Here is a 56,479-nt window from a genome sequence, read left to right on the forward strand (position 1 = left end):
TGTAATCCTGCAGACGGTCGCGCTCGGCCTGCTGCTTGACGCGGGCCGAGGCGATCTGGGCCTGCCGCTCGGCGCGCTGGCGCTCGAAGGCGTCATAGCCGCCCGGGTACAGCGTCAGCTTGCCGCCCGTGAGATGCAGGATGTGATCGACCACATTGTTGAGGAAATCACGCTCATGGCTGACCAGCACGATGGTGGCGGGATAGGATTTGAGGAAATCCTCCAGCCACAGCACGGCTTCCAGATCGAGGTGGTTCGAGGGTTCGTCAAGCAGCAGCAGATCGGGCTGCGAGAAGAGCAGCGCGGCCAGCGCCACGCGCATGCGCCAGCCACCGGAAAAGCTTTCCAGCGGGCGGTTCTGCGCCTCTTCATCGAAACCCAGACCCGCCAGAATGCGCGCGGCGCGCGAGGGGGCGGTGTGGGCATCGATGGCGATCAGCCGCTCATGGATCTCGCCAAGGCGGTGAAGGTCTTCCTCATTGGCGTTTTCGGCCAGTTCCATCAGCTCGGCGCGCTCCGTGTCGGCGGCCAGCACGGTCTCGAAAGGCGTGGCGTCTCCGCCCGGCGCTTCCTGAGCGATATAGCCCAGACGGGCGCCGCGCGGCATGCTGACCGAGCCCGAGTCAGGCTCCAGCATGCCGGCGATCACACGCACCAGCGTCGATTTCCCCGCGCCATTGCGGCCGATCAGGCCAATGCGCCCGCGCGGCGGCAGCTTGGCGCCCGCGTCGTCGATGATGGTGCGTCCGCCCAGGCGGACCGTGATTCCCGTCAGATTAAGCATGGGCCGCGCCTAGCAGCAGAGCAGCGGAACCGAAAGCCCCCGCTTTAAAGCGGATCACCCACGCCATGGGCATGTTCGGAAACCTTGTCGCCCATCAGCACGCTGCCCACCGAGGCGGCCACCACCAGCGCGATAGCCAGCAATTGCAGCGGGGTCAGCGTCTCGCCAAGGATCAGGGCGCCGGCCAGCGCGCCTGCAGCGGGCTCGACGCTGAGCAGAATGCCGAAACGGTTTTCGGGGATGGTCTTGAGCGCGATCATCTCCAGGGAATAGGGCAGGGCGCTCGACAGCACGGCCACCACCACGCCGCTCAGCATCAGCGAGGGCGAGAGCAGGGTGAGGCCCACATCATGCACGCCGATGGGCACCACCACCAGCGCCGCCGTCGCCATGCCCAGCGCCACGGTCTGGCCGCCGGGCAGATGGCTCGTTTTCTTGCCGAAGACGATGTAGAGCCCCCAGAACACGCCTGCGCACAGGGCAAAGCCCACGCCCGTCCAGTCCAGCGCATGGTTCATCTGGCGCAGGGGCAGCAGCAGCGCCAGACCCGCCGCCGCCAGCGCCACCATGGCGATATGCGCCAGACGCCGCGCATGCAGCAGCGACACCGTGAGCGGGCCCAGAAATTCGATGGCGATGGCCAGACCCAGCGGAATGCTGCGCAGCGCCATGTAAAAGCAGAAGTTCATCAGCCCCAGCACCGCGCCATAGCGCATGGTGGCCAGCAGATCGGCGCGGCTGATGGTCTGGCGCCAGGGCCGCCAGATCGCCAGCAGGATCAGCGCGGCAAAGCCTACGCGATAGCTGACCGTGCCCTGCGCGCCAACCAATGGAAACAGGCTTTTACCAAAGGATGTTCCCACACAGAATGAGGCGATCGATCCCAGCAGCGCCAGATAGGGCAAGGCGCGGGACAGCGAGGTGGACGGTGCGGGCGAGGCGGAAACCGAGGTCATGCCGGAACCATAGCAATGCTGCGCTGGCGAAGGGCGGCGAAATCATGCATCAAGTGACGGATTTCATCATTGTGGGAGGATTTGTGACGGAACCCGTCGATCTCGATCACTTCGACAGGCGAATCATCGCCATCGTGCGTCGCAACAATCTGGAGCCGGCGCGGACGATCGCGGCGCAGGTCGGCCTCTCGGAAAGCGCCGTGTTGCGGCGTTTGCGGCGCTTGCGGGCGACGGGCGTCATCATGGCCGATGTGTCGGTGATCGATCCGGCGCGGCTGGCGCCATCCATCACCATCCATGTGCTGGTGGAACTGAACCAGAGCGGCTTGCGCATGGAGCAGGACTTCGCCGCCCGTCTGGCGGGCCGCGAAGAGGTGATCGGCGCCTGGAATGTCACGGGTCGCACCGATTTCCTGCTGACCGTCACCGTGCCCTCGATCGAGGCCTATCAGCGCTTTTCCGATGAAGTGTTGGCCGCGGACGAGAATGTGCGCGATTTCGAGACGCTGGTCACCCTGCGCGAGATCGTGCGGCCTGACCATCTGCGCGGTGGCTATCCGCTGTGAGGGCAGGGCGCTGTGAGGGCAGGGCGCCATCACAGGCACCCTGCATGGTCGATCATGCCGCCAGCAGCGCCTGCTCGATATCGGGCACGGGCATGGAGGTGAGATCCTTGTTCAACTCGCCGGCCAGACGCGCCTTGACCTCGCCATGGTAATGTTTGCGCAGCGTGCCCAGCACCTGCGGCGGGGCGACCACCACCAGCGTCTCGAAGGCGGATTCCAGCGCCATGCGGTTCACCAGATCAGCGGTCTGGATCGCGAAGCGGTCTTCTTCCTGCTGATGGAAGTCGGTCTCGCCCATCGTCCCGCGTGAAGGAGCAAACGCACCGCCGCCCTGCGTGGAGGATGCGGTGCCTGCGGCATCGCTCTTCTGGTCGCGGTCGGCGGGGTTGTCTTGCGTTTGATGCTCCTCGACGCGGAGGGCAATCTCCTCGGCGCTGCCGCCATTGCGCAGCAGCAGCCGCTTGCGGCCATCGGCGACCAGCACCAGGGCATCGTGGGAAATAATCATGCGCGGCTCCTTTGCGTTTTCGTACCGGATGAAAACGGTACGTTTCGGGAGCGGCGCCGGGTCCATGGCAGCCTTTCCGCCCGGCGCGGATCGGCCACACGTCCACGCAGGACTTCAGGGTTTTACGGCGAGCGCCGACCATGGGATGATGGCCCATTCAGGATTGTCGCAAGAGCGCATCACGCGCGGGAAGCTGGCACCGACCCACAGGCCCTTGGGGCCCAGCGACCATGAGGGGAAGTTCCAGACATCGCTCTGGGTGTAATCGCAGCCGTCCTCGTCGCCCTTGGCGGGGGCTGTCATGGCTTGCGGATGATAGCGCCGGAGCAGGGCGACCAGACGCGGCGCGAAGACCTTGCTGCGATAGGTGTACCAGCCGTCACTGTCCTGCGGCGGGATCGCGCTCTTGCCGAAGGGCAGCACCGCATCCAGCGTCAGTTCGCGCCCGGCGACGGCGTCGAAGCTGTGCCCCTCGGTGCCGAAATCGGGGTGAGCGGCGCGGGCGCAGCTCCAGCTCGAACTCCATGTGTAGCTGACGATATGAGCGCCCAGCCATGGCGTATCGGCTTTCGACGTATCGAGGCCGGGCCGGCCATCCGATCCGGTGCAACCCAGAAAGGCCGACACGTTGGCCCAGTGCTGCCGGGCCAGCGCATGGTTGATCGCGGCCATGGCCGGGGCGGGATAGCCGGATTCCAGCCGGAACAGCCGCAGGCCGGTCACCCCCTCGCGATACCAGCGGATGGTCTTGCCGCCCGGCACTGCCGGCTGCTGAGGCGTTAGCGACAGGCCCGCAAGCTGAAGCTTTTCATAAGGTTCCAGCCTTGGCGGCAGATCAGCGGGCAGATCGCGCGGCGTGGCGGCGGGATGCAGGCTGACGGACAGGCTCTGGCCCTTGGCGGTGGTCAGCGTGCCGGTAAGGGCGGGGCCGGACTGCGTCAGCGCCAGACGGTCCCTGGTGATCTCTGATGTCAGCGTGATCGCTTGGCCGTGGCGTTCTCCGGCAAGATCGATGTCCAGCCGTGTGGCGCGGTAGAAATAGTGGCCGCTGACCTCGCTTTTGTCAGCGTCCAGCGCCAGCACGATGCGGGCGCTGCCTGCCGTGCCTTCATAGATCTGCTCGGCCAGCGCCGGGCTGGCCACCAGCAAGGAGGCCGAAAGCGCAAGCAGTCGCGTGAGCATCAGGCAGTTTCTCGAAAAGCAGGCAGGCGGCCAGAAGATAGCGCGGGGCTGCCGATCTGGCCACCTTCTGCTTTCCGGCGAAGGACTTACCGGTTGACGGTGGCGCTCACCCGCTTGAGGAAAGCGTGATGCGGGATGGCGGCGCGGGTGATATGGTCGAAGATGCCGCCACCCAGACCGGGCAGGGCGGTTTCGACCATATGGACCTCCTCGAGCGTGCGCACATCGATGGCGATCCGCAATTCATGGGTGAAGGTGAAGCTGACCTGCATCGGGCAGGGGCAGGCATCTTCCACCATATGGATCAGGGCTTGCAGTTCATCACTCACCGGGGTGCTTTTGGGGCCTCGGACAATCGGCGATACATTGGCTAGGTTGGCCATGGTTCAACTCCTCCCGTCTCTCATGTGAAACGCTTTGGCGCAGGATTTGATCCAGGGGCCGGGAGGCATTTCGTCGCATTTCACGAAAAAGGGCGCCCCTTGCGGAGCGCCCCCTTCTTTCAGATGCTTGGCCTTGCTGCGGCGGAAGCCTCAGTAGGCGAAGGTCAGGCTGCCGACGATGGCGCGCGGCGGGCTGATCTGGGCATTGGTGTAAGTGCCCGTATAGCTCATCTGGTTGTTGTAGGTGCCGCCGAAGCCGCCAACATAGAACTTGTTGAACAGGTTCGTCACGTTGAGCTGGAAGAACGAGCGGTCGTTCAGGCCGATGGCCGTCAGCGCCACGCGGGCATCCAGATCGACAACGGTGTAGGACGGGGTCTGGGCGCCATAGACCACGGTGCCGTTGGCGATGCCGGTGTTGTTGTAGGAGAAATAAGGCGTGTTCTGGTCGTTCACATAGCGCGGGCCGGTACGCTTGACCTGAAGGCCCAGCGTGAAAGGCCCTTCGGTGCCCTGCAGGCGGCCACCCACGGTGTAGACCGGCACGGCGGATTCGAACTTGCCGGCGGTCTGCAGGACGCCTTCCTGCCCATTGGCCAGCACGCCGGTCACATTGTTCTGGATCTTCGAGTGCAGCCACGAACCGAAGACATAGGCGTTCAGGTGCTGCGGCACGATCTCATAGGCCACGTTGCCGTCAAAGCCGTAACGGTTCACGCTGCCCAGATTGGTGTAGACCGAGGTGTTGTCGTTCGAGTTGTAGGCGCTGCCCAGACGGTTGGTGAAATGGGTGTACCACAGATCCAGCTGCGCGGAGATGCGGTGCTGGTTGTAGCGATAGCCCAGATCGAAATTATCCGTCTTCTCAGGCTTCACGATCGAGGCCGAGCTGATCGCGGGCCAGAAGGTCTGGTACAGCGAGGTGGTGGCCGGCGCCGACATGCCCTTGGAATAGTTGGCGAAGATCTCGCCCATGCCGTCCAGCTTGTAGGTCAGGCCCGCATTGGGCAGCACCGCGCTGTAGTTGAAGGTCTTGGTCTGCGGGATGCCGAAGGTGGGGTTGGCGGCGGCATAGGCCGTGCCCGAGGCCCCGAAGGCGCAGCTCACCGAAGCGCCGGCATTGCGGGTGAAGCAGAAGTTGGTCAGCTCGCGATGCAGGAAGGGCGCGCGCACGCCGGCATTGATCATCAGGCGATCGCCCAGGAACTTGCCGCGATATTCACCCGACACCTGGTTGAGCATGGCGATGCTCTCGGTATCGCGCTTCTGCACGACATTGCCCGAGGAATCGGTGATGCCATCGTTGAACACCGAAACAGCCGAGCCATTGGTGTTGAGATAGCCCAGCTCGCCGGTCTGGGTGATGTCCGAGCGCGAGAAGGCATAGGCCAGACGGATCGTCTGGGCCGTGCTGATGTCATAGCGCAGCGAGGAGGTGACGGCCACGCGGTGCGTCTTGGTCTCGCTGGGGGCGGTCAGGCGCACGGTGTCGAGCGTGTCGCCGTCGCCATTCAGATCCTTGCCCAGATAGTAGGAGCCGTTGATGTAGCCGGTCTGGCCGTTCAGCGTGCCCTCGCTGGCGGTGACGGTGCCGCCGCCATTGGCCTTGGTGAACTGATAGCTGGGGTCAACGTTCAGCACCAGCTTGTCGGTCAGCGTCACGCGGGCCGAGCCGCGGATGTTGGCCATGTTGGTGGGGTTGTTGCGATAGTCGAAAGCCGAACCGCAGCTGTTGGCCTTGTCGGGATTGCCCGCGACGGCCGCCGTGGTGGTGCAGGGCGCATAGCGGTAATAGCCCGCCTTGTAGCTGCCGGGGAAATAGGTCAGCCCCGCGCCGCTGTCGGCGGCCAGCGCCACGTTGGAGAGCGGCACCGAGCCGGAGAAGTTGTTGCGGATCTTCACATAGAAACCGGCCAGCGACAGGAAATCGCCATTGCTGCCCAGCGGCTGGTAGATCTTGCCGTTGTACTCGTCCTTACGGATCTTCGAGTAGTTGTTGTAGGGCGAGTTGTTGCTGGTGGTGCTGGCCGAGAGCCAGGCCTTGGTGCCCCAGGGGCCGAACTTGCCGGTCTCGATCATGCCGAACATACGCATATAGGCGTCGGTGCCGCCAGCGCCCGAGGCGCGGACATGAAAGTCGTCGCTGGGCATGTGCGAGATGAAGTTGATCGTCGAGCCCGAGGCCGAGGAGGTGGGGCTGTCGACGTCGGTGGTGCCCAGGTTCACGGTGACCTTGTCGATCACTTCGCTGTCGAGCAGCTCGCCCGAATAGAGCGCATAGCCGCCGTCATCGTTCAGCGTCACGCCGTCGAAGGTTTCGGAAATGCGCGTGCTGTCGAAGCCGCGGATCGAGAGCGTGCCGGTGGTCGAACCATAGGGGTCCGCGTTCTGGAAGCTGACGCCCGGCAGGTAGTTGATCATTTCATTGACCGACTGGCCCGGCATCTGGTGCTTGATCCATTCCTGGTTCAGCTCGGCCTTGGCCTTGGACGTGTCAGGCACGGCGACGCCGCCGATGGCCTTGTCGCCGGCCTTGCCGGTGACGACGATGTCCTTGTCGAAATCGAGCGTGCCGCTCGACTGGGCGAACGCGGGGGTGGCGATGGCCGAAACGGCCACGGCGATGGTGCTGGCCGCGACGGCCATCCGGAAACTATGACGCATGCTTGTTTGCCCTTGCATGACGGGAATGGGTGCCGGTGAGGCACGATGAAATGGCCAAATGCGGATCGGGCGAATCTGCCCCCGCCCCTGCCGGAGACGCGCCTTACCGCTGGCTGCCCGGCTTCTAAACGGCCTTATGTGACAGATATTTGACAGTGCTGGGCTGTGACTTTGTATCAGTTTATATATAAATTATATAAACATGTGCGCCCGGGAAATTTTGCGCTGCAACAACATGCGTGGCATGTATGAAAGTTATAAAATCCCATCCTGAACAACGGATTGCTGGCCGCGCTCAGGGCCGCTTTTATGCAACGAATTGCGCTGCATTGCGGCATTTGTGCCACAGAAAACGGGTGTGAAACCGGCGTTTACGTGTTTAGCCCTCGATCATGGCGCGCACGCGTGAGCCCAGCGCTTCCACCGTGAACGGCTTGGTCAGCACTTGCATGCCCGGCTCCAGCCGATCATCGCCGATCACCGCGCTTTCGGCATAGCCGGTGATGAACAGCACCTTGAGCCCGGGACGTGCCAGACGCCCCGCCTCAGCCATCTGCCGCCCGTTCATGCCGCCCGGCAGGCCGACATCGCTGATCAGCAGATCGATCCGCTCGCCCGATTGCAGGATGGCCAGGCCTTTCGCGCCATCCTCGGCATCGATCACGCGATAGCCCAGTTCCTCCAGCATATCGGTGACCAGCAGGCGCACGTTGATTTCATCATCGACCACCAGCACCGTTTCGCCATGCTGCGATGCAGGCAGCGCGGCCTGATCGCCATGCCGCGCATCGCCTTGCGCATCACCGACATAGCGCGGCAGATGGAGCGTGACGCTGGTGCCCTGATCGACCTGTGAGCTGATCCGCACCTGCCCACCCGATTGCGTGGCAAAGCCATAGATCATCGACAGGCCCAGACCCGTGCCCTGACCCAGCGGCTTGGTGGTGAAAAAGGGATCGAAGGCCTTGGCCACGGTGTCCGCCGTCATCCCGCTACCATTGTCGGTGACGCGCAGGGCGACATAGGGCCCGGGCGGCAGCCCAAGCGCGCGGGCGGCGGCATCGTCCAGCAGCTCATTGGCGGTCTCGATGGTGATGCGCCCGCCGTGAGGCAGGGCATCGCGCGCATTGAGGCAAAGGTTGAGCAGGGCGTTCTCAAGCTGGCTCTGGTCGGCCAGCACAGTCCACAGGCCCGGTTCGTTCAGCGTCTCCAGCGTGATCGCCGGGCCGACGGTGCGCTGGATCAGCTCGGCCATGCCCAGCACCAGGCTGTGGGCATCGGTGGGCTTGGGGTCGAGCGTCTGGCGGCGCGAGAAAGCCAGCAGGCGATGCGTGAGCGCCGCCGCGCGCCGCACCGCGTCTTGCGCGATCTCGGCATATTTGCCCATATCGTTGGGGCGGCCCTGACTGAGGCGCCGGTTCATCATCTCCAGCGCGCCCGAGACGCCCGCCAGAAGATTGTTGAAATCATGCGCCAATCCGCCGGTCAGTTGGCCGACAGCCTCCATCTTCTGCGACTGGCGCAGCCGCTCTTCGGCGCGCATCAGTTCGGCGGTGCGGTCGGCGACGCGTTGCTCCAGCGTTTCGTTCAGCTTGCGCAGGGCGTCCGAGGCGCGATCCCGCTCCTGTTCGACCGTGCGACGTTGCTCGATATCCAGCAGCACACCGGGGAAGCTGAACGGCGTGCCATCGGGCGCCAGATCGACGCGGCCATTGGCTTCGATCCAGTAATAATGGCCATCGGCCCGGCGAACGCGATATTGATGGGCATAGGCGCCGCCGCGCCTCAGGCCTTCGTCCATGGCGTGGCGCAGCCCTGCCTTGTCGTCGGGATGGACGGTGGCGATCACCTGCTCCAGACTGAGCCCGTCGCGCCCCAGCGCCGGGTCCAGCCCGAAGGCGCGGGCGAAGGCCTCGTCCACGGTGAAGCGGTCGCCGGGAATGTCCCAGAACCATGTGCCGATGATCGCCCCGGCGGAGAGCGCCAGTTGCACCCGCTCGATGTTCGCGCGGGCGATGGCCTCGCTGGCGCGCAGGGCGTTTTCGGCCTGTTTGCGGGCCTCGATGTCGCGGAACAGCACCGAGACCTGGCGGCGTTCCGCCGGTTCCACCCGCGCGGCGGAGACCTCGATATGCCGACCTGCCTCGATAAAACGGCGCTCGAAGCGGATGCCTTTGCCGGTGCGCAGCACGCTGCCGTAGAGCTCCAGCCAGCCATCGGCATCGTCGGGCGCCACATCGCGCAGCGTCTTGCCCACGATGCCCGCGATGCCGGTGTGGCGCTCGTAACCGGCATTGGCGACGATATGCATATAGTCGCTGAGCGGACCATGCGGGCCGTCAAAGAATTCGATGATGCAGAAACCGTCGTCGATGGCGTCGAACAGGGCGCGATAGCGTTCTTCGCTGAGCGTCAGGGCATCGCGGGCCTCGCGTTCGGCGGTGATGTCGCGGGCGATGCCGATGAAGCGCAGAGGCGTGCCGTCGGGGCCGAACTCGGTCTCGCCCTTGCGCGCGATCCAGCGCAGGGCCCCGGTATCGGCGCGGATGACGCGATATTCGGTCTCGCCCTTGATGGCGCCGCTGCGGCGCGACTGGGTGCTGGAGATCCTGTCGCGATCTTCCTCCAGCACGCGTTCCTCGATCAGCGCGGCGGGGCATTGCGGCACCACCGGCAGGCCATAGAGGCGGCAGAATTCGGGGGTGGGGATCAGCAGATCCTCGCGCAGATCGATGGTGAACAGGCCGATGCCGCCCGCCTCCTGCGCCTGACGCAGGCGGATCACTTCGGCTTCGAGACTGGCGCGGGAGAGGGATGTTACGTCAGGTCCGGTCATGCTGCCTCATCATCCCTGCGCTCTTTGCGTTCTTCCTGAACCATCCTGCCGCGCCTGTCCACCGGAGCAGCGCTGGAACGGGCTGGCGGGCAGGGGCGTGCCTCTATAAGCTTCGAAATGCGTTTCCGTTGCACTCTCTTGAAAGAAACCCATGAGTGACCAGCATTTTTACGAGCCCCGCCTTGGCCATGGGCTGGCGCATGATCCGCTCAACGCCATTGTCGCGCCGCGACCCATCGGCTGGATCAGCACGCTGAGCGCCGATGGCGTGCCGAATCTGGCGCCCTACAGCTTTTTCAACGTGTTGAATTACACGCCGCCGCTGATCGGCTTTTCCTCGATGGGCTGGAAGGACAGCGTGGCCAATGCCGAGGCGACGGGCGAATTTGTGTGGAATCTGACCACCCGCCCTCAGGCTGAAGAGATGAACGCCTCCTGCGCCGCGGTTGGCGCGGAGGTGGATGAATTCGCGCTGGCCGGGTTGGAGAAGCTGCCTTCGCGCCTGGTGAAGCCCTCGCGCGTGGCGGGCAGCCCGGTGCATTTCGAATGCAAGGTGACGCAGATCATCCGTCTCACCACCAAGGAGGGCAAGGAACTGGACCAATGGCTGGTGATCGGCGAGGCGGTCGGCATCCATATCGACCATGCCCTGATCGAGGATGGCGTCTACCAGACCGCCAGATCGCGCACGATCCTGCGCGGCGGCGGCCCGGCGGATTATTTCGAGATCGGGCCTGAGCAACTCTTCAAAATGTATCGCCCCGCAGGCGTCTAGACGTGGACGGGCAGGGCAACCTGCCCCTCCTGCCCAAAGACGCGCAGATAGCGCTCGATCTCGCGCGGGTCGCCGGTGGCTTTTTCCGGATTGTCGGACAGCTTGACGGCGGGGCGGCCACTGGCGCCGGTCACATTGGCGTGCGTCACCTTGCAGACCAGCGAGATCGGCTCCAGGCCTTCCGCGCCATCGGGATCGCAGCCCCGGAAATCATTGGTGAGATTGGTGCCCCAGCCAAAGCTGAGCCGCACCCGCCCGTGGAAGTGCCGATAGGCTTCCTCGATGCTGTCGATGTCCATCCCGTCCGAGAGGATCAGCAGCTTCTGGCGCGGATCGACGCCATGCTCCCGCCACCAGCGGATGATCTGTTCGCCCGCCTCGATGGGGGGCAGACTGTCGGGGCGGAAACCGGTCCAGCTGGCCAGCCAGTCCGGAGCGTTGTGCAGGAAAGCTGCGCTGCCAAAAGCATCCGGCAGAGCGATCAGCAGATTGCCGTTGTAATGGGCGCGCCACTCCTCCAGCACCTGATAGGGCGCATGCGCCAGTTCGGCATCGTCCCGGGCCAGAGCCCCCGCCACCATCGGCAGTTCATGGGCATTGGTGCCGATGGCCTCCAGATCGGCATCCATCGCCAGCAGCACGTTGGAAGTGCCGATAAAGCGTTCGCCAAGGCCTTCCTTCAGCGCCTCCACGCACCAGCGCTGCCACAGGAAGCCATGGCGGCGGCGTGTGCCGAAATCGGAAATGCGCAGATCGGGCAGACCGCGCAGGCGCTCCACCTTGTCCCACAGCTTGGCCTTGGCGCGGGCATAGACCACATCGAGCGCAAACCGCCCCCGATCCCGCATCGCCGCACGGGACCGCAGCTCGTTCACGATGGCCAGCGCCGGGATTTCCCACATGGTGGTATGGGTCCACGGGCCTTCGAAATGGAGTTCATACTGGCCATCGGCCTTGCGCAGCTCATAGTCGGGCAGGCGGAAATCCGCGAGCCACGCAATGAAATCGGGCGCGAACATCTGCTGCTTGCCGTAAAAGGCATTGCCTGCCAGCCAGATCAGCTCTTTCTTGGAAAAGCGCAGGGTCCGCGCGTGATCGAGTTGCGCGCGCAGTTCCCCTTCGTCGATGATCTCGCCAAGGCGCACGCTTTTGGTGCGGTTGATCAGCGAGAAGGTCGCCCGCACATCGCCGTGAATATGCCGGATCATCTGCAGCATCAGCAGCTTGTAGAAATCCGTGTCCAGCAGGCTGCGCACAATCGGATCGAGCCGGAAATTGTGATCGTAGGTGCGCTTGGCAATATCGGTAACGGTCATGCGGTGATCTTGCGCGATGGCAAGGGGGAAAGTCCAGTGGAAGAAAGAGTGAAAAGCGAGGGTGTTACGCCCTCGCGCTCCCATAACGTCTCCCGGCGAGGCAGCAGTGGCGCGCCATCGGTGTGCCTAACCTCTCCTTCGTGCAATAAACGTATGGAACGTAACGCAAAGCTCTGTTGATCGATGCTCTGTCCCGGGTGGTCGCAAGGCCTTTTGGCCTCACGCCGATCCGTGGTTCAATGGCGATGTGCCGAGCTATGACAGAGTCTCAATCGTGATGGCTCAGCGACCATCTATGCTGCCCGGGCCCTGTTGCCCCCGGGGAAAAGGAGCCCTCCCATGACTGCCCCGTCAGACCTGCGCCGCATCGGCCGATCCGAACTTGTCACCCCCCCGCTGATCCTTGGCGGCAATGTCTTCGGCTGGACCGCCGACCGCAACGCCAGCTTCGCCGTCCTCGACGCCTTCGTGGCGGGTGGCGGCAAGGTGATCGACACAGCCGATGTCTATTCCGCCTGGGTCGATGGCCATAAGGGCGGCGAATCCGAAACCGTCATTGGTGAATGGTTGCGCCAGCGCGGCAAGCGCGATGATGTGATCATCACCACCAAGGTCGGCATGCTGCCCATCGATGGCGTGCAGGGGCTCGACCCCGCCCATATCGCCAGGGCGGTGGAAGGGTCGCTCAAACGGCTCGGCACCGATTATATCGACCTCTATCTTGCCCATCGTGACGATGCCGACACCGATCAGAACGACGTGGCCGAAGCCTTCGACCGGCTGGTGAAGGATGGCAAGGTCCGCACCATCGGCGCTTCCAACTTCGATGCCGGCCGGCTGGCCTCCGCGGTCGAGGGGCAGGAAGGCGAGGGACAGGCCCGCTATCAGGCCCTGCAGAACCAGTACAATCTGCTGGAGCGCCATGAGTATGAAGGCGCGGTGCAGGATTATTGCGTCGCCCATGATATCGGCATGACGCCCTATTACGGCCTCGCCAGCGGCTATCTCACCGGCAAGTATCGCAAGCCGGAGGATGCCAAAGGCGCCCGCGCCGGGGCCGTCGGCAAATATCTGGACGGCGATGGCCCGCGCGTGCTTGCGGCGCTCGATGCCGTGGCGGCGGCGCATCAGGCCAGTCTGGCGCAGGTGGCGCTGGCATGGATCGCGGCTCAGCCCGGGATCGCCGCGCCCATCGCCAGCGCGACCAGCGTGAAGCAGGTCGAGGATCTGCTGGGCGCGATCCATCTGCAACTCACTTCCGAAGACCTTTCGCGCCTGGACAAGGCCAGCAAGGCGGGCGTTACGGCTTGAACAAAAGCGTGGGCGCATTCTTGCAAAGGGGATGCGCTCGCCTTCTGCCTTGCCTATAGGCGGCGTGATCAGCGCAGGCGAAAAGGACAAGGATCATGGCGTTCACGGCGAAAATCTTGCTGCTCGGTTCGGGCGAGCTGGGGCGTGAATTCGTGATCGCCGCCAAGCGGCTGGGCGCGCAGGTCATCGCCTGCGACGCCTATGAAGGCGCTCCGGCGATGCAGCTTGCCGATGGTTTCGAGGTTTTCTCGATGCTCGATGGCGAGAAGCTGCGCGTCGCCATCGAAAAGCATCAGCCCGATTTCGTCGTCCCCGAGATCGAAGCCATCCGCACCGAGGTGCTGGCCGAGGTGGAGGCGCAGGGCGTTCATGTCGTGCCCTCGGCCCGCGCCACGATCCTCACCATGAACCGCGACCGCATCCGCGATGTGGCGGCGCAGGATCTCGCCTTGCGCACCTCGCGCTATCGCTATGCCGAGAGCCTTGAGGAGGTGCTGGAGGGCGCTGCCTTCACAGGCCTGCCTTGCGTGATCAAGCCGGTGATGTCCTCCTCGGGCAAGGGGCAGAGCACCGTGCGCGAGGCCGAAAGCCTTGAGGCCGCCTGGACCTATGCCGTGGCCAATATGCGCGGCGACCGCCAGCGGGTGATCGTGGAGGAATTCGTCGCCTTCGATTACGAGATCACGCTGCTGACCATCCGCGCGAAAGACGGCGTGCATTTCTGCCCGCCCATCGGCCACCGGCAGGAGCGCGGCGATTATCAGGAAAGCTGGCAGCCCGCCGCCATGAGCGCGCAGGCCATTGCCGATGCTCAGGCCATGGCGCGCAAGGTGGTGGACGATCTGTGCGGCTATGGCCTGTTCGGCGTGGAGTTCTTCGTGAAGGGTGAGGAGGTGATCTTCTCCGAGCTGTCGCCGCGCCCGCATGATACGGGGATGGTGACGCTGATCTCGCAGGACCTGACCGAATTCGACCTGCATGCCCGCGCCATTCTGGGCCTGCCGATCCCCGAGATTGCGCTGCGCGGGGCTTCGGCCTCGGCGGTGCTGCTGGCCGACCGCGATTCCACCAATTTCCATTTTGAGGGGCAGGCCGAGGCGCTGACCACCGGCGAAAGCGATGTGGCGCTCGATCTGCGCATCTTCGCCAAGCCCAGCGCGCGGCCCTATCGCCGCATGGGTGTCACGCTGGCCCGCGCGAAGGACACCGATACTGCCCGCCGCATCGCTGCGGAGGCTGCCGGGAAACTGAAGATCGTCTACGCGGACTGAGCGGCTGGGAAGGCGCCGGGCTCCCCGGCGTCTTTGGCCAGATCGTAGCGGATGCGGTTGCCCTCGATCTGCTCGGTATGCGCGCGCGCCCAGCCGCCCAGATGGCGCAGCGGCACCGACAGCGACTGGCCCAATTCGGTCAGCGCATATTCCACCTGTGGCGGCACGGTGGGATAGACCGTGCGGCTGACCATGCCGTCGCGCTCCAGCGCTTTCAACGTGCGCGTCAGCATCTGCTGCGAGATGCCGCCGATGGTGCGCTTCATCTCGTTGAAGCGGCGCGGGCGTTCCACCAGCACCATCACGATCATCACCGTCCATTTGTCGCCCACGATGGTGAGGATGCTGCTCATCTTGCGGCATTCGGCGCTGACGCCCGGGTGATCGGGCATCGTCGTGGGGAGTGGGGGAGAAGATTGGGGGGTAGGCATATCCATATGACCTGGTCCTAAAAATATGCGTTCTTGGCAGGGCGCTTCCAGTCACATAGCTGGTCCTGGTCACAAATCCAGACCGGAGACCCCCCATGAAGCTTCTGCATCTCGATTCCAGCATCACCGGCGACAATTCGGCCAGCCGCGCCATCACCGCCGCCATCGTCGAGCGCCTGAGCGATACGCACCAGGGCCTTGAGATCACCCATCGCGATCTGGCCGCCGAGCCGCTGCCCCACCTCACCATGGAGACCTGTCTCGCGCTGGAGAATGGCGAGGATGTTCAGCAATTCCTCGATGCCGATATCGTGGTGATCGGCGCGGGCTTCTACAATTTCACCATTCCCAGCCAGCTCAAGGCCTGGATCGACCGCATCGCGGTGCGTGGCAAGACCTTCTCCTATGGCGAGAACGGCCCCAAGGGGCTGGCCGGTGGCAAGCGCGTGATCATCGCTCTGGCGCGCGGCAATGTCTATGGCGAGGGCTCGCCCTTTAGCGCCTATGAGCATGCCGAGACGCTGCTGCGCTCGATCTTCGGCTTTATCGGCGTGACCGACCTTGAGGTCATCATCGCCGAAGGGCTGGGGCGCGGCGAGGACGCCCGCAAGGCTGCCATCGAGGGTGCCCTGCAACAGGCCAGCCGCCTCGAAGCGGCCGTCGCCATCGTTTAAACCGGATCCGCGCGGGCAGGCTCGACAGCCAAAAGCTTTGGGCGTGCCCGCGACGGCAACCGCGATCCCTCGGCGGCCTGAGCAAGGGTCTGGCCATCCAGCTCCGCCAGAAAAGCCTGCATCGCCCGGTTGAGCATACCCGTCAGGCCGCAATTGCCGCGCAGGATGCAATGCTCGCAATCGGCAAGGTTGAGGCAGGGTTCGGTCAGCCGCACCACCGCGCCCAGAGTGATCTCCTCGGCGGGGCGGGCCAGACGAAAACCCCCGCTGCGCCCGCGCACCGTTTCCAGCAGGCCGGCGCTGGCCAGCTCATTCACCACCTTCATCGCATTGTTGCGCGAAATATCGTGCTCCTGCGCCACCTTGCCGATCCCCAGCAGCCCGTCGCCCTCACGCGCGACCAACGCGGCATGCAGCAGGATGCGCAGGGCATAATCGGTATGGGCGGTAAGGCGCATCTCAGCAGTGACCTTTAATCATGCATCCATATTGCATGTTTATGCGCTCGGAGTATACATGCATTCGACTCGCATGTTTTAAGGAGTGATCGACATGGCCGCGCCGCTTTCCGAACAGACCATCGCCATCGTCAAGGCCACCGCGCCGGTGTTGCAGAAGCATGGGCTGGCGATCACCACCCGCATGTATGAGCGCCTTTTCGTCAACGAAGAGGTGCGGGCGCTGTTCGACCAGGCCGCTCAGGAATCCGGCGAACAGCCGCGCCGTCTGGCCGCCGCCATCCTTGGCTATGCGCAGAATGTGGACAAGCTGCAGAATTTGACGCCGGTGGTGGCGCGCATGGTGCAGCGCCATGTCGAAACCGGCGTGAAGGCCGAGCATTATCCGCTGGTGGCCGATGCCTTGCTGCCCGCCATCCGCGATGTGCTGGGCGAGGCGGCCAGCGACGAGGTTCTGGCCGCCTGGGGCAAGGCCTATTGGTTCCTCGCCGACATTCTGATCGGCAAGGAGAATGATCTTTACGCCCGGCGGGCCGAAGAAGCGGCCTGATCGCCTCTCGACAAATGCCGCCGCATCCTCCTAGTCAGCCATATGAGTGATGCAGCCGTCGAAAATCTGGTGATCGAAATCCGGGACCATTATGTGGCCCAGTTCCGCGCCTTCCTGATCCATCAGCGGGCGGTCAGCCATGCGGGCAGCCCGGAGGTGAAGTTCGAGCTGCCCGAAGGCACCGCGGCCTATCGCAAATGGGCGGTGGTGGACTTCCTGCGCACGGACGATGGCCCGGAAAGCATCTTCTTCGAGCCCGAGGGCATGCTGGTCTTCGATCCCATCGAGGGCCAGATGCCATCCTCTTCTCAGGAGACCGTGGCGGACCTCACCATCGAGGGCCTGCGCTGGGACGCCGTAACCATCGAGCATGATCTGCCCGCCATCGAGGAGGCCATCGCCGACTGGTTCGAAAAATGGTTCGATCCCGATGAGGTCGATTACGATCCGGAGGCCGAACTGACCGGCTGCGTTCATTCGGTTTATGTGGCGCCGCAGCGGCTGCATGTCGATCTGGGCACGGCCTCTGCCGAGGCTTTCTGGGAACTGCTGGAGGCTCTGGTGGAGGCCAAGGCCACCAAAATCCGCGTGGTTTCATAAGGAACCACGCCGATTGATTTCGGCAGGAAGCTGTTTCACCCTGTGCTGCGATGCATTCGCCAGCAAAGGGGCCCTCGATGAACCGCCGCGATCTGATCCAGTCCGCCGCCGCCACGGCGATGGTCCTGCGCCTTGGCGGCGCGCGGGCGCAGGCCGCCACCGCCAGCGCCGAGGACGCCAGACTGCTGGCCCTGTTCGACGCGATGATGAAGCAGATGCTGGACCGCTCGCCCGAAACGGTGACGGCGCTGGGGCTGGACAAGGGCGCGCGCGCCGCGGCCAAGTCCCGGCTGGACGACCGCTCGCTTCACGCCTGGGAGCAGGACAAGCGCCAGACCGCCCTGTGGCTCAAGGCGCTGCAGCAGATCGACGTGAACCAGCTGACCGGGCTCAACCGCTGGAACCATGCCAGCATCCTGTTTTCCACGCAGATGCAGGATGAGATCAATCGCGGCATTCCCACCATCGGCACGCCCTATGCCGTCAGCCAGCTGACCGGCTGCTACCAGCAGGTGCCCGATTTCCTCGACAGCCAGCACAGCATCGAGACGCTGGCGGATGCGCAGGCCTATCTCGCCCGGCTGGAGGCTTTCGCCATTGCGCTCGATCAGGAAAGCGAACAGGTGCGCCATGACGTGGCGCTGGGCGTGGTGCCGCCGGACTTTGTTCTTGCCAAGGCGCTGATCCAGCTGCGGGCTTTGCGCGACATGCCGGCGCAGAAGGCCAATCTGGTCCAGTCGCTGGTGCGCCGCACGGCGGAGAAGAAGATTGCCGGGGATTGGCAGCGCAAGGCCGCGGCGATCTATGGCTCCCGCATCCAGCCCGCGCTGGACCGCCAGATCACCCTGCTGGAAGGGTTGAAGGTCCATGTCGTGCATACCGCCGGGGTGGCTCGCCTGCCGCATGGCGGAGACCTCTACGGGCTGATGCTCAAATCCTACACCACCAGCACCATGGGGCCTGAGGAGATCCATCGCACCGGCATGGAGCTGATCGCCCGGCAGGGCAGCGAGATCGATGCGATCCTCAAAGGTCAGGGCCTGTCGCAGGGCACGGTCGGGCAGCGCATGCGGGCGCTCTTCGACGATCCGCAGTATCGCTATCCCAACACCGATCCGGGTAAGGAAACCCTGATCGCCGACCTTAACAAGCAGGTCGCCGCGATGCAGGCGCGTCTGCCCCAATGGTTCGGCACGCTGCCCAGGATGCCGCTGGCCATCAGGCGCGTTCCCAAAGCCACCGAGGCCGGGGCGCCGGGCGGTTACTATATGTCGGGTTCGCTCGATGGCACGCGGCCGGGGGCCTATTACATCAACCTGCGCGATACCGCAGAGGTGCCGCGCTGGACCTTGCCCACGCTGACCTATCATGAGGGCATTCCCGGCCACCATCTGCAAGGCACGCTGGCGCTGGAGGCGGGCTTGCCCGAAATCCGCAAGACGCAGTTCTTCTCCGGTTATGGCGAGGGCTGGGCGCTCTATGCCGAGCAGCTGGCGGTGGAGATGGGCGTCTATGCCGATGATCCGCTGGGCCATGTCGGGCAATTGCACGATTCGATCTTCCGCGCGGTGCGGCTGGTGGTGGACAGCGGCATGCACGCCAAGGGTTGGAGCCGCGAGCAGGCGGTGCAGTTCTACACCGAAACTTTGGGCGATCCCGAAAGCGTGGCCGTCACCGAGGTGGAGCGCTATTGCGTGTGGCCGGGTCAGGCCTGCAGCTATATGCTGGGCAAGCTGGACTGGCTGCGCCTGCGCGATAAGGCCAGGGCGGCGCTTGGCGCGCGCTTCGACATTCGCCAGTTCCATGATGCGGGCCTGCTGCCGGGCGCCATGCCGCTGACCGTGCTGGATCAGCGCATCGACGATTATATCGCTCAGGCACAGGCCGGTTAGGATGCGAATTGGTGTGAGCGGGGGTCCGAATGGCCCCGGCAGATGCCTGTTTCGTACAAAAATTGTCACAAGCCGGCACTAGGACCACCCGCATCATGAGCCTCTCCCGTGAGCGCGCGGCCTGGCTGGGCTGCCATATCCTTCCCCATGAAGCAGCGCTGCGCCAATGGCTGGCACGGCGACCGGTCGATATTGGCTGCGATATCGATGACATCGTGCAGGAAGCCTATGCGATTCTGGCCGGGCTGGAGCGGGTCGATCATATTCGCAACCCGCGCAACTATCTGTTCGAAGTGGCCAAATCGGTCATCCTTCAGGCCCTGCGCCGTTCACGCGTGGTGACGATCGATGCCCTGACCAGCACCGAAGTCATGCAGATCCCGGAGGAAGCCCCTTCGCCCGAGCGTGTCGCCGCCGACCGTCAGGAACTCTCGCATGTCACGGCGCTGATCGCGGCTCTGCCGGTGCGCTGCCGCGAGGTGTTCACTTTGCGCAAATTGCAGGGCCTGTCGCAAAAAGACGTGGCCAGACAGCTCGATATTGCCGAAAGCACCGTCGAAAAACACACAATCAAGGCCTTGGCCTTGCTGACCAATGCAATTGGGCGTGGCGGATTGGGCCGCGATGCGGCATCTAGCACCCGTGCCACACAAGACGAGACATTCACCGATGCCAGTGCAGGACAGTGCGAGCGCGCTTGAAGAAGCGGCGGCGCGCTGGGCTTTGCGCGTCGACGCCGGAACGCTGAGCGCTCAGGAAGAAGCGGAGCTGGACGCCTGGACCAAGGCGGATGTGCGCCATGCCGGGGCATTCGCGCGCGCGATGGCAGCCAGCGCCTATCTGGATCGCGCCGTGGCGCTGGGCGCGCCGGGGGCAGCGATGGCCGTGGCGCAGCCTGCCCCGGCTGAACCCAAGCCCGGGCGCTCGCAGCTGAGCCGTCGTATGTGGATGGGCGGGGCCGCTGGCGCCCTGGCCGCCTCTCTGGTCGCGGCGGTGGCGGTGAAACCCTGGTCCAGCGCCGAAAGATTGAGCACCCCGCGCGGCTCGATCCGCAGGGTGGCGCTGGCCGATGGCTCCGCGCTCACCCTGAACACCGGTGCCAGCGTCGAGGTGAATTTCGCGCCGCAGACGCGCGGCATTCGCCTGTTGGCGGGTGAAGCCAATTTCGACGTCACGCGCGACAGGACGCGCCCCTTCACGGTCGATGCCGGCATCGCGCAAATTCAGGTGGTGGGCACCAGCTTTCTGGTGCGCATTCTGGAGGTGGGCGGCGTTTCGGTGACGGTGCGCGAGGGTATTGTCGATGTGCGCACCGATCTGGCCGGGGTGACGCGCCTGCTGGCGGGCGACCGGCTGATCGTGCCCGCCAATGGGCAAGGGCTGGTCCGCGATCGCCTGACCCCTGCCGCCGTCGACAAGGCGGGCCTTTGGCAGAGCGGCGAACTGGACCTCACAGGCATGACGCTGGGCGATGCGGCGGCGGAATTCGCGCGTTATTCTGATCGGCCCATCGTGATCGCGGACCCGGCGGTGGCACGGCTCAAGGTGGCGGGGATCTATTCGATCAGCGATCCGGCGGGCTTTGCTCAGGCCGCCGCCGACAGCATGGATCTGCAACTGGACCAGAGCGACGCGGGGCTGCGCCTTTCGCGCCGCCGATAAAAAATCGCATCCGGCATGGAGGATGTTCGCCGGGCCCGCATCTACCCTAGCGAACCGGCTTTGAAGCCGACCAACGGGGCTCTTCTCTCCATGTTTCATGCCATTGTCTTGTCGCGTGCCCTCACGGGCAGGGGGGCGCTTGCGCGTCTGTCTGTCCCGGCCTTGCTTGCCTGCAGCGCCAGCCTTGTCTGGGCTACGCCCGCCTGCGCCCAGCAGCGCAGCTTCAACATTCCTGCCCAGCCGCTCGCTGCGGCCATCGCTGCGCTGGGGCGGCAGGCGCATCTGCAGATCGTTGCTCCGGCCGATGGCATTCAGGGGCTGCGCAACCGGCCCATTCAGGGTGTTCAGGACGCAAGGGCGGCGCTGCGCGCGCTGATCGCCGGCACGGGGCTGGAAATCCACGCTGACGATGGCGCAAGGATCGTGTTGCGCATGGCCGGGCCGCCGCCCGCGCGCGGCGCGGCGCCTGCCGTGGAGCATCCCGCCGCGCTGAGCGATGCGCCCGCGCCCGGCTCCCCCATTGTCGTCACCGGCTATCGCGCCAGCATGGCCAAGGCCGATGAGATCAAGCGCCGCGCCGATGCCATCGAGGATGTCATCGTGGCTGAGGACATCAACCAGCTGCCCGACAACAGCGCCACCGAAGCGCTGGCCCGGCTGCCCGGCGTGCAGATCTTCCGCAACCGTGGCGAGGGCCAGTCCATCACCATCCGCGGCACCTCCAGCGTGGTGACCACGCTGAACGGGCAGGAGGCCTACACCGGGGCCTCGCGCCGCACGCTGCTCAACAGCTATCCGGCGAGCCTGATCGCCTCGATGACGATCTACAAGGCGCTGACGCCCGATCTGATCGAGGGCGGGCTGGGCGGCGAGGTCGATGTGCAGCTGCATCATCCGCTGGATTTTCCGGTGGGGCTGACGGTGGCCGGATCGGCGCGCACCACCTATGACGACCGCGCGAAGAAAGCCTTCTACAATGGCGATCTGCTGCTGAGCCGCCGCTGGGACAGCGCCACGCTGGGGCAGATCGGCGTGATGATCGATGCCTCCTACACGCGCCGCGACTATCTTGAGGCCTATCGCGAGAATTACACGCCGGAGACCAGCACGGCCAGCGCCACGGCGGGGGGGCAGATGCCCAGCGCCATGCTGATCAAGCATATCGAGGGCTATTACACCCGTCCGGTCATCACCGGGGAGATCCAGTGGCGGCCGGCCTACAACTTCGGCATGCATCTGCGCGCGACGCATATCACCGATGACAACACCTATCTCGACAATGATTTCCAGACCAACATCGCGGCCAATACGGTGCTGGGCAATGTCTCGCTGGTGCCCGGCACCAATATTCTCAAAAGCGCCAGCTTCACCGCCACCGCATCCTCGGGTCCGCGCGCCGATTACACCCATCAGCTGCTGGACACCACGCAGATCGAATATGGCGCGGACTGGTCCTCAGGGATAGCCAAGCTTTCCACCAGCGCGGTCTATACGCTCTCGCGCATCGACACCGACACAGACCTCTTCCTGCTGGCCTTCAACAAGGCCCCCACCGTCAGCGCCAATTTCCAGAGCGACAGCCGCTACGGCGGCCTTGGGTATGGCTACACCAGTGGCTTGGATGTCAGCGATATCAACAATTTCCACGTCCGCGCCTATTCCGACGAGCGCACGCGCCAGACCGGCAACGGCCTGCAGTGGCGCACCGATCTGACGCTGGCGACGGGCAACGGCTTCTTCCGTTCGATCAAGACCGGCTTCCGCTTCACCGACCGGCGTACCCGCTACCAGGACGGCACCGATCTGGCCAATCTGGATTCGCTCAAACTGCCGATGTCGAGCTTCCCGGGCGGTGCCAATGCCATCAATGTGCCCTCGGGCTTTGCCGGGGATGATGTGAGCATTCCGGCCAGCTGGGCCAATTACAACACGGCCCTGTTGGGCGATGCGGGTAATCGCGCGGCGCTCAACGCCTATGTCCGCTCGCTGCCGGGGATGGGGGCCCTGTTCGCCGACAATGGCCGCGCCGCCTACAATCCGGTCAACGGCTTTTCGGGCCATGAGAACACCTACGCCTTCTATGGCGAGGTCAAATATGGTCTGGATCTGCTGGGCGTCCCCGTCGATGGCATCATCGGCGCGCGGGTGATCAACACCCGGCTGCATATCACCGGCACCGAATACAGCGCGACCAGACAGCCCTCGACCGGCAGCGCGATCATCTATGCCTATACGCCGATCGACGGGCATCAGAACTATCTCGATGTCGATCCCACGGTCACCGCCATACTGCACTTCATGCCCAAGCTGCAATTGCGTCTGGCATGGACCAAAACGCTGACCCGCCCCGATTTCTCGCAGCTCAACCCCAGTGTTACGCTGGCGCAGGTCACCGCCGCCTCGGGCGCCTACAACGGCACGGCCACGGCCAGCGGCAATCCCGATCTGCAACCCACCCGCTCGACCAATTGGGACGCCAGCCTGGAATATTACTTCGGCCGCGCGGGCCAGGCCAGCGTGGCCCTGTTCGACCGCGAGCTGAACGGCTACATCACCAGCGCCATCATGCAGCAGACCCTGCCGGGCGGCAATGGCGTGGCCAGCGTCACCCTGCCGATCAATGCGGGCAAGGGCTATATTCGCGGGCTGGAGCTTGAGGCCAGCACCTTCTTCGATGGCGCGCCCGGCCCGCTGCGCAACATGGGCGTCGCGGCCAATCTCACGCTGCTCGATACGCAGCAGCAGTTGCCCAGCTTCACCGGGGCCACGGCGGGGATTTCCAAGACCAGCTACAACGCCAGCCTGTTCTATGACGACGGGCGCTTTCGGGCCCGCGTCGCCTGGGGCTGGCGCGGCGGTTTTCCGCTCAGCTACAATCTGAGCGATCCGGCGCATAATCTGATCTGGTATCCAATCTCGCGCCTCGATGCGCAGGTGACCTGGCGGGTGAACCGCAATGTGGCCCTGACGCTGGACGCCACCAATCTGCTCAATCCGCCGCAGCGCTCCTATTGGGGCACGAAGGATTTCGCCGACCGCGTCTATTACGAAGGCCGCACCTATTCGGCGGCGCTGCGCTTCAAGTTCTGAGGATCGATCCATGCCAGAAGCAAAGGGATTATGGACATGGCTGGCCGGGGCTGCTGCTCTGGCGATGCCGCTGCCAGCGCAGGCGCAAGTTGCGCCACATCGGTGGGCCGGGGCATGGGGCTACGCCACCTCTCCGGCCACCCGCACCGTCAAGGGCGAGCTTCCCGCAGGCGCCTACCGCTTCCGCATGCGGCTCAGCCGGTCCGGCCATGGGCTGAGGCTGACTTTCAGCAACCCGATCGGCGCCGATCCGCTGCGGATCGCCAGCGCCACGGTCGCCCGCGCGGCGGAGGGCTTCGCCATCGTGCCGGGCAGCGAGGCCACCCTGAGCTTTGACGGCGGCGGGGCGGGGGCGACCATCACCGGCGGCGCCGTGGCTTTCGCCCAGGCCGCTGGCTTTGTCGCCCGTAGCGGCGAGGATGTGATGGTCACTGTCACCACCGCTGCTCCCTCCACCACCGTTGCGGGCGCGGCGGCGTTTCCTGCCGCCTTTGCGGCAGATGGGACGCAGGATGCCGCCTTCCAGCCGCAGAAAATCCGTCCTTTTGTCTCGTTGATCGCGGTGGGTGATCCGGGCGCGTCCTGCACCATCGTTACCTTTGGTGATTCCATCACCGAGGGCGCGCGCGGCACGCGGCCCGACTGGCGCGGCTGGCCGGGCGAACTGGCGCAGCGGCTGGTGGCGACCGGCTCCGCACATGCCTGCGGCGTGGTCAATATGGGGATCAGCGGCAACCGCCTGCTGGCGGAAGGGCGCGGCACGGCGGGGATCGACCGCTTCGACCGCGATGTCGCCAGCGTGCCGGGCGGCTCGCATCTGATCCTGCTGGAAGGGATCAACGATCTGTGGCGCAGCGCTTTGCCCGGCGAAAAGCCGGTCGCCGCCGCCGATCTGGAGGATGGCTATCGGCGGCTGATCGCTGCCGCTCATGGGCGCAGCATGCGCGTCTATGGCGCGACGCTCACGCCGGGCGACGGCTCAAAATATCTCACCCCCGCGATGGAGCAGATCCGCCAGCAGGTGAACCTCTGGATCCGCGGCAGCGGCGTCTTCGATGGCGTGATCGATTTCGAGAAGGCCGTCGCCGATGACGCCAGCCCGCCGCATCTGCGCCCGGCCTTCGATTCCGGCGATCATCTGCATCCCAATGACAATGGTTATCGCGCGATGGGGCAGGCGATCCCGCTGTCGCTGTTCGCGCCTTCGAGAGAGCAGTGAATATGACACGATCCTTGTTACTGCGCCCGCTGTCTGCTCTGGCGATGCTGGCGGGCGGCTGTTTGCTGGAAGCTGGGCCAGTGCTGGCCTGGGGCCATCAGGCCCACGCGGCGATCGACCGCGCCGCCATCGAGGCACTGCCCGCCGACGGGCCGGTGTTCCTGCGCGAACAGGAAGATTTTATCGCCGCCTCGGCAACCATCCCGGATAGCTGGCGGCATGACAGCGAGCCCTTCGCCAAGATCGAGGAAGACCCCAATCACGGCTGGTTCCGTGAGCGCACCCTGTTTCTCACGCCGCTGCCTCGCTCGCGCTTTGCCTATATGCTGGCGCTCTATCGCCGCCATCTGGCGCTGCAGCACAGCGATCCCGCCGCAGCGCGCTGGATGAGCGTGCGCTGGACGGGCACCTTGCCCTATGCGGTGATGGAGCAATATGGCCATCTCGTCTCGGAGATGCGCCAGCTGCGCGCCGCCCAGGCCAAGGGTAAGGCTGAGGAGGTCACTTTCCTCAAGCTGAATTGCGCCAATACGGTGGTGCGGCTGGGTCATTATATCGGCGACGGATCGCAGCCGCTGCATGACTCGATCCATTCCGATGGCTGGAAGGGCCCTAACCCTCACCATTACACCAGCGATGGCCATATTCATGCCCGGTTCGAATCCGCCTATGTGAAGGCGATCGACCTGACCGCCGCGGATGTGTCCGCCCATATCGGCACGATCGACCATCAGCATGGCGATCTGTTCGAGGCTCTGGTGGCATGGCTCGATGCGAACAACGGCAAGGTTGAAGGCATCTATCGCCTGGAACAGGGCGGCGCCTTGAGCGATCCACGCAATCCGCAGGTGCGCGCGCTGATTTATGCCCAGACTGGCAGTGGCGCGGCCCTGTTACGGGATTTGCTATTGCGCGCCTGGCATGAGGCGGCAACGGCGCCGGGGCCTGCCGATGTCGATCCGCTTGATCCGCACGCGCCGGGTTTCGATCCGGCGACAGGATCTGTTCCACCACCTGTCGGGCGCTGACAGCTGCGCCTCCTTCTCGCGTCTTTCGTGAATGGAGGGCTGCTTTCAGGGCGCGCGTTTCAGAGCGGGAATGGCGGCTCTGCTGGCGGATGCCTCATCGTGATAAGTCATGTTCACGCCATGAAAAGGCTGAAACATAAGGCTCAACGCGCCTGCGGCAGTTTGCCGCGGATCATGGGAAAAAGATGATAGGCAACCGGGGGAAGCCGTGAAACGGCGCTCTTCTTTTCCATATTTTATCTATATCTGGCGAAGAGCCAGCCATGGACTCGCAAGTCCATGAAATAATGGTGACCCCTACGAGAATCGAACTCGTGTTTCAGCCGTGAGAGGGCCGCGTCCTGACCGCTAGACGAAGGGGCCTAAGCCATTATATGTGTCCCATCTTCCGTGAAGAAGAATGGTGACCCCTACGAGAATCGAACTCGTGTTTCAGCCGTGAAAGGGCCGCGTCCTAACCGCTAGACGAAGGGGCCACTCTGAAGCTCGGCGGTGAAGCGTTGCCTCGTTGGGAGACGCGCATCTAGGGGTGAGGCGGGATTCGGTCAATCCCTTTTTTGCATGTTTTTGCGAGATAGTTTTCCACAGGGTAAATCAAAGGATTAGCGGCAATGCGCCCGTCGCTGGCGCCCGAACGAGCCCGATCAGTCGATCAGGGCCGCATCCTCGATATGCAGCTCGGCGGCGGGGCGGCTACCCCAGTCGTCGATCTTCGCGCGGCCCACCAGCCACAAGCTGCGCCCCTGCGTGCCATGCAGCAGGGTCTGCCCCATCTCGCCATCCGCCGCGCGGAAGGCCATCGCCTTGAAGCTGGCCCCATCGTTCCCGCGCACGATCAGCCGCACATGATCGGCGCCGACCACATCGGCCTTCACCACCTTCACCGGCCCCACCGCCACGCGCGGCCCAGGCCAGCCCATGCCATAGGGCCCGGCGCTTTCCAGCGTTTCGACCAGCGCCGGGTTCAGCCCGCGCGGCGCCACCGCCAGATCGACCAGCAGCGATTGATGCAGCCGCGCCCGCGCCACATCGCTGGCCAGCCTTTCATCGAGCCACTCGCCCAGCGCATCCAGCTTGTCGGGCGCGATGGTCAGGCCCGCCGCCATGGCATGGCCACCACCGGCCACCAGCAGGCCCTGAGCGCGCGCGGCGATGATCGCCGCCCCCAGATCGACGCCATGCACCGACCGGCCCGAGCCCTTGCCGTATCCTGCCTCATCGGCCTCCAGAGCGATCACCAGCGTGGGCCTGCCGCTCTTCTCCTTGATGCGCCCGGCCACAATGCCGATCACGCCGGGATGCCAGCCCGCACCGGCCAGCACCAGCACGCTGCGGTTGTGCTGTTTCTCGACCTGCGCCTCGGCGGCCTCCTGCACGGCCATTTCGATGCCGCGCCGCTCCTCGTTGAGCAGGGAGAGCTGCCCGGCGATCTCGCGCGCTTCCTCGGGATTGTGGGTGGTGAGCAGGCGCACGCCCAGCGTCGCCTCGCCCACGCGCCCGCCAGCGTTCACACGCGGCCCCAGCGCAAAGCCCAGATCCGAGGCGGTGGGCGCGCGGCCCAGCTTGCTGGCGTCGATCAGCGCGGCCATGCCGATGTTCTCGCGCTTGGCCATCACCTTGAGCCCCTGCGCCACGAAAGCGCGGTTCAACCCATGCAGCGCGGCCACATCGGCCACCGTGCCCAGCGCCACCAGATCGAGCAGCGAGAGCAGGGCGCCATTGCCGGGCGTGCCGGGGTGCTTCGCCTTCTCCAGCTCGCGCCGCACCGCAATGGCCAGCAGGAAGGCCACGCCCACCGCCGCCAGATGGCCATGCGCCGCGCCAATCTCGCTTTCATCGAGGCGGTTAGGGTTCACCATTGCCACGGTGCGCGGCAGTTCATGCGAGCATTTGTGATGATCGACCACGATCACCTCCACCCCGGCATCCGCCGCCATGGCCAGAGCATCATGCGCCATGGCCCCGCAATCGACGGTGACGACCAGCTTTGCGCCTTCCTGCCCCAGCCGCACCAGAGCCTCTCCGGTGGGGCCATAGCCTTCCAGCAGACGGTCGGGGATGTAGTGGCGGGCATCATGGCCGCACAGGCGGATCAGGCGGATCAGCAAGGCGGCGCTGGTGGCGCCATCGACGTCGTAATCGCCATAGACCGCCACCGGCTCGCGCTGGACGATGGCCTGGGCGATGCGCCGCGCCGCCACATCCATATCCTGAAGCTGCGAGGGGTCGGGCAGGAATTCGCGCAGGGTCGGGTTGCGCTGGCGGTTGAGATCCTCGCGGGCCACGCCGCGCGCGAGCAGCAGCTGGGTGACCAGATCGTCGGCAAGGGGGCCGTCCCAGCCGTGATCGTGCTCCATCATGTCCATATTGCCGCCGCGCCAGTGCCAGGCCTTGCCGCCAAGCGACATGCGGCCGGAGATGAGGGCGGACGAGGCGTTGGAGATGTGCTGGTCAGTCATGCCGGGCGGTTAAACCATCGCGGGGCATCGCGGAAGAGGCGGGATGGGCGCGCTTTGGCAAAGCCGGGGGAATATGCCAAGAAAGGGGCAGGAGGGCCGGACATGATGGACGATCAGGCAGAGGACACTATCGCTGTTGAGCCTGTCGCGAACGGTGTGGTCTTGCTGTTTGCCGAAGGGCAGCGTCCATCGGTTGAGGTCATCGATCGTTTGCTGGGGCAACTTCCCGCAGAGAACATGCTGTCGGTCAGCTATCGGGGGGAGGCGGATCGTGGCCGCCTCGAACTGCTGTGCCGGGGACTCACCTTCGATCTCAAGGGGCTGGCTCCGGCGCGTGGCGCCGCTATGCCGGTTGTGACGCAAAGGCTTGGGCTGGATGACGCTTTGCCTCAGCTGGAGGGCGTGTTGCTCGCGTCCGGGCAAAATCTGGCGGGCGGGGCTCATCTCAGGCCGATTTTGTGCACGCATCTGCAGGTCGGTCTGGCATTGGCGGCGCTGCCGGGGGTGCAGGCGGTGGTCTGGGCGCTCTCGGGCGTGATGATGCGCCCGGCGCATTTCGTTGAGGCTGTCGGGGCATGGCTTGCAGGCGGGTCATTTCCCGTGCCCGGCCTGGTCGGCTTTTCGCGTGACGAGGATGGCGCGCTGTTCAGCCACGGCCTCTTCTTCTTCGCGCCGCGCCAGGTGCGGGTAGAGGCCCTGGAAGGGGCGTCTGACATGCAGGCAGAGATCGCCTCGGCGCTTGTCCGCAGGCAGGTGGATGGTGACAGCCATGTGCCGGCGTGGATCGCGGACAGCGAAGGCCGCATCTGGAATGTCTCATGGGACGTCGAAAGCAGGCTGATCACAGCCCGCCCCGGCGTCTGAAAAAGGCCGGAGCGCAAAGCCCCGGCCTGATCAGCTTACCTGCCCGAGAGGACCAGCGTGTTGGCGGCGCTCAGCACGGCGCGCACGCTGGCGGTGGCGACGTCCGTATCGACGCCCACGCCCCAGATGGTCTGGCCATCCGGCCCGGTGCATTCGACATAGGCCGCCGCACGCGCATCCGAACCGGCGGAGAGCGCATGCTCGGAATAGTCCTTCACCGAGAGGTTGACGCCGAAGCTGTCCGCCAGCGTCGCGACCACCGAGGAGATCAGGCCATTGCCACGGCCCGAGACCGACTGTTCCTTGCCGCCGACGCCGATCTTGCCCGCAAAGATGCGCGCGCCATCGGGGCCCTTGGTCTCGTCCCAGTCCAGCAGCTGGAAATGCTGCGGATCGTTGACGCGGTAGCTGCGCTGGAACACCTCCCAGATGTCAGCGGCGACCAGTTCGCGGCCCAGCTCATCGGCCAGTTCCTGCACATGGCGGCTGAAATGGGCCTGCATGCGCTTGGGCAGCTTGAGGCCCTGATCCTGCTCGATCACCCAGGCGAAACCGCCCTTGCCGCTCTGCGAATTGACGCGGATCACCGCTTCATAGCTGCGACCCAGATCGGCGGGATCGATGGGCAGATAGGGCACGGCCCAGAACTCGTCATTGCGCTTTTCCTGCGCGGCGAAGCCCTTCTTGATGGCGTCCTGATGGCTGCCCGAGAAGGCGGTGAACACCAGATCGCCGCCATAGGGATGGCGCGGATGAACGGGCAGCTGGTTGCAGTATTCGACCGTCTGGATCACCTCGTCGATGTCCGAGAAGTCCAGTTCCGGATCGACGCCCTGCGTGTAGAGGTTCATGCCCACGGTGACGAGGCAGCAGTTGCCGGTGCGCTCGCCATTGCCGAAGAGGCAGCCCTCGACGCGGTCGGCGCCCGCCATGATGCCCAGTTCGGCGGCGGCAACGCCGGTGCCGCGGTCGTTATGGGTGTGCAGGCTGATCACCGCCGCATCGCGGTTGGGCAGGTTGCGGCAGAAATACTCGATCTGGTCGGCATAGACGTTGGGCGTCGCGCATTCGACCGTGGCGGGCAGGTTGAGGATGATGGGGTGCTCGGGCGTGGGCTGCAGGATCTGCATCACCGCCTCGCAACATTCCAGGCTGAAATCGAGTTCCGCCGTCGAGAAGGTCTCGGGCGAATATTCGAAATGCCACTTGGTGTTCGGGAAGCGCGCGGCATTGTCACGCAGCAGCTTGGCGCCATTCTCGGCGATCTCGCGGATCTGCGGGCGCTCCATGCCGAACACCACCTGACGCCACAGCGGCGACACGGCATTGTAGAGGTGGACGATGGCGGCGGGCATGCCTTCCAGCGACTCGAAGCTGGTCTTGATCAGGTCTTCGCGGCTCTGCGTCAGCACCTGGATCAGCACATCCTCGGGGACGCGGTTCTCGGTGCCGAGGCTGCGGATGAAATCATACTCGGTCGCGCCGGCGCTGGGGAAGCCGACCTCGATTTCCTTGAGGCCAACCTTGACCAGCAGGTCGAAGAAGCGGTTCTTCTTTTCCGCGCCCATCGGGTCGATCAGGCTCTGGTTGCCGTCGCGCAGGTCGGTGGAGAGCCAGCGCGGGGCCTTGTCGATGATCTTGCTCGGCCAGGTGCGGTCGGGGATGTTGATCTGCGGAAAGGGGCGATACTTGACCGAAGGGTCTTTCAGCATGGGCATGATGGGTCTCTGATGCTCTTCACTGGGGCCGCTGCTCAGGCATTGCGGCTATAGGACAGGCTGATCGATAATCCCTTGGGCGCTCCTTGCGCGCGGCCAGAGGGCACGCGCTCGCTCACGCCCAAGGGCGGATAAGTCGTAGCGCGAGGGTCAGCTTGAAGATCATGCACTCAGCCTATGATGAAGGCGGCGCGGCCTGTAAAGCAAAAAGCGCCCGGACCGTGTCACGCAGGCGTCCTGTCGCGCTGCAGCACTGTTTCGAACCAGTCGAGATAGGCCTGGGCGCAGACCTCAGGTTCCAGATGGGCGATCAGCGCCTGCAGGGCGGCGAGCGGGGGAGGGCCGCGCCGCGTCACCTCGATCACAGCTTGCGCCAGATCCTGAGGGTTGCGCGTGGGCACCAGCGTGCCCGCCTCCGGGATGGTCATGATATCATGCAGGAAATGGGAGCAATCGGTGGAGATCACCGGCACGCCATGCGCCAGGGCTTCCACCGCCACCGCCGGGCCGCCCTCGAAATGCGAGGTGCAGAGAAAGGCATCGGCCTTGCGCAGCCATGGGTCGATCACCGGCACATAGCCGGGCGCGGCGACCACGTCGGAAAGCCCCATCTTGCGGATTTTGTTCAGCATCCGGCCGTGCAGGCTGCCGTCGCCCAGCATGGTGAGCCGGGCAGGGGTGATCGCATTGAGCGCGGCGATGGTGCGCAGCGCCAGCGCGGCATCCTTCTGCTTCTCGAACCGCCCGGCCCAGACCAGATGGATGCGGCCATCATCGACATGCGGACCATCGGCGGTCATATCGTGATGGAGATAGATCGGATCGTAGAGCGTCGCCGTGGAGACGCTGGGCGCCAGCTCGGCCAGTTCACGCGCCAGACCGCTGTTCATCGCGGCAATACCATCGACGGCGGGGGCAAAGCGGCGGAGCAGCGCACGGATCGGTTTGCCGATCAGCCCGCTCGGCACGGCGGGATTGGACACTTTCGCCACAATCTTCGCGCGGCCCTTGGCCTTGCCGAAAGCCAGCACAAGCGGGAAATGGAAATTGCCCGGCAGAAAGATGATGTCAGGATCGATCTTGCCGAGCATGGGCGCCATCGCCTTGCCCAGCTTCAAACGCGAGATCGGGCTGCGGCGGATGGGCGGATCAAGCTCCACCACCTGCACGCGCGGATCGACGGTAGCGCGCACGCCGCCCTCTGTCGTGCCGCACAGGATCGTCACCCGATGTCCGGCCTCGACCCAGAAGCGGGCCATGCCGATGGCGATGCGTTCGGTGCCGCCACGCGAAAAATCGTGGAAGCAGATCAGGATATGGCGCGAGGGCGCACGCGGATCGCGCACAAATGAAGCGTCGGCGCGCTGCCCTTTGAGGGCAACACGCCGACCACTTCCACTCGGGCCCAGTTTGCGTCCGGGCTCCAAGGCTTAGTTCTTGGTCTGATCGACCAGCTTGTTCGCGCCGATCCAGGGCATCATGGCGCGCAGCTTCGAACCGGTCTCTTCGATCGGGTGACGCTTGGCGGCGATGCGCGAGGCCTTCAGCTCGGGCTGGCCGGCACGGTTGTCGAGCACGAAGTCCTTCACGAAGCGGCCCGACTGGATGTCGGCCAGAACGCGCTTCATTTCCTTCTTGGTCTCTTCGGTGATGATGCGCGGGCCGGTCTTGATGTCGCCATATTCGGCGGTGTTCGAGATCGAGTAGCGCATGTTGGCGATGCCGCCCTCATACATCAGGTCGACGATCAGCTTGAGCTCGTGCAGGCACTCGAAATAGGCCATTTCGGGGGCGTAGCCGGCTTCCACCAGCGTCTCGAAACCAGCCTGCACCAGCGCGGTGGCGCCGCCGCACAGCACGGCCTGCTCGCCGAACAGGTCGGTTTCGCATTCCTCGCGGAAGTTGGTCTCGATGATGCCCGAGCGACCGCCGCCAACGCCAGAGGCATAGGCCAGACCGATGTCATGCGCGTTGCCGGTCACGTTCTGGTGGATGGCGATCAGGCAGGGCACGCCGCCGCCCTTCACATATTCGCCGCGCACGGTGTGGCCGGGGCCCTTGGGGGCGACCATGATGACGTCGATGTCCTTGCGGGGCTCGATCAGGCCGAAGTGGACGTTCAGGCCATGAGCGAAGGCCAGCGCGGCGCCGGGCTTCAGATTGGCGTGCAGGTCTTCGGCGTAGATGGCGGCCTGATGCTCGTCGGGCGCCAGGATCATGAGGATGTCGGCCCAGGCGGCGGCTTCGGCGTTGGGCAGAACCTTGAAACCGGCGGCTTCAGCCTTGGCGGCGCTGGCCGAGCCGGGGCGCAGGGCGATGGCAACGTCCTTGACGCCGCTGTCGCGCAGGTTCTGGGCGTGGGCGTGGCCCTGCGAGCCATAACCGAGGATCGCGATCTTCTTGCCGGTGATCAGGTTCAGGTCGGCATCGGCGTCGTAATAGACTTTCACTGGTCTTCCCTTTCGGTTGCCCTGCGCATACGACGCGCGGGCCAGGATTGAATGTGCCTGAGCTTTCGCCCGACACGTTTGGCGCTGCCCCGGCCAAAGCCGGAGCGGCGATCAACTGTTAAGTGCTGGACTTGCCCCGGATCATGCCGACAACGCCGGTGCGCGCGGTCTCGACCAGCCCGAGGTCGCCCATCAGAGCCACGAAGCTGTCGATCTTTTCGGGCGTGCCGGTCAGTTCGAACACGAAGCTTTCGGTGGTGGTGTCCACGGGGCGCGCACGAAACACCTCGGCCAGACGCAGCGCTTCCACGCGCGCCTCACCCTTGCCGACCACCTTGATAAGGGCCAGCTCGCGCTCCACATAGGGGCCCTGCTCGGTCAGATCGACCACCTTGTGCACCGGGATCAGGCGCTCAAGCTGGGCGCGGATCTGGTCGATCACGGCCGGGGGGCCATGCGTCACGATGGTGATACGGCTGACCTGATGGTCGCCGGTGATTTCCGAGACCGTCAGGCTGTCGATGTTGTAGCCGCGCGCGGTGAACAGACCGGCGATCTTGGCCAGAATGCCTGCCTCATTGTCCACGGTCAGCATCAGGACGTGGCGCTCGGTGGCTTCCTGCTCGATTTTCGTCATCTGGTTCATCTCTCTTACACCAGAGCCTTGGCTTCATCGTCCATGGTGCCGCTCACCACATCGCCGGGCAGCAGCATGTCGGTGTGGGCCGCGCCGCTCGGGATCATCGGGAAGCAGTTGGCATCCTTGGCGACGCGGCAATCGACGATCACCGGGCCGTCGTAATCGATCATCTCCTGAATGCCGGCATCGAGCTGGCCTTCGTTCTCGATCGAGATGCCCTTCCAGCCATAGGCCTGCGCCAGCTTCACGAAATCGGGCAGGCTGTCCGAATAGGAGTTCGAATAGCGGCTTTCATAGGTCAGCTCCTGCCATTGGCGGACCATGCCCATCCATTCGTTGTTGAGGATGAAGATCTTGACCGGCAGGCGATACTGCGTGGCGGTGCCCAGCTCCTGAATGTTCATCTGGATGCTGGCCTCGCCCGCGATGTCGATGCACAACTTGCCCGGATTGCCCAGCTGCGCGCCGATGATGGCGGGAAGGCCGTAACCCATGGTGCCCAGACCGCCGCTCGTCAGCCACTTGTTGGGGCCGAAGAAGTGGAAGTGCTGCGCTGCCCACATCTGATGCTGACCGACCTCGGTGCTGATGATCGGATCATGCGCCTTGGTCAGCTCGAACAGACGCTCGATGGCGCGCTGCGGCGGGATGGCGGCGGGGTTCTCGGCATAGGAGAGCGACTTCTTGGCGCGCCATTCGGTCACGCGGGCCTTCCACGCGGTGAGATCCTGAGCCTTGCGGCCCTTCCACCCATCGAGGATCTGCTGCAGCACCGTGGCGCAATCGCCGATGATCGGCAGATCGACGCGCACCGTCTTGTTGATGCTGGCGCGGTCGATGTCGATGTGGATCTTGGTCGAATTGGGCGCGAAGGCGTCCAGACGGCCCGTCACGCGATCATCGAAACGCGCGCCGACGCAGATGATCAGGTCGGCCTGATTCATCGCCCAATTGGCTTCATAGGTGCCGTGCATGCCCAGCATGCCCAGCCAGTCCTCATGATCCGCCGGGAAAGCGCCCAGACCCATCAGCGTGGAGGTGACCGGTGCCTTGGTCAGCGCCTGCAGCTCGCGCAGCAATTCGCTGGCGCGCGGACCCGAGTTGATCACGCCGCCGCCCGTGTAGAACACCGGCGCCTTGGCCTTGGCGATCAGATCCACGGCCTGCGCGATCTCCGCCTCGCCACCCGCCAGCTGGGGCGAGTAGCGGTTGCGGCGCTGCACCGGGCCTTCGGGGAAGTTCGCCGTGGCGATCTGCACATCCTTGGGGATGTCGATCACGACCGGACCGGGGCGGCCGGTGGTGGCGATCTGGAAGGCTTCATCGATGACGGCGGCGAGGTTCGCCGGATCCTTCACCAGATAGTTGTGCTTGCAGCAGTGGCGCGTGATGCCGACGGTATCGGCCTCCTGAAACGCGTCCGAGCCGATCAGCGGCGTGCCGACCTGACCGGTGATGACCACCAGCGGAATCGAATCGAGGAAAGCATCGGCAATGCCGGTGACGGCATTGGTCGCGCCCGGGCCGCTGGTGACCAGCACCACGCCCGGCTTGCCGGTGGAACGCGCATAGCCTTCGGCGGCATGAGCCGCGCCCGCTTCGTGGCGGACGAGAATATGGCGCAGGCGCTCCTCGCCGAATAGCGCGTCGTAAATGGGAAGGACCGCGCCGCCCGGATAGCCGAATACAAATTCCACGCCCTGACGAACCAGGCTTTCAACGAGGATCTGGGCGCCGCTGCGCTCTTCGGTCACGGTGACTTCCTTCTGTCTCAAATCTTCGCGCGCCCAAAATGGGCGCGGTTCACGCAAAGGCGCTTGCGTTGGGCCCGTGCTGCACAAGATGCAACCCCCAAAAGCGCCGATTGTCGCGATTTTCCCGGGGGGCGGGGCCGGATGCGCAAGCACCCGAAGCACGTCTTGCGACATGCTGGAGGGCAGGTATAAGACAATAAATATCCTGTCAACAGCTATTGCTGTAACAATCTATCAAAATGTCCGGCGATGTCGGAATTTTCATGGCTTTTGGGCGCATGGCGGGGCCAATCGCGGGGGGGCTGGTGGCGGAACCAGGTGTATTGCCGCTTGGCATAATTGCGCGTGGCCTGCGCGCCGCGCATGATTGCTTCGTCAAGGGTAAGGTCGCCTGAAAGATGTGCCGCGATCTCCGCGACTCCAATGGCGCGCATCACCGGCAGGTCGGGGGGGAGGTGGCGGGCCAGCAGGGCCTCGACCTCGGGAACCGCGCCGCCCTCGATCATGAGGCCGAAGCGGCGGTCGCAGCGTTCGTAGAGCCAGTCGCGATCGGGCAGCAGGATCAGCGGATGGAGCGTGACCGCGTGGCCGATCCCGCCCTCCTTATGCGCCTGCCAATAGCCCAGCGAGTGGCCGGTGGAGCGCATCACCTCCAGCGCCCGGGCGACGCGGGTGGTGTCGGCGGGGTTGAGCAGGGCGGCGCGCTCAGGGTCTTCGTTGGTGAGGGCGGCATGGGCTTCGGCCACGGGCAGGGCGCGCACGGTTTCACGCACCTCGGGATCGATGGCGGGCACGGGTGCGATGCCGTCCAGCAGGGTGCGCATATAAAGGCCGGTGCCGCCAACAAGGATTGGCACTTGCCCTGCCTGATGCGCCTTGGCGATCTCTTGCCGCGCCCGCTCCGCCCAATCGGCGGCGGAGCAGCCCTGCGCCCCGTCCCACGCGCCATAGAGCCGATGCGGCACCCGCGCCGTATCCTCGGGCGAGGGGGCGGCGGAGAGAATCGGCAGATCGGCATAAAGCTGGGCGCTGTCGGCGTTGATGATCACGGCGCTCCGGCCCCGCGCGGCCAGGGCATCGGCCAGCTTTATGGCATAATCGCTCTTGCCGCTGGCGGTCGGCCCTGCAATGAGCGCCAGCGGCGGGCGGGCTTCTTCGCCCGGGACGATTTCGAAAGGATCAACGGTGCTCATCGCGCGCGTCATAGCAGAACCCGCCGGGCTGTCGCCCCAAGTCGATGCCCTGCTGGAGGCTTTGGGCGATGATGGCTTCTCCGCCGATGCCCGCGAAATCCCCAGCGGCGTGGTCGAAATCGCCGCCGAAGGCGTGAGCGTGGATGTGCTGCGCAATGCCATCGACAAGCATTTGGGCACCAGCGACGCGCTGATCACCGAGCAACGCCCCGTGGTGCCGCGCCTCTTCATCTCGGACATGGATTCGACGATGATCTCGGCGGAATGCATCGACGAACTGGCCGATTTCGCGGGCCTGAAGCCCCAGATCGCCGCCATCACCGAACGCGCCATGCAAGGCGAACTCGATTTCCGCGAGGCCCTGAGGGAACGCGTCGCGCTGCTGAAAGACTTGTCGGAAGACGCCATCGCCCAGTGCCTCGCCGAGCGGATCAAGCCAATGACGGGCGCGCGCGTGCTGGTTCAGACGCTGAAGGCCAAGGGCTGCCGCACCGTGCTGGTGACGGGCGGCTTCCACCAGTTCGCTGATCCCGTGGCCGAGCAGCTTGGTTTCGAGCGCGTCGTCGGCAACCGCCTCGCCGTGGCGGGTGGCAAGCTGACCGGCGGCCTCGACGGCCCGATCAGCGATAGCGCCACCAAGCGCGCCACGTTGCTGGAAGAGCAGGAGAAGCTGGCCAAGAAGCCCGGCGAAAAGGTGCCCACGCTGGCCACCGGAGACGGCGCCAACGACATCCCGATGATCGAAGAGGCCAGCTACGGCATCGCCTTCGAAGCCAAGCCCAAGGCGCGCGCTGCGGCCAATGGCTGGGTGGATCGCGGGGATCTGACCGCCGTGCTGCGTTTGCTGGGCGTGCCGGAGAAGGATTGGGTGCTGGATTAAGAACAGGAAGAGGACAGTGCGAGGGTGTTACACCCTCGCGCTCCCATTATTGTCTGCATTGCCCCTGGGGTTCGGCCATGGTGCTAACGTCGCGGCGCCGCAGGCTTTCAAACGAGAAAAGGCGCCGGGGCATTCCTGCCTGCGGCGCCTTTTCTGTGCTGGTGGCCAGTTTGAGCGCCACGGTGGGGTGCCGCTGGCGCCTCGTCGGAAGACGTTATGGGAGCGCGAGGGGGTAACCCCCTCGCATCTTCCTTTTGCCTCTTAGCCTTCCATCCAATCCTTGAAGAACGCCTCATTGGCGGCCTTCAGCTTGGACACGGCCACACCGGCCACATCGAACCCGCCGACAGTACCCAGCTTCACAGCACCTTCCAGCACGATGTCGGGCTTGGTGGTGACGATATAGCGGCTCTGGTCCTCACCGAAGGCCTGCGCAGTGTTCAGCGTCACATCCAGCTTCACGCCGAGGCCCGAGGCCATTGCCATTTCCGCCAGAGCAACCAGCAGGCCGCCATCGGACACGTCATGCACGGCGGTGGCCTGGCTGTCGCCGATCAGCTGGCGCACGGTCTCGCCATTGCGCAGCTCGACATCCAGATCCACGGCGGGGGCGGGGCCTTCCTCGCGACCGGCGATCTCGCGCAGCCACAGCGACTGGCCCAGGTGCGAACCTTCGGGGCCGATCAGCCACACCACGTCGCCGGGGGCCTTGAACTTGATGGTGGCCATCTTGGTGTGGTCCAGCATCAGGCCCACGCCGCCGATGGCGGGAGTGGGCAGAATGGCGCTGCCGCCACCGGTGGCCTTCGATTCGTTGTAGAGCGAGACATTGCCCGAGACGATGGGGTAATCCAGCGCGCGGCAGGCATCGCCCATGCCTTCCAGCGCGCCCACGATCTGGCCCATGATTTCGGGGCGTTGCGGGTTGGCGAAGTTGAGGCAGTTGGTGATGGCCAGCGGCGTGGCGCCCACGGCGCAGATGTTGCGCCAGGTTTCGGCCACGGCCTGCTTGCCGCCCTCATAGGGGTCGGCAAAGACATAGCGCGGGGTGCAGTCGGTGCTGATGGCCAGCGCCTTGTCGGTGCCGTGGATGCGCACCACCGCCGCGTCACCGCCCGACTTCTGGAGCGTGTCGCCGCCGACCTGCGAGTCGTACTGCTCGAAGATCCACTTGCGCGAGGCGAGATCCGGGCCGCCGATCAGCGTCAGCAGGTCGGCTGCAATGTCCTTGCTTTCCTCGACGGCACCCAAAGGCGCGGGCTTGGGGGTGGGGACATGCGGGCGGTCATAGAGCGGCGCGTCATCGGCCAGCGGCGCGAGCGGAATGTCGCAGACCACCTCGCCGTCGAATTCCAGCACCATATGGCCGGTGTCGGTCACCTCGCCGATGACGGCGAAGTCGAGTTCCCACTTCTTGAAGATCGCCTCGGCCATCGGCTCCTTGCCGGGCTGGAGGACCATGAGCATGCGCTCCTGGCTTTCCGAGAGCATCATCTCGTAAGGCGTCATGCCGGTTTCGCGGCAGGGCACGTTGTTCATGTTCAGGCGAATGCCTGCGCCGCCCTTGCTGGCCATCTCGACCGAGGAGGAGGTCAGACCGGCAGCGCCCATATCCTGAATGGCGACGATGGCGTCGGTGGCCATCAGTTCCAGGCAGGCCTCGATCAGCAGCTTTTCGGTGAAGGGGTCGCCGACCTGCACGGTGGGGCGCTTCTCTTCCGACTTCTCGTCGAAATCGGCCGAGGCCATGGTGGCGCCGTGAATGCCGTCGCGGCCCGTCTTGGAGCCGACATAGACGATGGGGTTACCAAGGCCGGTGGCGGCGGAGTAGAAAATCTTGTCGGTGTCGGCCACGCCCACGGTCATGGCGTTGACGAGGATGTTGCCGTCGTAAGCCTTGTGGAAGTTGGTTTCGCCGCCAACGGTGGGCACGCCCACGCAATTGCCGTAGCCGCCGATGCCCGCAACCACGCCCTGCACCAGATGCTTCATCTTGGGGTGATCGGGGCGACCAAAACGCAGCGCGTTCATGTTCGCCACGGGCCGTGCGCCCATGGTGAAGACGTCGCGCAGAATGCCGCCAACGCCGGTCGCCGCGCCCTGATAGGGCTCGATGTAGCTGGGGTGGTTGTGCGACTCCATCTTGAAGATGGCGGCCTGGCCATCGCCGATGTCGATCACGCCGGCGTTCTCGCCGGGGCCGCAGATCACCCAGGGGGCTTCGGTGGGCAGCTTCTTGAGGTGCAAACGGCTGGATTTATAGGAGCAATGCTCCGACCACATCACCGAAAAGATGCCGAGCTCGACAAGGTTGGGCTCGCGGCCCAGCGCGTGGAGAACCTTGTCGTATTCCTCGGGGGAAAGCCCGTGGGCGGCGACGACATCGGGGGTGATGGTGGAGGCTGTCTGGGTCATGGCCGCGCCCTTAGCGCCATGCGCGCGCGAAGGCCAGACCGGATTGGTTATAAAGCGTGCCAGGTGGCACCCTGTACCTCTTGACCGCGCGCAGGCACACGGCCATTGCAAAGGCATGAGTGACAACAAAGCCGAAATCGCGGACATTGCGCAGCTCAGCTTCGAAGAGGCGCTGCGCGCTCTGGAGGGCGTGGTGCGCCAGCTGGAAAGCGGGGAAGTGCCGCTCGACGAGTCCATTTCGCTCTATGAAAAGGGTGAGAAGCTGCGCGCCGCCTGTCAGGCGCGTCTGGATGCCGCCACCGCGCGGATCGAGCGAATCGTGGCCAAGGACGATGGCGCTGTCGCCACCCGTCCGCTGGACGATGCTTGACGGGCGGGGCCTGAACTTAATTGATGCCCGCGCGGGGCTGCGCTCTGCGTGGGGTAAACTGACGATATCCTAAGGGGAGCCCAGTGGCTGAGGTAACCGAAACCGTGCTGGCCGATGGCCTCAAGCGCATTCAGGCCGATATTCTGACGGCATTCGACGAATTGCTGCCGATCCCGTCCGATCCGCGCGCGCAGCTGTTCGAGGCGATGCGCTATGCGGCGATGGGCGGCGGCAAGCGCGTGCGCCCGCTGCTGCTGGCCGCTGTCGCCGAACTGTATGGCGTGGACCGCGATGCGGCGGTGCGCGCGGGCGTGGCCATCGAATCGGTGCATGTCTATTCGCTGATCCACGACGATCTGCCCTGCATGGACAATGACGATCTGCGCCACGGCAAGCCCACCGTCCACAAGCAGTGGGACGAGGCGACCGCCGTGCTGGCGGGCGATGCGCTGCATTGCTTCGCCTTCGAGGTGCTGTCGGACCCCGTGACCAGCGGCGACCCCTTCGTGCGCGCCGAGCTGATCCAGGTGCTGGCCACCGCGGCGGGTTCGCATGGCATGGCGGGCGGACAGATGATGGACATCGTCGCCGAGACCTCCAGCTTCGATCTGCAGACCGTGACGCGCCTGCAGCAGCTCAAGACCGGGGCGCTGCTGGCCGCTTCGGTTGAGATGGGCGCGGTGCTGGGCAAGGTGCCTCACGAAGGCCGCAAGCATCTGCGCGCCTATGCCCGCGACATCGGTCTGGCCTTCCAGATTGCCGACGATCTGCTCGATCATGAAGGCGACGAGGCTGCTGCCGGCAAGGCGCTGCGCAAGGATGCGGAAAAGGGCAAGGAAACCTTCGTCTCGCTGCTGGGCGCGGATCGCGCGCGTGAGCAGGCGCGGATGCTGGTGGATCAGGCGATCGGCCATCTGGCGCAGCACGGCAAGGAAGCCGATCTGCTGCGCGAACTGGCCCGCTTCATCGTCGAACGGAGCCACTGATGCGGATCGGGGTCTATCCGGGCACGTTCGACCCCGTGACGCTGGGTCATGCCGATATCATCCGGCGCGGCGCCAAGCTGGTCGACCGGCTGATCATCGGCGTGACGACAAACATGTCGAAAAACCCCATGTTCACGCCCGAAGAGCGCATGGATATGGTGAAGCGCGAGGTGGCCAGTCTGGCGCTCGACAATGTCGAGGTGGTGGGGTTCAATGCACTGCTGATGACCTTTGCCGAGAGGCAGGGGGCCAGCGTAATCCTGCGCGGGCTGCGCGCTGTCGCTGATTTCGAGTATGAATATCAGATGGCGGGAATGAACCAGCAACTCAACCCGCGCATCGAGACGGTGTTCCTGATGGCGGACGTCAGCCTGCAGCCGATCGCCTCCAAGCTGGTGAAGGAAATCGCGCTGTTCGGCGGCGATATCACCCGCTTCGTGAGCCCGGCGGTACGCGCTGACGTGGTGGAGCGCGTGGAACGTATCGGTCGCCTTGGCGACTGATCGCCGATGGTAAGGGCGTTTGCGCTGATGGTGGATCATGCGCAGCCCCAATGTCGGGGGAGGTTATGGGAGCGCGAGGGTCTAACACCCTCGCATTTCTCTTTTTGTCCCTTCAATGACTCCCTCGTTGTATCATGTTCATGGACACGACAGACAGGCGCGGCTATCGCCCTGACGCGCATTCACGACGCAACGCCCAAGAGAGCTGCATGAACCGTCATTCCTTTATCAAGATTGCCATGTCGCTCGTGCTGGGCGCCGCCGTGCTGGGGACCAGCGCTTGCGCCCGCAAGCAGGACGCGCTGTCCAAGGCGATGTCGGAGAACGTCAACAAGACGAACCTGAGCTCCAAGGTCGATCCCGATCCTGCGGTCGATCCGGACAATGTGCTGGTGCTGGACCTGTCGAACGGCGGGCGCGTGCTGATCCGTCTCGAACCCAAGTGGGCGCCCAACCATGTGGAGCGCATCAAGACGCTGACACGTCAGGGTTTCTACGACAACATCATCTTCCACCGCGTGATCGACGGCTTCATGGCGCAGACGGGTGACCCGACAGGCACGGGCGGCGGCGGCTCGAAGTTGCCCGACCTGAAGGCGGAGTTCAACTCGCTGCCTCACGTGCGCGGCACGGTCTCGATGGCGCGTACCGACGATCCGGACTCGGCCAACAGCCAGTTCTTCATCGTGTTCTATCCGCATTTCTCGCTGGATCGCCGCTACACCAACTTCGGCCGCGTGATCGAGGGCATGGATATCGTCGACCGCATCGTGCGCGGCGAACCGCCCAGCAATCCGACCAAGATCATGCAGGCCTCGATCGAGAGCGATCACAAGCCGCGTCCGGCGATTGCGCCGCCGCCGCCGCCGATCGTGCCCGCGCCTCCGGTGGCGCCTGCTGCTCCGGCCAAGCCGGCTGCCAAGACGAAGAAGTAAGGATGGGGCCCCGCAAGGGGCCCTTCTGACAGATATGCGCGTTGACGATTTCGATTTCGACCTGCCGCAGGAGCGTATCGCCCTGCGCCCCGCCCGCCCGCGTGACAGCGCGAAGCTGCTGCATGTGCCGGGCCGCGAGGGTCCGTTCGGCGATCTGAAGGTCAGCGATCTGCCCGCGCTGCTGCGCAAGGGCGATCTGCTGGTGTTCAACGACACGCGCGTGATCCCGGCTCAGCTTGAGGGGATGCGCGGCGAGGCGAAGATCGGCGCGACGCTGCACAAGCGCATCGATCTGCGTCGCTGGCAGGCCTTTGTGAAGAACGGCAAGCGGCTGCGGGTGGATGACGTGATTGCGTTCGGCGCGGGCGTTCAGGCCGTAGCCGAGGTCCGCCACGATGATGGCAGCTGGACACTGTTCTTCCCCGGCGACGAGCCGGTCGAGGTGCTGCTGGAGCGTGCGGGCACCATGCCGCTGCCGCCCTATATCGCGGCCAAGCGCGGCACCGACGAGGCCGACCGCAGCGATTACCAGACGATGTTCGCCCAGGCCGAGGGCGCAGTGGCGGCCCCGACGGCGGCCTTGCACTTCACGCCGGAGCTGATGGCGGCGCTGGACGGCGCGGGGATCGGCCATGCCTTTCTGACGCTGCATGTCGGCGCGGGGACTTTCCTGCCGGTGAAGGTGGACGATACCGCGGACCATGCGATGCATGCCGAATGGGGCGTCATTCCGGCTGAGGTGGCGGATCGCCTGAACGCGGCGCGCGCTGCCGGTGGCCGGGTGATTGCGGTGGGGACCACCTCGCTGCGGCTGCTGGAAAGCGCGACCGGTGAGGATGGCGTGATCCAGCCTTTCAGCGGCGATACGTCGATCTTTATCACGCCGGGCTATCGCTTCCGCGCCATCGACGGGCTGATGACCAATTTCCATCTGCCGCGCTCGACGTTGTTCATGCTGGTCTCGGCGCTGATGGGGCTGGAGCGGATGCAGGCTGTGTACAAGCACGCCATCGAGGAAGGCTACCGCTTCTACAGCTATGGCGATTCAAGCCTGCTGCTGCCCGAGGGGTAAATCTCAGACGCCGAGCCATTGCAGGTCGCCGGGCAGTTCATCCGCGCTGTAATCCACCTGCAGCACCCGTCGCCGCGCCGGTAGGCTGGCGGCGTCGGAAGCATGCAGGATCGGCGTGGCATAGGCCCAGATATCTCCGGCAGCGGCGAGGCAAGCCATTGTGCCGCATCGCGCTGCCACCGCAGCGACAGTCTCCACCGCAACCTTGCCCAGCCTGTGCGAGCCCGGTGCGATCAGCAGCGGCGCATTGGTGGCAGGCACGTCATCAAGATGCACCCGCAGCGTCGCCATGCGCGATAGCAGATCGAACGGCGGCGCCACATGATGTAGCCCCGCCTTGACCGACCAGGGGCCGAAGCCGTCTGTTTCAACCCGCTCACGCACGCATATGGTGCGGTCCTGATGCCATGCCAGAGACCAGTTGGTTTCGGCTGTCTTGTCGAAGAGGATGGCTCTGACGGGCATCGCGTCTCGCCCCATGCATTGGTTCGCTACGGCGCCGACCGGCCCGTCGGGCGCCAGGTAGGGACGCAAAGCGGGCAGCCCGCTGATCCTCACTCCGGCCTGCTGCGCAGGCAAAGCCTCCAGCACGGCCAGCATGTCGCTCAGGTGAGGGCGCAGGGCGCCACCAAAGAGTTGCGCGCCATGCTCGGCAAGGGTGAGGTCGCTCAGCAAAGCCTCAGCCCGCAAACCAGCCCCAGACCAGCTTGCCCGTCATCGACAGGCTGACCACCACCAGCAAAGGCCGGATTACCTTGGCGCCCAACCGGGACGCCATATGGCTGCCGATCCATGCCCCGCTCATTGCGCCCGCCGCCATGCAGCCGCCCAGCAGCCACATGATCTTGCCGCCCGCCGCAAAGACGATGATGCTGGCGATGTTGCTGGTCATGTTGAACAGCTTGGTCAGGGCCGTGGCGCGCGTCAGCCCCATGCCGCGCAGGGTGACGAGGCTCATTGTGTAGAACTGTCCGGCGCCGGGGCCGAAAAAGCCGTCGTAGAAGCCCACCGCCGTCCCCGCCGGCAGATAGCCCTTGGAGGAGACACGCGCGTGGGCATCGGCATCGCTCATGCGCGGGCTCAGCAGCGTGTAGAGTGAAATCGCCATCAGCAGCACCGGCACGATCAGCCGCAGCCACTCGGCCTTCAGATGGCTGACAACCAACGTGCCGATCATCGCTCCCAGAAACACCGCCGCCGCGCCGGGCAGGTTGGGGCGCAGCTGGAACAGGCCCGCACGGTGGTAGCGCCATGTCGCCATGGCCGTGCCGCAGGCCGATTGCGCCTTGTTCGTGCCCAGCACCATCGCCGGGGGCAGGCCCGCATAGATCAGCGCGGGCACGGTGATCAGCCCTCCGCCGCCCGCCACGGCGTCGACGAAACCGGCAAAGACACTGGTGGCGGTCAGGGCGGGGTAGATCCAGTCGATGCTCATGGGCGCGCCATAGCGGGCCGATACCGCCGCGACAATTGGCCCTATGCCTGAGACGAAGCGGTGGCCCGATTGCCCCGCAGCGCTTTTCCTTCTATCGCGCGGGGCATGACCCGTTTTGCTTTCAACATCCACGCGCGCGACGGCAAGGCGCGCACCGGCACCATCCAGATGCAGCGCGGCGAGATCCGCACGCCTGCCTTCATGCCCGTAGGCACCGCCGCCACGGTGAAGGCGATGAAACCGGAAACCGTGCGCTCCACCGGCGCGGACATCATCCTTGGTAACACCTATCACCTGATGCTGCGTCCCGGCGCCGAGCGGGTGGCGCGCCTTGGCGGCCTGCACAAGTTCATGAACTGGAATCGCCCGATCCTGACCGACAGCGGCGGCTATCAGGTGATGAGCCTGTCTGAACTGCGCAAGATCACCGAGGAAGGCGTGGCTTTCGCCAGCCATATCGACGGTTCGCGCCATATGCTGACGCCCGAGCGCTCGATGGAAATCCAGCGCCTGCTGGGCAGCGATATCGTGATGTGCTTCGACGAATGCCCGCGCGCCGATCAGGGCAAGGACGTGATCGCCAAGTCGATGGAAATGTCGATGCGTTGGGCCAAACGCAGCCGCGCCGGTTTCGACAGTGGCGAGGAGCATGCCGCGCGTTCGGCGTTGTTCGGCATCCAGCAGGGCGCGCTGCATCAGGATCTGCGTCAGGCTTCGGCCGATGCGCTGCGCGACATCGGCTTCGACGGCTATGCCATCGGCGGTCTGGCCGTGGGCGAGGGGCAGGAGGCGATGTTCGCCACGCTCGATTTCGCCCCCGGCATGCTGCCCGATGACAAGCCGCGCTATCTGATGGGCGTGGGCAAGCCCGACGATCTGGTCGGCGCGGTGGAGCGCGGCGTCGATATGTTCGATTGCGTGCTGCCTTCGCGCAGCGGGCGCAACGGGCAGGCCTTTACGTGGAACGGGCCGCTCAACATCCGCAACGCCAAGCATGCCGAGGATACCTCGCCGCTTGACGATCGCTGCACCTGCCCGGTGTGCGGCACCTATTCGCGGGCCTATCTGCACCATTTGCAGAAATCGGGCGAAATCCTTGGGGCCATGCTGATGACGGAGCATAACATCTCGTTCTATCAGCAGCTTATGTCCGGGATGCGCGGCGCGATTGCCGAAGGGCGCTTTGCCGCCTTCGCCAGCGATTTCCGGCGCGATTATTTCGCGGGCAAGTAAGCCAAAAAGGCTGATGTCAAAGCATTAAGGCGGCCTGCGGAGTGTTCTTCGCAGGCCGTTTTGCTTTGCGGGCGGATTTGTTCGGCTGTGGTTGGCTCTGCCCCTTCACCTGAACCCCTGTGGAACAATGGCTCTCATCAACGTGCTTAAGAGGGTGTTCACCGCAATAAATTTGCATTCAGCCGGAACGATGCCATCTGTAATTGCTATAAGGCGATGCAATTTTTTAATTGTTTCAATCTCATCGGCTGATGGGGCGAGGGTGCCCCGCCGGATAGAGATATCGCCACCTCAAGGGAGTCAATCTGAACGAAGCCCGCCATGGGTGTTCTTTGGCGTTGCCCGGCTGTTTCCGGGTCATGCGCCTGGCGATGGGCGGCGCGGCAAGACGCGCCTCTCTCCATGGTGGACGACACTTGGAGAATGACATGACGAAGGAAAATCCCAAGGCGCTCCACGAGCGGGGCACATTGGTCCGGTGCATGGGCCGGGGCGGCGTGGTTGTCGCCAGTTCGGGCTCCGCGCCCGGAGACCATGAGGATGCCAGAAACGTCCGTCAGATGGCCTGACAGGGCCGCTGCATCGCTCGCTTCAGAGCCGCGTTCAGGGCGGCCTGTGGCGAGCGATGCCGCAACTTGCTCCAATCCGCTATGTGGCCCTGTCAGGGCGCCGGAGAGGCATAAGGGCGAGGCATATAGTGGCAAGCCCTCAGAGGCGGCTTCGTGGGGTTTGCCCGCCGGCTCAAGGCATCTCTGCCGTGACGGTTCGCGGCATACCCTCATCGCTTCGGTGAGAAGAAGGCCATAGGTTGCAGCCCAGGCACAGCCGGGCAGAAACCGTCGCAAGGCAAACCGATCGCAACTGCGACTGTCAGGGATAGGCCGAAAGCGGCAGCGCACTTCCCGAGGGAAGGCTAGCACCACAAACATTATGGGAAAGGATGGTGGACGCACTAGGGCTCGAACCTAGGACCCGCTGATTAAGAGTCAAAGATTTTGCCTTTTCTTGCATACCCTATGCTTCGATACTCAACGCCTTTCTACGATAAGGCATTGATACTACTGTATCGCTTTGCGAAGCGGCTTCGCTGTGGTAGCCTATGCTTGCCATCAACGTGATTACGTGGCGATTACGTGACGGGCCGGCAAAATTAGGGCCACTTGCAGGAGTTGCAATCCGATGGCCAATCGGAAGCTCACAAAAACCAGCGTTGATGCGATTGAGGCGCCTGATGGCAAAGACCTTTTTGTGTGGGATACGGACCTGCGTGGTTTCGGCGTCCGCATCACTCCAAAGGGGGTGAAATCCTTTGTTCTCCAATTCAGGATGAAGAACAAGGCCGCGCGCCGTGTGACAATTGGCGGCTTTGGTACGCCTTGGACCGTGGATGGCGCCAGGAAGGAGGCCGAACGGCGTCTGCTCAAGATTCGGCAAGGGATAGATCCGGCCGAAGAGGAGCGTTTGAAGGCTAAAGCTTTGGAGCGCGAAGCGGAAGCGCGGGCCGAGCAGGAAGCTGACAAGGCCCGGCAAGAGATCCTGAGGGGCGAGCGCGAGAAAGAGGCGCAAACTCTTGCCTTCGAGAATTATGCCGACAGCTTCGTCGAGATTTATCTCAAGAGCAATTGGCCCGACTCGTGGAAGACGGCTGAGGGCATCCTCAACGCGGCCAAGCCCTACTTCAAAAAGTCGATCAAGGATGTCGCCAGAGCTGACGTGGTTGAGCATCTTGATCGCTACAATGACAGACCGGCCATGAAGAAGCTGGTGCATTCGACCTTTCGCAAACTCTTGAACTGGGCGGAAGATCGGGGTGTCATTGACCGTTCGCCAATCTACCGGATGAAAGCACCCAAAGCAGTCGCCGCCCGGCGGCGGATACTCTCTGCGGAGGAGATTATCGCAGCCTGGTTGGCAGCTGCCGAGATGGGGTCGCTCTGGCGGCCCTACATTCGACTTCTGATCTGCACGATGGCTCGCCGCGAGGAGGTGGCAGGCATGGACGGTGCTGAGGTCGATCTAGCCAAGGCCATCTGGGAGCTGCCGCCGGAGAGGGCGAAGAATGGGCAGCCACATCGTATTCCCCTCAATGAGCTGGCACTAATCGAACTGCGTTCGCTGGGCATTGCCAAGAGGGGCCTAGTGTTCACAACCACGGGCAAGACCAGCATTTCTGGCTTCTCCAAGATGAAGAAGGCACTGGATGAGAAGATGGTGGCTATCCTTAAAGTTAGGGCGGCTAGGCGAGGGGAAGATTGTGCGACCGTCGTCTTGCCGCCCTGGCGGTTGCACGATCTCCGCCGGACCGGGACGACCAACCTTCAGGCGCTTGGCGTTCCCGTAGAGGTGACTGAGGCGATCCTCAATCACATCAGTGGGACGACAGCTGGCGTCGCTGGGGTCTACAATCTTTATCGGTACGATCCCGAAAAGCGGCTCGCGCTTGAAAAGTGGTCGAAGCAGCTTGCTCTCCTGATCCGGAGCGGGCGCGCATCCTCCAAGAGAGTTGAGAGGCAGCGTAGACGGCCAGCGTGATGACTTATAATTCAATCTGCGTGAGAACTCCGACGGGCGCGAAGGCGGTCAGACTCGGCGCACTTCGTTCAGAGGGGCGGCTAGGTTTCTAAGCGCGAAAACGCTTGAGGAGCTTGGCATTGAAGGTCGCGGTGACCGGGAAAGGTCGGCTGCTGGTCTATGATCGGGCGCTATCCGGCCTCCGTTCAGTGGCCAAATCTCGGGTCGTGTGTGGATGCCCCCAGTTTTGCAAGGGGATTCTCTGACTTTCCTCGGCTCGGCACTTCAATCGGTCGTGTGTCAGGCCTCTTGATGTGGCGCGACGCCACGGGCCGGTATGCTGTTCGAACGAAGTGGGCCACATCGGTTCAGCGAGCTGTGACGCTCTCGCCCCGGGACTGGTTGACCACCTCGTGAACTTGAAGTTCTTGCCGCATAATTGTCAGTCGATCTCCTTGCCGGGGCCGAGACCCCGAGCGCTCACAACATCTCCGTCAGATTGACGGACAAGCCGGTCACGCCAGCTGATAATTTTCTTCCCGCGTCATGATGGCCCAGACGATGCGAGCCATTTTGTTGGCCAAGGCAACAGCGACTACCATTCGCGGCTTGCGACCCATCAACCGGCCCAGCCAGTTATCCGGCAACACGCCTTTGCGTACGATCCAACGTATCCTGCTCATCGCACCCACGACGAGCAGCTTGCGGATGTCGCTCTGCCCCATCTTGGTCATAGACCCGAGTTTGGCCTTGCCGCCTGTCGATCGCTGTCGCGGCACAAGGCCCAGCCATGCTGCAAAGTTTCTGCCGTTAGAGAAAGTATGCAGATCTGGCGCGAAGGCCATGATCGCGCCGGCCGTCACTGGGCCAATCCCTGGCACCGTGCATAGGCGCCTCATCTCGGCATTGACGAGCATGGCCTCACGCAGCTTGAGCAGGAGCTGATCGATATGGACTGTCAACACATCGATATGATCCAGGTACAAGCGCGCCACGTCCCGTACGTTGTCAGGCAGGTCAATCGTGTCATCCTGCACGGCGGCATGGATCTCCTTAAGATGGGGCGTGCCTTGCGGAAACACCAGTCCGAACTCGGCAAGATGGCCACGCAACGCATTGATCGTCTGCGTCCGTTGAGCAACGAAGCACTGATGGGTGCGGTAGGCCACTGCGCGCCCCTGATGTTCGGCGCTTTTGACAGCCACATAATGCATATCAGGCCGGCGAGCCGCTTCCCCGATCGCTGCAGCGTCAGACGCATCATTTTTCTGCCGTTTCACGAAAGGCTTAACGTAGATCGGCGGAATCAATCGGGCTTCGTGCCCTGCTGCTTGCGCCTGACGGCCCCAGAAATGGCTCGTTGCACAAGCTTCCATCGCCACGATACAAGCGGGGCGCTCCTTGAGCAGCACCTCCAGCTTCGCGCGGGACATTGCCCGATTATAGAGAACCGACCCTGCACGATCCGTCGCGCAGACTTGGAAGCTTCGCTTAGCGAGGTCGATTGCCAGCATATATGCGTCTGCCATCACTTCCTCCTTCGTTGCACCACCATGGCGCAGGCCAGCATCATACAGAGCTGGCTGAAGGGGGCATCCACCGCATCAGTTCACTGACCCATCTGCGTGACGAAAGGAATTTCGTTATACCACCCGCCGTAACCCAAAGGGATAGGATCTTTGAGCAGAGGTAAGTATTATATCCGATATTCAAGATCCGCTTTCGCCGGAAATCCCCTCATTCAGCCTGACGAATCGCTGTCGAGCAAGATGGAAGTTGAATGAATTTGATGCCTGCTCCATTGTACCAATCAGCCGATCCAGGCGGTGCAAATGGTTGCAGATGCTGACAATTCGCCTCGAATCCTGGTCATCGATGACGAATGGCTTCTAGCGACGTGGCTAGCAGAAGCCTTGGAAGATGTTGGCTATCTGGTGCAGACTGCGTCGGATGGTCAGGAAGCGCTCGCCCACGTTTCAAGGTTCAGGCCTGATCTTGTGATCACCGATTTCATGATGCCTTGGATGACCGGGCTTGAGCTTGCCACGGCTTTGCGAGCTCTGTCAGACTTGGGCAACACCCCGATCATTCTCGTGAGCGGCGCGCAGGGCGCAATTGGCCGGGGGCGACCGGACCTGTTCGAGGCCGTCTTTGAAAAGCCCTATGAGATCGATGCACTTCTCGTTGAGGTCAGCCGCCTATGCCCAAACTGCGGATCGGCATGACTGACCGCATCACCTTATAGTGTGCCAACGCGCCTATCCGGGGCGGAGCTGGCAATCCTGATGGGGCGGGCCCCTGCCCAGGCAAGGGCCCGCCTGTCTTATTAGAAATCCATCGCCGGCATGGGCGTGGCTTTCTCCTCCTTGGGTAATTCGGCAACAAGGGCCTCGGTTGTAATCAGGAGCGAAGCAACCGATGCCGCATCCTGGAGAGCGGTGCGCACGACCTTCGCCGGATCGATGACGCCCGATTTCACGAGATCCTCATAGTCCCCGCTCGCGGCATTGAAGCCCCAATTGTAGTCGTCGCTTTCGAGCAATTTGCCCACGATGAAGGCGCCGTCTTCGCCGGCATTGTCGACGATCTGCCGAACGGGGGCCCGCAAGGCGCGTCGCACGATGTCGATGCCCGACTGCTGATCGTCATTGGCCACCTTGAGGCCGTCCAGAGCCTTGATGGAGCGCAGCAGAGCGATACCACCACCCGGCAGGATCCCTTCCTCGACAGCGGCACGAGTCGCATGAAGCGCATCGTCCACGCGGTCCTTGCGCTCCTTAACCTCGACTTCGGTGGCTCCGCCGACGCGGATCACCGCGACGCCGCCCGCAAGCTTGGCGACGCGTTCCTGGAGCTTCTCGCGGTCGTAGTCGCTGGTCGTGGCTTCAATCTGCGCCCGGATCTGGGCGACGCGGGCCTCGATGTCGGAACCGGCTCCGGCGCCATCGACGACGGTCGTATTGTCCTTGTCGATGATGATCCGCTTGGCACGGCCAAGCATATCAATGGTGACGCTCTCCAGTTTGGTGCCAAGCTCATCACTGACGACATTGCCGCCAGTGAGAATGGCGATGTCTTCGAGCATGGCCTTGCGGCGGTCACCAAATCCGGGAGCCTTGACCGCCGCAACCTTGAGGCCGCCCCTCAGCCTGTTGACCACAAGCGTCGCGAGCGCCTCGCCCTCGACGTCCTCGGCGATGATGAGCAGCGGTCGTCCCGACTGCACCACCTTCTCCAGCAGCGGCACCATCGGCTGGAGGTTCGAGAGCTTTTTCTCGTGAATGAGGATATAGGGATCGTCGAGCTCGACCTTCAGCTTCTCGGTGTCGGTCACGAAGTAGGGCGAGAGATAGCCGCGGTCGAACTGCATGCCCTCAACCGTCTCGAGTTCGGTTGCCAGGCTCTTGGCCTCCTCGACGGTGATGACGCCCTCGTTGCCCACCTTTTCCATCGCCTCGGCAAGAATGCGACCGACTTCCTCGTCGCCATTGGCGGAGATGGTCGCGACCTGCGCGATCTCGCTGTTGGCGCTGACCTGCTTGGAATGTGCCTCAAGATCCTTGACGACGGTCGTCACGGCAAGGTCGATACCGCGCTTGACGTCCATCGGGTTCATGCCTGCGGCAACCGCCTTCGAACCCTCGCGCACGATCGCCTGAGCCAGAACCGTCGCGGTGGTCGTGCCGTCCCCGGCTTTGTCGTTCTGTTTGTTGGCAACCTCGCGCAGCATCTGCGCGCCCATGTTCTCGAACTTGTCCTTCAGTTCGATTTCCTTGGCGACGCTCACGCCGTCCTTGGTGATGCGCGGCGCGCCGAACGACTTTTCGATAACGACATTGCGCCCCTTGGGGCCCAGCGTCACCTTCACTGCGTTGGCCAGCGTATCGACGCCGCGCAGCATGCGATCACGCGCGTCGGACGCAAACTTCACTTCCTTGGCAGCCATGGCCAAACTCCTTTCCTATTTTTCCTTCCTGAATGTTAGAGGATGACAAGCGCTCTCAGGCGGCCTGTTTCAGCTCAGCCTGGGTCTCGACGACGCCGAGGATGTCGCTCTCCTTCATGATGAGCAGATCCTCGCCACCGATCTTGACCTCGGTCCCCGACCACTTGCCGAAGAGGACGCGGTCCCCGGCCTTGACCGACAGCTCGACGAGCCGACCGGCCTCGTCGCGCGTGCCTGGGCCAACAGCAACGACTTCGCCTTCCTGCGGCTTTTCCTTGGCTGTATCGGGAATGATGATGCCGCCCGAGGTTTTCTCCTCGGCTTCGATGCGGCGGACGACCACACGGTCGTGCAAGGGGCGGAAATGCATGGCAAAACCTCCAGATGCAAAACAAGATGTGATGAGCCTGTCGTTCATCTGCGCGACAGGTGGGCGTAAATTATGAAAAGCCTTTTTCGGGTTCAAGAGGGGGCAGAAAAAATTTTGGCAGTCACACTCACTGAGTGCCAGAACACCGTCTTCTGGCACGCCCGTCACCGATTTCGCCTCTTGACGCGACTCGATGACGCACCAAAATACCGTGCCGTCGGCATTGACCGACCCATCAAAAGAGCGACACATGGAAAGGAGAGACGGCCATGTCGCAGCCATTCTCACGTTTTCTTCACCCCTTCGATGTCGCGCATCACCCGAGCCTGGAGCCCGAGGTGAAGCGTGCCATCCTTGCTTCCTGGGCATCTGATCGGTCCGCCGTGCGCAACAAGCCGGCCCTGCGCAAACCGCCTGGCGCGAAACGGGCATTCCCGATCGATGATAATCTCGCCGCCATGCGAGAACTCGACCAAGGCCAGGACACAAACCGCTCCCTGCAATGACCAACAGAGGCTTTCTGGCGCAGCTGAAGGGCTATGGGATGACCACGGCGGAAATCCATTTCTTCCGCCTTGACGCTCCTTCGCTTCTGCAGCTGTTCGTCTGGCAGGACTATGATCTCGCGCCCGATTTCCCGGTGCTGTTCGGATTTCTCGACCACTGGCGGCGCGAGATCGAAGCCCCCCTCCATTCGGTGCGTATAGCGCATGACCAGCTCGTTCGCCCCACCGAATGGCGCGCTGCGCACCCCATTCTGCCGCTGCCATGACAGGCGATTCCCACGCGGTGATTGAGAGTGGCAGCCGATGAACCTTGGTCTTGAAAAATTTTTCTCAGGCCATCTTGAAGCCGATTTTGACAAAATTAGATTGCGAGCGCCGGGTGCCACTGTCGGGCCCGGTGGGACATGGAGGGCGCCGACTCTTTGCGTTACCGGCGCAGCTCATGCCCAGATCGCTCAACAGAGGATTTGGAACGATGAGAACCACGTTTGACTTTACGCCCTATCGGCGAACCACGGTCGGTTTCGACCGCCTGTTCAACATGCTTGAAACAAGCGCCCGCGAGGAAGAAGGGTTTCCGCCCTTCGATATCCTCAAGCTCGGTGAGGACAGCTACCGCATCACGCTCGCTGTCGCGGGCTTCCGGCCCGAAGACATCGAGGTGGTCGCCCAGCAGAACCTGCTCACCGTTACCGGCAAGCGGGCGAGCGACGATGGTGAGGGCAAGTATCTGCATCGCGGTATCGCGCTGCGGGCCTTCGAGCGCCGATTCCAGCTGGCGGACTTCGTTGAGGTTGGAAACGCCGCCTTCGAGAACGGCCTTCTCTCGATCGATCTCAAGCGGGTCGTACCCGAAGCCATGAAGCCGCGCCGGATCGAGATCGGTAGCGGTGAGCTGGCGACCCCGCGTCTCAGCGAGGTTAAGGAACAAGTCAGCCAAGCCGCCTGACTTGCTCACCGACCTGCCGACGCACTGCGGGCCCTTCCGGCGGCGGCGTCGGCAGGTTCAGCCTTACATCCAGCCAGAAAGGAGATGACCATCATGGCTTTTCGTGATCTCATTCCCTGGAGCCGGCAGGACAACCGGCTGCCGGTTCCAGTGCGCGCTGAACAGCAGCAGGATGCGCAGATGCTGTCCTTGCTGTACTTCCACCGCGAGGTAAACCGCCTGTTCGACGATGTCTTTCGCGGTTTTGGCGTGCCGGCCTTCGGCGAAGCCGACCGCGGCTCCGCATGGCCGCGCGTTGAACTCGCCGAGACCGACAAGGAACTGCGCATCACCGCCGAACTGCCTGGGCTCGACGAGAACGACATCGAGATCGGCATCAAGGATGGTGCGCTCACCTTGAGCGGTGAGAGGCGCGCCGAAGTCGAGGACAAGGATCGCGGCTATTCCGAGCGGAGTTATGGCCGCTTCGAACGCCGGATCGGCCTTCCCAGCGGTATCGTCGGCGATAACGTCAGTGCGACGTTCGAGAACGGCGTGCTGACCGTCATCTTGCCCGTGACGGAGGCGACGAACGAGAATGTTCGTCGGATCCCGATCCATGGGAAGGCGGCGTGATGAATGGGTCCGGGACTTCGGTCCCGGGCCCATCGCCAATGACAATCAGGCGCTGCCGTGTTCGGCAAGTGCGCTTCCCCGCGACGCGCAGGCACTGATCGAACCCGTGTCTGGTGCGGTAAACCAGGGAGGAAAGGCCAGGGCAGGGCAATGGCGTGTACGGTTCCTGCCGCGCTGGGCCCCGGTTGCCGAGCCACTGATGGGCTGGATGGGCGGTGGCGATCCGCTCGATCAGATCGAACTGCGCTTCCCCGATCCACAGGCGGCTATCGCTTATTGCAAACGGCAAGGCCTCCACTGCCTCGTTCATGGATGTGGCCAGAGCCCACCGTCGTCTCCGACGCGCTCGCGTGACGTTGCACTCGGGTCTTGCCTCGAATCCGAAGCCCGAACTTTGCTGGCGCCTCGGCCGCGCCCTTTGAGGCGAACGGGCTAGCCGCTTCAACACCCCAATCATGGAAGGACGACTGATGCACAAGTTGTTTCGTACAGCCTCTCTTTTAGGCGTCGCGATGCTTG

At 64.0% G+C, this 56,479-nt stretch carries 53 protein-coding genes and 3 tRNA genes (2 of these 56 only partly in view); 30 read left to right on the top strand and 26 right to left on the bottom strand.

All coding sequences use genetic code 11. The features are described 5' to 3' along the window. Positions 1-784: the beginning of an ABC-F family ATP-binding cassette domain-containing protein gene (locus SR3_RS05000; RefSeq protein WP_068081613.1), read on the bottom strand. The gene continues 1,121 nt to the left of window position 1, outside the view; only the first 784 of its 1,905 coding nucleotides appear in the window; the start codon lies at positions 782-784; its stop codon lies beyond the left edge, outside the window. 44 nt (positions 785-828) lie between these two features. Then, positions 829-1,740: an EamA family transporter gene (locus SR3_RS05005; RefSeq protein ID WP_068081616.1), complete on the bottom strand. Its 912-nt coding sequence runs from the start codon at positions 1,738-1,740 to the stop codon at positions 829-831. A gap of 44 nt (positions 1,741-1,784) precedes the next feature. Here SR3_RS05005 and SR3_RS05010 point away from each other — a divergent pair, with 44 nt between their 5' ends. Next, complete coding sequence (locus tag SR3_RS05010) at positions 1,785-2,306, top strand: Lrp/AsnC family transcriptional regulator (protein WP_068081619.1); 522 nt, start codon at positions 1,785-1,787, stop codon at positions 2,304-2,306. A gap of 52 nt (positions 2,307-2,358) precedes the next feature. On the opposite strand, the gene SR3_RS05015 is transcribed toward SR3_RS05010, so the two are convergent. The 5 genes from SR3_RS05015 to SR3_RS05035 all read right to left on the bottom strand — a co-directional run bounded on the left by SR3_RS05015 (position 2,359) and on the right by SR3_RS05035 (position 9,879). Beyond that, positions 2,359-2,814, bottom strand: coding sequence for a host attachment family protein (locus tag SR3_RS05015; protein ID WP_068081622.1), 456 nt, complete (start codon positions 2,812-2,814; stop codon positions 2,359-2,361). A 114-nt stretch (positions 2,815-2,928) separates the two neighbouring features. Next, positions 2,929-3,996, bottom strand: a complete 1,068-nt coding sequence (locus SR3_RS05020; RefSeq protein WP_068081626.1) for a hypothetical protein — start codon at positions 3,994-3,996, stop codon at positions 2,929-2,931. Positions 3,997-4,082: 86 nt separating this feature from the next. Next, on the bottom strand, positions 4,083-4,325 hold the full coding sequence (locus SR3_RS05025) for a hypothetical protein (protein ID WP_245653778.1): 243 nt from the start codon (positions 4,323-4,325) through the stop codon (positions 4,083-4,085). Between the two features lie 204 nt (positions 4,326-4,529). Continuing rightward, positions 4,530-7,043, bottom strand: coding sequence for a TonB-dependent receptor (locus tag SR3_RS05030; protein ID WP_084454943.1), 2,514 nt, complete (start codon positions 7,041-7,043; stop codon positions 4,530-4,532). Between the two features lie 379 nt (positions 7,044-7,422). Then, complete coding sequence (locus SR3_RS05035) at positions 7,423-9,879, bottom strand: PAS domain-containing hybrid sensor histidine kinase/response regulator (protein WP_068081632.1); 2,457 nt, start codon at positions 9,877-9,879, stop codon at positions 7,423-7,425. 151 nt (positions 9,880-10,030) lie between these two features. On the opposite strand from SR3_RS05035, the gene SR3_RS05040 reads away from it, so the two are divergent. After that, complete coding sequence (locus SR3_RS05040; RefSeq protein WP_068081635.1) at positions 10,031-10,654, top strand: flavin reductase family protein; 624 nt, start codon at positions 10,031-10,033, stop codon at positions 10,652-10,654. Here the strand turns inward: SR3_RS05040 and pncB are convergent. Further along, complete coding sequence (gene pncB / locus SR3_RS05045) at positions 10,651-11,970, bottom strand: nicotinate phosphoribosyltransferase (RefSeq protein WP_068081638.1); 1,320 nt, start codon at positions 11,968-11,970, stop codon at positions 10,651-10,653. The genes SR3_RS05040 and pncB overlap by 4 nt on opposite strands. A 339-nt stretch (positions 11,971-12,309) precedes the next feature. Here pncB and SR3_RS05050 point away from each other — a divergent pair, with 339 nt between their 5' ends. Next, the gene (locus tag SR3_RS05050; RefSeq protein ID WP_068081641.1) at positions 12,310-13,281 is read left to right on the top strand and encodes an aldo/keto reductase; all 972 of its coding nucleotides are present in this window, start codon (positions 12,310-12,312) and stop codon (positions 13,279-13,281) included. Between the two features lie 95 nt (positions 13,282-13,376). After that, positions 13,377-14,552, top strand: a complete 1,176-nt coding sequence (gene purT, locus SR3_RS05055) for a formate-dependent phosphoribosylglycinamide formyltransferase (RefSeq protein ID WP_068081644.1) — start codon at positions 13,377-13,379, stop codon at positions 14,550-14,552. Here purT and SR3_RS05060 read toward each other — a convergent pair. After that, positions 14,540-14,983 carry a winged helix-turn-helix transcriptional regulator gene (locus SR3_RS05060; RefSeq protein ID WP_245653782.1) on the bottom strand — a complete coding sequence of 148 codons (444 nt, stop codon included), beginning with the start codon at positions 14,981-14,983 and terminating at the stop codon, positions 14,540-14,542. The genes purT and SR3_RS05060 overlap by 13 nt on opposite strands. 95 nt (positions 14,984-15,078) lie before the next feature. On the opposite strand from SR3_RS05060, the gene SR3_RS05065 reads away from it, so the two are divergent. Then, on the top strand, positions 15,079-15,657 hold the full coding sequence (locus tag SR3_RS05065; protein WP_068081650.1) for an FMN-dependent NADH-azoreductase: 579 nt from the start codon (positions 15,079-15,081) through the stop codon (positions 15,655-15,657). On the opposite strand, the gene SR3_RS05070 is transcribed toward SR3_RS05065, so the two are convergent. Beyond that, positions 15,654-16,115, bottom strand: coding sequence for an RrF2 family transcriptional regulator (locus tag SR3_RS05070; protein WP_068081652.1), 462 nt, complete (start codon positions 16,113-16,115; stop codon positions 15,654-15,656). The genes SR3_RS05065 and SR3_RS05070 overlap by 4 nt on opposite strands. 94 nt (positions 16,116-16,209) lie before the next feature. Here SR3_RS05070 and SR3_RS05075 point away from each other — a divergent pair, with 94 nt between their 5' ends. The 8 genes from SR3_RS05075 (at position 16,210) to SR3_RS05110 (ending at position 26,156) form a co-directional block, all read left to right on the top strand. Further along, positions 16,210-16,665: a globin domain-containing protein gene (locus tag SR3_RS05075; RefSeq protein ID WP_068081815.1), complete on the top strand. Its 456-nt coding sequence runs from the start codon at positions 16,210-16,212 to the stop codon at positions 16,663-16,665. Between the two features lie 42 nt (positions 16,666-16,707). Beyond that, positions 16,708-17,265, top strand: a complete 558-nt coding sequence (locus SR3_RS05080) for a hypothetical protein (RefSeq protein WP_068081655.1) — start codon at positions 16,708-16,710, stop codon at positions 17,263-17,265. 77 nt (positions 17,266-17,342) lie between these two features. Beyond that, positions 17,343-19,157 (top strand): DUF885 domain-containing protein, encoded by a 1,815-nt coding sequence (locus tag SR3_RS05085; RefSeq protein WP_068081818.1) that lies wholly within the window; start codon positions 17,343-17,345, stop codon positions 19,155-19,157. Between the two features lie 95 nt (positions 19,158-19,252). Then, positions 19,253-19,858: an RNA polymerase sigma factor gene (locus tag SR3_RS05090; RefSeq protein ID WP_068081658.1), complete on the top strand. Its 606-nt coding sequence runs from the start codon at positions 19,253-19,255 to the stop codon at positions 19,856-19,858. After that, entirely contained in the window at positions 19,827-20,819 is a 993-nt protein-coding gene (locus tag SR3_RS05095; RefSeq protein WP_068081661.1) for a FecR family protein, read from the top strand. Before SR3_RS05090 ends, SR3_RS05095 begins: the two co-directional genes overlap by 32 nt. Positions 20,820-20,927: 108 nt before the next feature. Further along, complete coding sequence (locus SR3_RS05100; protein WP_169805560.1) at positions 20,928-23,909, top strand: TonB-dependent receptor; 2,982 nt, start codon at positions 20,928-20,930, stop codon at positions 23,907-23,909. 10 nt (positions 23,910-23,919) lie between these two features. After that, positions 23,920-25,128, top strand: a complete 1,209-nt coding sequence (locus SR3_RS05105) for an SGNH/GDSL hydrolase family protein (protein ID WP_084454948.1) — start codon at positions 23,920-23,922, stop codon at positions 25,126-25,128. Between the two features lie 2 nt (positions 25,129-25,130). Then, complete coding sequence (locus SR3_RS05110; protein WP_245653779.1) at positions 25,131-26,156, top strand: phospholipase C/P1 nuclease family protein; 1,026 nt, start codon at positions 25,131-25,133, stop codon at positions 26,154-26,156. 288 nt (positions 26,157-26,444) lie between these two features. On the opposite strand, the gene SR3_RS05115 is transcribed toward SR3_RS05110, so the two are convergent. The 3 genes from SR3_RS05115 to recJ all read right to left on the bottom strand — a co-directional run bounded on the left by SR3_RS05115 (position 26,445) and on the right by recJ (position 28,615). Next, positions 26,445-26,519 (bottom strand) — tRNA-Glu (locus tag SR3_RS05115). A gap of 38 nt (positions 26,520-26,557) precedes the next feature. Continuing rightward, positions 26,558-26,632, bottom strand: a tRNA-Glu gene (locus SR3_RS05120). Between the two features lie 168 nt (positions 26,633-26,800). Further along, positions 26,801-28,615: a single-stranded-DNA-specific exonuclease RecJ gene (gene recJ / locus SR3_RS05125; RefSeq protein WP_157098632.1), complete on the bottom strand. Its 1,815-nt coding sequence runs from the start codon at positions 28,613-28,615 to the stop codon at positions 26,801-26,803. A gap of 102 nt (positions 28,616-28,717) precedes the next feature. Between recJ and SR3_RS05130 the strand changes: the two genes are divergently transcribed. After that, positions 28,718-29,479, top strand: a complete 762-nt coding sequence (locus tag SR3_RS05130) for a hypothetical protein (RefSeq protein ID WP_068081671.1) — start codon at positions 28,718-28,720, stop codon at positions 29,477-29,479. A gap of 35 nt (positions 29,480-29,514) precedes the next feature. On the opposite strand, the gene leuA is transcribed toward SR3_RS05130, so the two are convergent. The 6 genes from leuA to miaA form a co-directional block, all read right to left on the bottom strand. Next, the gene (leuA, locus tag SR3_RS05135; protein ID WP_068081674.1) at positions 29,515-31,197 is read right to left on the bottom strand and encodes a 2-isopropylmalate synthase; all 1,683 of its coding nucleotides are present in this window, start codon (positions 31,195-31,197) and stop codon (positions 29,515-29,517) included. 224 nt (positions 31,198-31,421) lie between these two features. Then, positions 31,422-32,543: a glycosyltransferase gene (locus SR3_RS05140; protein ID WP_068081677.1), complete on the bottom strand. Its 1,122-nt coding sequence runs from the start codon at positions 32,541-32,543 to the stop codon at positions 31,422-31,424. Positions 32,544-32,627: 84 nt separating this feature from the next. Continuing rightward, positions 32,628-33,647: a ketol-acid reductoisomerase gene (ilvC, locus tag SR3_RS05145; RefSeq protein ID WP_068081680.1), complete on the bottom strand. Its 1,020-nt coding sequence runs from the start codon at positions 33,645-33,647 to the stop codon at positions 32,628-32,630. 118 nt (positions 33,648-33,765) lie between these two features. Further along, a complete protein-coding gene (ilvN, locus tag SR3_RS05150; protein WP_068081827.1) occupies positions 33,766-34,284 on the bottom strand; it encodes an acetolactate synthase small subunit in 519 nt (172 codons plus the stop codon). A 14-nt stretch (positions 34,285-34,298) separates the two neighbouring features. Further along, positions 34,299-36,041: a biosynthetic-type acetolactate synthase large subunit gene (gene ilvB, locus SR3_RS05155; RefSeq protein ID WP_068081683.1), complete on the bottom strand. Its 1,743-nt coding sequence runs from the start codon at positions 36,039-36,041 to the stop codon at positions 34,299-34,301. A 215-nt stretch (positions 36,042-36,256) separates the two neighbouring features. Beyond that, the gene (gene miaA, locus SR3_RS05160; protein WP_068081832.1) at positions 36,257-37,234 is read right to left on the bottom strand and encodes a tRNA (adenosine(37)-N6)-dimethylallyltransferase MiaA; all 978 of its coding nucleotides are present in this window, start codon (positions 37,232-37,234) and stop codon (positions 36,257-36,259) included. On the opposite strand from miaA, the gene serB reads away from it, so the two are divergent. Then, entirely contained in the window at positions 37,227-38,114 is an 888-nt protein-coding gene (gene serB / locus SR3_RS05165; protein ID WP_068081686.1) for a phosphoserine phosphatase SerB, read from the top strand. The genes miaA and serB overlap by 8 nt on opposite strands. Positions 38,115-38,375: 261 nt before the next feature. Here the strand turns inward: serB and purL are convergent, their stop codons facing one another. Further along, positions 38,376-40,529 carry a phosphoribosylformylglycinamidine synthase subunit PurL gene (gene purL, locus SR3_RS05170; RefSeq protein WP_068081689.1) on the bottom strand — a complete coding sequence of 718 codons (2,154 nt, stop codon included), beginning with the start codon at positions 40,527-40,529 and terminating at the stop codon, positions 38,376-38,378. A gap of 115 nt (positions 40,530-40,644) precedes the next feature. On the opposite strand from purL, the gene SR3_RS05175 reads away from it, so the two are divergent. The 5 genes from SR3_RS05175 to queA all read left to right on the top strand — a co-directional run bounded on the left by SR3_RS05175 (position 40,645) and on the right by queA (position 44,395). Next, a complete protein-coding gene (locus tag SR3_RS05175; RefSeq protein WP_068081691.1) occupies positions 40,645-40,899 on the top strand; it encodes an exodeoxyribonuclease VII small subunit in 255 nt (84 codons plus the stop codon). An 83-nt stretch (positions 40,900-40,982) separates the two neighbouring features. Then, positions 40,983-41,885 (top strand): polyprenyl synthetase family protein, encoded by a 903-nt coding sequence (locus tag SR3_RS05180; RefSeq protein ID WP_068081694.1) that lies wholly within the window; start codon positions 40,983-40,985, stop codon positions 41,883-41,885. Next, entirely contained in the window at positions 41,885-42,388 is a 504-nt protein-coding gene (gene coaD, locus SR3_RS05185; protein WP_068081698.1) for a pantetheine-phosphate adenylyltransferase, read from the top strand. The genes SR3_RS05180 and coaD overlap by 1 nt, the downstream gene beginning before the upstream one ends. A 209-nt stretch (positions 42,389-42,597) precedes the next feature. After that, positions 42,598-43,323: a peptidylprolyl isomerase gene (locus SR3_RS05190; RefSeq protein ID WP_084454950.1), complete on the top strand. Its 726-nt coding sequence runs from the start codon at positions 42,598-42,600 to the stop codon at positions 43,321-43,323. Between the two features lie 34 nt (positions 43,324-43,357). Continuing rightward, a complete protein-coding gene (queA, locus tag SR3_RS05195; RefSeq protein ID WP_068081700.1) occupies positions 43,358-44,395 on the top strand; it encodes a tRNA preQ1(34) S-adenosylmethionine ribosyltransferase-isomerase QueA in 1,038 nt (345 codons plus the stop codon). Positions 44,396-44,398: 3 nt separating this feature from the next. Here the strand turns inward: queA and SR3_RS05200 are convergent, their stop codons facing one another. Further along, entirely contained in the window at positions 44,399-45,070 is a 672-nt protein-coding gene (locus SR3_RS05200; protein WP_068081835.1) for a phytanoyl-CoA dioxygenase family protein, read from the bottom strand. 4 nt (positions 45,071-45,074) lie between these two features. After that, positions 45,075-45,830 carry a TSUP family transporter gene (locus tag SR3_RS05205; protein ID WP_068081702.1) on the bottom strand — a complete coding sequence of 252 codons (756 nt, stop codon included), beginning with the start codon at positions 45,828-45,830 and terminating at the stop codon, positions 45,075-45,077. Positions 45,831-45,935: 105 nt separating this feature from the next. Here SR3_RS05205 and tgt point away from each other — a divergent pair, with 105 nt between their 5' ends. Together tgt and SR3_RS05215 are read left to right on the top strand one after the other, a co-directional pair. Next, positions 45,936-47,063, top strand: a complete 1,128-nt coding sequence (gene tgt, locus SR3_RS05210) for a tRNA guanosine(34) transglycosylase Tgt (RefSeq protein ID WP_068081705.1) — start codon at positions 45,936-45,938, stop codon at positions 47,061-47,063. A 428-nt stretch (positions 47,064-47,491) separates the two neighbouring features. After that, positions 47,492-47,632, top strand: coding sequence for a hypothetical protein (locus SR3_RS05215; protein WP_157098635.1), 141 nt, complete (start codon positions 47,492-47,494; stop codon positions 47,630-47,632). A gap of 372 nt (positions 47,633-48,004) precedes the next feature. Here SR3_RS05215 and SR3_RS05220 read toward each other — a convergent pair. Beyond that, a tRNA-Ser gene (locus tag SR3_RS05220) sits at positions 48,005-48,076 on the bottom strand. 166 nt (positions 48,077-48,242) lie between these two features. Between SR3_RS05220 and SR3_RS05225 the strand changes: the two genes are divergently transcribed. Then, positions 48,243-49,595: a tyrosine-type recombinase/integrase gene (locus SR3_RS05225; RefSeq protein ID WP_068081712.1), complete on the top strand. Its 1,353-nt coding sequence runs from the start codon at positions 48,243-48,245 to the stop codon at positions 49,593-49,595. 494 nt (positions 49,596-50,089) lie between these two features. Here SR3_RS05225 and SR3_RS05230 read toward each other — a convergent pair whose 3' ends face one another. Then, positions 50,090-51,103, bottom strand: a complete 1,014-nt coding sequence (locus SR3_RS05230; protein ID WP_068081715.1) for an IS110 family RNA-guided transposase — start codon at positions 51,101-51,103, stop codon at positions 50,090-50,092. A 303-nt stretch (positions 51,104-51,406) separates the two neighbouring features. Here SR3_RS05230 and SR3_RS05235 point away from each other — a divergent pair, with 303 nt between their 5' ends. Continuing rightward, positions 51,407-51,799: a response regulator gene (locus SR3_RS05235; protein ID WP_068081720.1), complete on the top strand. Its 393-nt coding sequence runs from the start codon at positions 51,407-51,409 to the stop codon at positions 51,797-51,799. Positions 51,800-51,900: 101 nt separating this feature from the next. Here SR3_RS05235 and groL read toward each other — a convergent pair whose 3' ends face one another. Next, positions 51,901-53,520, bottom strand: coding sequence for a chaperonin GroEL (groL, locus tag SR3_RS05240; RefSeq protein WP_068081724.1), 1,620 nt, complete (start codon positions 53,518-53,520; stop codon positions 51,901-51,903). A 55-nt stretch (positions 53,521-53,575) separates the two neighbouring features. Further along, the gene (gene groES / locus SR3_RS05245; RefSeq protein ID WP_068081727.1) at positions 53,576-53,890 is read right to left on the bottom strand and encodes a co-chaperone GroES; all 315 of its coding nucleotides are present in this window, start codon (positions 53,888-53,890) and stop codon (positions 53,576-53,578) included. Between the two features lie 269 nt (positions 53,891-54,159). Between groES and SR3_RS05250 the strand changes: the two genes are divergently transcribed. From SR3_RS05250 to SR3_RS05270, 6 genes are all read left to right on the top strand, one after another. Beyond that, positions 54,160-54,396 carry a hypothetical protein gene (locus SR3_RS05250; RefSeq protein WP_068081730.1) on the top strand — a complete coding sequence of 79 codons (237 nt, stop codon included), beginning with the start codon at positions 54,160-54,162 and terminating at the stop codon, positions 54,394-54,396. Further along, on the top strand, positions 54,393-54,662 hold the full coding sequence (locus SR3_RS05255) for an usg protein (protein WP_068081732.1): 270 nt from the start codon (positions 54,393-54,395) through the stop codon (positions 54,660-54,662). The genes SR3_RS05250 and SR3_RS05255 overlap by 4 nt, the downstream gene beginning before the upstream one ends. A 209-nt stretch (positions 54,663-54,871) precedes the next feature. Beyond that, entirely contained in the window at positions 54,872-55,345 is a 474-nt protein-coding gene (locus SR3_RS05260) for an Hsp20 family protein (protein ID WP_068081734.1), read from the top strand. Positions 55,346-55,438: 93 nt separating this feature from the next. Further along, positions 55,439-55,960, top strand: coding sequence for an Hsp20/alpha crystallin family protein (locus SR3_RS05265; RefSeq protein WP_068081837.1), 522 nt, complete (start codon positions 55,439-55,441; stop codon positions 55,958-55,960). Further along, on the top strand, positions 55,944-56,396 hold the full coding sequence (locus SR3_RS30420) for an NADH dehydrogenase ubiquinone Fe-S protein 4 (RefSeq protein WP_157098636.1): 453 nt from the start codon (positions 55,944-55,946) through the stop codon (positions 56,394-56,396). The genes SR3_RS05265 and SR3_RS30420 overlap by 17 nt, the downstream gene beginning before the upstream one ends. Positions 56,397-56,430: 34 nt before the next feature. Beyond that, positions 56,431-56,479, top strand: the 5' portion of a protein-coding gene (locus SR3_RS05270; RefSeq protein WP_157098637.1) for a hypothetical protein. 539 nt of this gene lie beyond the right edge of the window; the window shows 49 of its 588 coding nt (coding positions 1-49); the start codon lies at positions 56,431-56,433; its stop codon lies off the right edge, out of view.

It is taken from the genome of Novosphingobium rosa NBRC 15208 (genome assembly GCF_001598555.1).
Classification (GTDB): domain Bacteria; phylum Pseudomonadota; class Alphaproteobacteria; order Sphingomonadales; family Sphingomonadaceae; genus Novosphingobium; species Novosphingobium rosa.

Coding starts and splice junctions, on each gene's coding strand:
- recJ (WP_157098632.1), bottom strand. CDS start 28,615: ATGACTGACCAGCACATCTCCAACGCCTCGTCCGCCCTCATCTCCGGC.
- SR3_RS05190 (WP_084454950.1), top strand. CDS start 42,598: ATGAACCGTCATTCCTTTATCAAGATTGCCATGTCGCTCGTGCTGGGC.
- queA (WP_068081700.1), top strand. CDS start 43,358: ATGCGCGTTGACGATTTCGATTTCGACCTGCCGCAGGAGCGTATCGCC.
- SR3_RS05010 (WP_068081619.1), top strand. CDS start 1,785: ATGCATCAAGTGACGGATTTCATCATTGTGGGAGGATTTGTGACGGAA.
- SR3_RS30420 (WP_157098636.1), top strand. CDS start 55,944: ATGGGAAGGCGGCGTGATGAATGGGTCCGGGACTTCGGTCCCGGGCCC.
- SR3_RS05250 (WP_068081730.1), top strand. CDS start 54,160: ATGTCGCAGCCATTCTCACGTTTTCTTCACCCCTTCGATGTCGCGCAT.
- SR3_RS05255 (WP_068081732.1), top strand. CDS start 54,393: ATGACCAACAGAGGCTTTCTGGCGCAGCTGAAGGGCTATGGGATGACC.
- groL (WP_068081724.1), bottom strand. CDS start 53,520: ATGGCTGCCAAGGAAGTGAAGTTTGCGTCCGACGCGCGTGATCGCATG.
- SR3_RS05090 (WP_068081658.1), top strand. CDS start 19,253: ATGAGCCTCTCCCGTGAGCGCGCGGCCTGGCTGGGCTGCCATATCCTT.
- SR3_RS05075 (WP_068081815.1), top strand. CDS start 16,210: ATGGCCGCGCCGCTTTCCGAACAGACCATCGCCATCGTCAAGGCCACC.
- ilvN (WP_068081827.1), bottom strand. CDS start 34,284: ATGACGAAAATCGAGCAGGAAGCCACCGAGCGCCACGTCCTGATGCTG.
- SR3_RS05260 (WP_068081734.1), top strand. CDS start 54,872: ATGAGAACCACGTTTGACTTTACGCCCTATCGGCGAACCACGGTCGGT.
- SR3_RS05105 (WP_084454948.1), top strand. CDS start 23,920: ATGCCAGAAGCAAAGGGATTATGGACATGGCTGGCCGGGGCTGCTGCT.
- SR3_RS05020 (WP_068081626.1), bottom strand. CDS start 3,996: ATGCTCACGCGACTGCTTGCGCTTTCGGCCTCCTTGCTGGTGGCCAGC.
- SR3_RS05070 (WP_068081652.1), bottom strand. CDS start 16,115: ATGCGCCTTACCGCCCATACCGATTATGCCCTGCGCATCCTGCTGCAT.
- SR3_RS05230 (WP_068081715.1), bottom strand. CDS start 51,103: ATGGCAGACGCATATATGCTGGCAATCGACCTCGCTAAGCGAAGCTTC.
- SR3_RS05005 (WP_068081616.1), bottom strand. CDS start 1,740: ATGACCTCGGTTTCCGCCTCGCCCGCACCGTCCACCTCGCTGTCCCGC.
- SR3_RS05015 (WP_068081622.1), bottom strand. CDS start 2,814: ATGATTATTTCCCACGATGCCCTGGTGCTGGTCGCCGATGGCCGCAAG.
- miaA (WP_068081832.1), bottom strand. CDS start 37,234: ATGAGCACCGTTGATCCTTTCGAAATCGTCCCGGGCGAAGAAGCCCGC.
- groES (WP_068081727.1), bottom strand. CDS start 53,890: ATGCATTTCCGCCCCTTGCACGACCGTGTGGTCGTCCGCCGCATCGAA.
- SR3_RS05080 (WP_068081655.1), top strand. CDS start 16,708: ATGAGTGATGCAGCCGTCGAAAATCTGGTGATCGAAATCCGGGACCAT.
- SR3_RS05225 (WP_068081712.1), top strand. CDS start 48,243: ATGGCCAATCGGAAGCTCACAAAAACCAGCGTTGATGCGATTGAGGCG.
- SR3_RS05130 (WP_068081671.1), top strand. CDS start 28,718: ATGATGGACGATCAGGCAGAGGACACTATCGCTGTTGAGCCTGTCGCG.
- SR3_RS05060 (WP_245653782.1), bottom strand. CDS start 14,983: ATGCCTACCCCCCAATCTTCTCCCCCACTCCCCACGACGATGCCCGAT.
- SR3_RS05265 (WP_068081837.1), top strand. CDS start 55,439: ATGGCTTTTCGTGATCTCATTCCCTGGAGCCGGCAGGACAACCGGCTG.
- SR3_RS05065 (WP_068081650.1), top strand. CDS start 15,079: ATGAAGCTTCTGCATCTCGATTCCAGCATCACCGGCGACAATTCGGCC.
- SR3_RS05215 (WP_157098635.1), top strand. CDS start 47,492: ATGACGAAGGAAAATCCCAAGGCGCTCCACGAGCGGGGCACATTGGTC.
- purT (WP_068081644.1), top strand. CDS start 13,377: ATGGCGTTCACGGCGAAAATCTTGCTGCTCGGTTCGGGCGAGCTGGGG.
- tgt (WP_068081705.1), top strand. CDS start 45,936: ATGACCCGTTTTGCTTTCAACATCCACGCGCGCGACGGCAAGGCGCGC.
- SR3_RS05050 (WP_068081641.1), top strand. CDS start 12,310: ATGACTGCCCCGTCAGACCTGCGCCGCATCGGCCGATCCGAACTTGTC.
- SR3_RS05095 (WP_068081661.1), top strand. CDS start 19,827: ATGCCAGTGCAGGACAGTGCGAGCGCGCTTGAAGAAGCGGCGGCGCGC.
- SR3_RS05175 (WP_068081691.1), top strand. CDS start 40,645: ATGAGTGACAACAAAGCCGAAATCGCGGACATTGCGCAGCTCAGCTTC.
- pncB (WP_068081638.1), bottom strand. CDS start 11,970: ATGACCGTTACCGATATTGCCAAGCGCACCTACGATCACAATTTCCGG.
- leuA (WP_068081674.1), bottom strand. CDS start 31,197: ATGCCCATGCTGAAAGACCCTTCGGTCAAGTATCGCCCCTTTCCGCAG.
- SR3_RS05040 (WP_068081635.1), top strand. CDS start 10,031: ATGAGTGACCAGCATTTTTACGAGCCCCGCCTTGGCCATGGGCTGGCG.
- coaD (WP_068081698.1), top strand. CDS start 41,885: ATGCGGATCGGGGTCTATCCGGGCACGTTCGACCCCGTGACGCTGGGT.
- SR3_RS05205 (WP_068081702.1), bottom strand. CDS start 45,830: ATGAGCATCGACTGGATCTACCCCGCCCTGACCGCCACCAGTGTCTTT.
- SR3_RS05085 (WP_068081818.1), top strand. CDS start 17,343: ATGAACCGCCGCGATCTGATCCAGTCCGCCGCCGCCACGGCGATGGTC.
- SR3_RS05235 (WP_068081720.1), top strand. CDS start 51,407: ATGGTTGCAGATGCTGACAATTCGCCTCGAATCCTGGTCATCGATGAC.
- SR3_RS05110 (WP_245653779.1), top strand. CDS start 25,131: ATGACACGATCCTTGTTACTGCGCCCGCTGTCTGCTCTGGCGATGCTG.
- SR3_RS05030 (WP_084454943.1), bottom strand. CDS start 7,043: ATGCGTCATAGTTTCCGGATGGCCGTCGCGGCCAGCACCATCGCCGTG.
- purL (WP_068081689.1), bottom strand. CDS start 40,529: ATGACCCAGACAGCCTCCACCATCACCCCCGATGTCGTCGCCGCCCAC.
- SR3_RS05035 (WP_068081632.1), bottom strand. CDS start 9,879: ATGACCGGACCTGACGTAACATCCCTCTCCCGCGCCAGTCTCGAAGCC.